The 56,676-nt window shown below is 63.1% G+C and carries 55 protein-coding genes and 2 tRNA genes (2 of these 57 only partly in view); 32 read left to right on the top strand and 25 right to left on the bottom strand.

All coding sequences use genetic code 11. From position 1 onward, the window contains the following. The 3 genes from IPM20_08280 to IPM20_08270 all read left to right on the top strand — a co-directional run. Positions 1–48 carry the end of a hypothetical protein gene (locus IPM20_08280; protein MBK9131610.1) on the top strand. The gene continues 1,560 nt to the left of window position 1, outside the view, so the window shows 48 of its 1,608 coding nt (coding positions 1,561–1,608); its start codon lies off the left edge, out of view; the stop codon is at positions 46–48. Positions 49–89: 41 nt separating this feature from the next. Beyond that, positions 90–1,028 (top strand): hypothetical protein, encoded by a 939-nt coding sequence (locus IPM20_08275; protein MBK9131609.1) that lies wholly within the window; start codon positions 90–92, stop codon positions 1,026–1,028. Positions 1,029–1,264: 236 nt separating this feature from the next. Next, on the top strand, positions 1,265–3,823 hold the full coding sequence (locus IPM20_08270) for a tetratricopeptide repeat protein (protein ID MBK9131608.1): 2,559 nt from the start codon (positions 1,265–1,267) through the stop codon (positions 3,821–3,823). A 19-nt stretch (positions 3,824–3,842) separates the two neighbouring features. Here the strand turns inward: IPM20_08270 and IPM20_08265 are convergent, their stop codons facing one another. Together IPM20_08265 and IPM20_08260 are read right to left on the bottom strand one after the other, a co-directional pair. Next, a complete protein-coding gene (locus tag IPM20_08265) occupies positions 3,843–4,589 on the bottom strand; it encodes an ABC transporter permease (protein ID MBK9131607.1) in 747 nt (248 codons plus the stop codon). A 56-nt stretch (positions 4,590–4,645) separates the two neighbouring features. Further along, positions 4,646–6,184 (bottom strand): ATP-binding cassette domain-containing protein, encoded by a 1,539-nt coding sequence (locus tag IPM20_08260; GenBank protein MBK9131606.1) that lies wholly within the window; start codon positions 6,182–6,184, stop codon positions 4,646–4,648. Positions 6,185–6,470: 286 nt separating this feature from the next. Here IPM20_08260 and tsaD point away from each other — a divergent pair, with 286 nt between their 5' ends. After that, positions 6,471–7,502, top strand: a complete 1,032-nt coding sequence (tsaD, locus tag IPM20_08255) for a tRNA (adenosine(37)-N6)-threonylcarbamoyltransferase complex transferase subunit TsaD (protein MBK9131605.1) — start codon at positions 6,471–6,473, stop codon at positions 7,500–7,502. A gap of 41 nt (positions 7,503–7,543) precedes the next feature. On the opposite strand, the gene plsY is transcribed toward tsaD, so the two are convergent. Beyond that, positions 7,544–8,128, bottom strand: coding sequence for a glycerol-3-phosphate 1-O-acyltransferase PlsY (plsY, locus tag IPM20_08250; GenBank protein MBK9131604.1), 585 nt, complete (start codon positions 8,126–8,128; stop codon positions 7,544–7,546). Positions 8,129–8,247: 119 nt separating this feature from the next. Between plsY and folB the strand changes: the two genes are divergently transcribed. Together folB and folK are read left to right on the top strand one after the other, a co-directional pair. Next, complete coding sequence (gene folB, locus IPM20_08245) at positions 8,248–8,604, top strand: dihydroneopterin aldolase (protein ID MBK9131603.1); 357 nt, start codon at positions 8,248–8,250, stop codon at positions 8,602–8,604. A gap of 3 nt (positions 8,605–8,607) precedes the next feature. Then, positions 8,608–9,096 carry a 2-amino-4-hydroxy-6-hydroxymethyldihydropteridine diphosphokinase gene (gene folK, locus IPM20_08240; protein MBK9131602.1) on the top strand — a complete coding sequence of 163 codons (489 nt, stop codon included), beginning with the start codon at positions 8,608–8,610 and terminating at the stop codon, positions 9,094–9,096. A gap of 25 nt (positions 9,097–9,121) precedes the next feature. On the opposite strand, the gene IPM20_08235 is transcribed toward folK, so the two are convergent. After that, the gene (locus IPM20_08235) at positions 9,122–9,877 is read right to left on the bottom strand and encodes a pteridine reductase (GenBank protein MBK9131601.1); all 756 of its coding nucleotides are present in this window, start codon (positions 9,875–9,877) and stop codon (positions 9,122–9,124) included. Positions 9,878–9,943: 66 nt separating this feature from the next. On the opposite strand from IPM20_08235, the gene IPM20_08230 reads away from it, so the two are divergent. Continuing rightward, on the top strand, positions 9,944–11,134 hold the full coding sequence (locus IPM20_08230) for an SAM-dependent methyltransferase (GenBank protein ID MBK9131600.1): 1,191 nt from the start codon (positions 9,944–9,946) through the stop codon (positions 11,132–11,134). A 32-nt stretch (positions 11,135–11,166) separates the two neighbouring features. Here IPM20_08230 and lipA read toward each other — a convergent pair whose 3' ends face one another. The 12 genes from lipA to IPM20_08170 form a co-directional block, all read right to left on the bottom strand. After that, complete coding sequence (gene lipA / locus IPM20_08225) at positions 11,167–12,117, bottom strand: lipoyl synthase (protein ID MBK9131599.1); 951 nt, start codon at positions 12,115–12,117, stop codon at positions 11,167–11,169. Between the two features lie 34 nt (positions 12,118–12,151). Then, entirely contained in the window at positions 12,152–12,823 is a 672-nt protein-coding gene (gene lipB / locus IPM20_08220) for a lipoyl(octanoyl) transferase LipB (protein ID MBK9131598.1), read from the bottom strand. After that, positions 12,820–13,089 (bottom strand): DUF493 domain-containing protein, encoded by a 270-nt coding sequence (locus tag IPM20_08215; protein MBK9131597.1) that lies wholly within the window; start codon positions 13,087–13,089, stop codon positions 12,820–12,822. Before IPM20_08215 ends, lipB begins: the two co-directional genes overlap by 4 nt. After that, positions 13,073–13,951 (bottom strand): D-amino acid aminotransferase, encoded by an 879-nt coding sequence (locus tag IPM20_08210; GenBank protein ID MBK9131596.1) that lies wholly within the window; start codon positions 13,949–13,951, stop codon positions 13,073–13,075. Before IPM20_08210 ends, IPM20_08215 begins: the two co-directional genes overlap by 17 nt. Positions 13,952–13,962: 11 nt before the next feature. After that, positions 13,963–15,096, bottom strand: a complete 1,134-nt coding sequence (locus tag IPM20_08205; GenBank protein MBK9131595.1) for a D-alanyl-D-alanine carboxypeptidase — start codon at positions 15,094–15,096, stop codon at positions 13,963–13,965. A gap of 214 nt (positions 15,097–15,310) precedes the next feature. After that, positions 15,311–16,057 (bottom strand): septal ring lytic transglycosylase RlpA family protein, encoded by a 747-nt coding sequence (locus tag IPM20_08200; protein ID MBK9131594.1) that lies wholly within the window; start codon positions 16,055–16,057, stop codon positions 15,311–15,313. Positions 16,058–16,163: 106 nt separating this feature from the next. After that, positions 16,164–17,192 (bottom strand): lytic murein transglycosylase B, encoded by a 1,029-nt coding sequence (gene mltB, locus IPM20_08195; protein MBK9131593.1) that lies wholly within the window; start codon positions 17,190–17,192, stop codon positions 16,164–16,166. A 2-nt stretch (positions 17,193–17,194) separates the two neighbouring features. Beyond that, entirely contained in the window at positions 17,195–18,331 is a 1,137-nt protein-coding gene (gene rodA, locus IPM20_08190; GenBank protein ID MBK9131592.1) for a rod shape-determining protein RodA, read from the bottom strand. Further along, positions 18,328–20,166: a penicillin-binding protein 2 gene (gene mrdA / locus IPM20_08185; GenBank protein MBK9131591.1), complete on the bottom strand. Its 1,839-nt coding sequence runs from the start codon at positions 20,164–20,166 to the stop codon at positions 18,328–18,330. The genes rodA and mrdA overlap by 4 nt, the downstream gene beginning before the upstream one ends. Positions 20,167–20,188: 22 nt before the next feature. Then, positions 20,189–20,674: a rod shape-determining protein MreD gene (mreD, locus tag IPM20_08180; protein MBK9131590.1), complete on the bottom strand. Its 486-nt coding sequence runs from the start codon at positions 20,672–20,674 to the stop codon at positions 20,189–20,191. Further along, on the bottom strand, positions 20,674–21,570 hold the full coding sequence (mreC, locus tag IPM20_08175) for a rod shape-determining protein MreC (GenBank protein MBK9131589.1): 897 nt from the start codon (positions 21,568–21,570) through the stop codon (positions 20,674–20,676). Before mreC ends, mreD begins: the two co-directional genes overlap by 1 nt. 75 nt (positions 21,571–21,645) lie before the next feature. Then, positions 21,646–22,692, bottom strand: a complete 1,047-nt coding sequence (locus IPM20_08170) for a rod shape-determining protein (protein ID MBK9131588.1) — start codon at positions 22,690–22,692, stop codon at positions 21,646–21,648. A gap of 136 nt (positions 22,693–22,828) precedes the next feature. Between IPM20_08170 and gatC the strand changes: the two genes are divergently transcribed. From gatC to gatB, 3 genes are all read left to right on the top strand, one after another. Further along, the gene (gene gatC, locus IPM20_08165; protein ID MBK9131587.1) at positions 22,829–23,116 is read left to right on the top strand and encodes an Asp-tRNA(Asn)/Glu-tRNA(Gln) amidotransferase subunit GatC; all 288 of its coding nucleotides are present in this window, start codon (positions 22,829–22,831) and stop codon (positions 23,114–23,116) included. 46 nt (positions 23,117–23,162) lie between these two features. After that, entirely contained in the window at positions 23,163–24,620 is a 1,458-nt protein-coding gene (gene gatA, locus IPM20_08160) for an Asp-tRNA(Asn)/Glu-tRNA(Gln) amidotransferase subunit GatA (protein MBK9131586.1), read from the top strand. Positions 24,621–24,754: 134 nt separating this feature from the next. Further along, on the top strand, positions 24,755–26,191 hold the full coding sequence (gene gatB / locus IPM20_08155) for an Asp-tRNA(Asn)/Glu-tRNA(Gln) amidotransferase subunit GatB (GenBank protein ID MBK9131585.1): 1,437 nt from the start codon (positions 24,755–24,757) through the stop codon (positions 26,189–26,191). 24 nt (positions 26,192–26,215) lie between these two features. Here gatB and IPM20_08150 read toward each other — a convergent pair whose 3' ends face one another. The 4 genes from IPM20_08150 to IPM20_08135 are packed head-to-tail and all read right to left on the bottom strand — an operon-like array spanning position 26,216 to position 29,897. Further along, complete coding sequence (locus tag IPM20_08150) at positions 26,216–26,668, bottom strand: M67 family metallopeptidase (protein ID MBK9131584.1); 453 nt, start codon at positions 26,666–26,668, stop codon at positions 26,216–26,218. Next, positions 26,665–27,501, bottom strand: a complete 837-nt coding sequence (gene prmC / locus IPM20_08145) for a peptide chain release factor N(5)-glutamine methyltransferase (protein MBK9131583.1) — start codon at positions 27,499–27,501, stop codon at positions 26,665–26,667. The genes IPM20_08150 and prmC overlap by 4 nt, the downstream gene beginning before the upstream one ends. Before the next feature lie 44 nt (positions 27,502–27,545). Next, positions 27,546–28,628 carry a peptide chain release factor 1 gene (gene prfA, locus IPM20_08140; GenBank protein ID MBK9131582.1) on the bottom strand — a complete coding sequence of 361 codons (1,083 nt, stop codon included), beginning with the start codon at positions 28,626–28,628 and terminating at the stop codon, positions 27,546–27,548. Positions 28,629–28,634: 6 nt separating this feature from the next. Beyond that, on the bottom strand, positions 28,635–29,897 hold the full coding sequence (locus tag IPM20_08135) for a glutamyl-tRNA reductase (protein ID MBK9131581.1): 1,263 nt from the start codon (positions 29,895–29,897) through the stop codon (positions 28,635–28,637). A 172-nt stretch (positions 29,898–30,069) separates the two neighbouring features. Between IPM20_08135 and IPM20_08130 the strand changes: the two genes are divergently transcribed. From IPM20_08130 to IPM20_08040, 19 genes are all read left to right on the top strand, one after another. Then, on the top strand, positions 30,070–31,800 hold the full coding sequence (locus IPM20_08130; GenBank protein MBK9131580.1) for a tetratricopeptide repeat protein: 1,731 nt from the start codon (positions 30,070–30,072) through the stop codon (positions 31,798–31,800). Positions 31,801–31,843: 43 nt separating this feature from the next. After that, positions 31,844–32,488, top strand: coding sequence for an outer membrane lipoprotein LolB (gene lolB / locus IPM20_08125; GenBank protein ID MBK9131579.1), 645 nt, complete (start codon positions 31,844–31,846; stop codon positions 32,486–32,488). Between the two features lie 50 nt (positions 32,489–32,538). Beyond that, complete coding sequence (gene ispE / locus IPM20_08120) at positions 32,539–33,441, top strand: 4-(cytidine 5'-diphospho)-2-C-methyl-D-erythritol kinase (protein MBK9131578.1); 903 nt, start codon at positions 32,539–32,541, stop codon at positions 33,439–33,441. Positions 33,442–33,466: 25 nt separating this feature from the next. Continuing rightward, positions 33,467–33,541: transfer RNA gene (locus IPM20_08115), tRNA-Gln, on the top strand. A 116-nt stretch (positions 33,542–33,657) separates the two neighbouring features. Then, positions 33,658–34,596 (top strand): ribose-phosphate pyrophosphokinase, encoded by a 939-nt coding sequence (locus IPM20_08110; protein ID MBK9131577.1) that lies wholly within the window; start codon positions 33,658–33,660, stop codon positions 34,594–34,596. A gap of 110 nt (positions 34,597–34,706) precedes the next feature. After that, positions 34,707–35,369, top strand: coding sequence for a 50S ribosomal protein L25/general stress protein Ctc (locus tag IPM20_08105; GenBank protein ID MBK9131576.1), 663 nt, complete (start codon positions 34,707–34,709; stop codon positions 35,367–35,369). Positions 35,370–35,408: 39 nt separating this feature from the next. After that, positions 35,409–36,005, top strand: coding sequence for an aminoacyl-tRNA hydrolase (pth, locus tag IPM20_08100; GenBank protein ID MBK9131575.1), 597 nt, complete (start codon positions 35,409–35,411; stop codon positions 36,003–36,005). Between the two features lie 30 nt (positions 36,006–36,035). Next, positions 36,036–37,124, top strand: coding sequence for a redox-regulated ATPase YchF (gene ychF / locus IPM20_08095; GenBank protein MBK9131574.1), 1,089 nt, complete (start codon positions 36,036–36,038; stop codon positions 37,122–37,124). A 127-nt stretch (positions 37,125–37,251) separates the two neighbouring features. Next, a tRNA-Met gene (locus IPM20_08090) sits at positions 37,252–37,328 on the top strand. Between the two features lie 163 nt (positions 37,329–37,491). Further along, positions 37,492–37,983: a DUF3015 domain-containing protein gene (locus IPM20_08085; GenBank protein MBK9131573.1), complete on the top strand. Its 492-nt coding sequence runs from the start codon at positions 37,492–37,494 to the stop codon at positions 37,981–37,983. Positions 37,984–38,174: 191 nt separating this feature from the next. Next, on the top strand, positions 38,175–40,034 hold the full coding sequence (locus tag IPM20_08080; protein MBK9131572.1) for a DUF4105 domain-containing protein: 1,860 nt from the start codon (positions 38,175–38,177) through the stop codon (positions 40,032–40,034). Then, a complete protein-coding gene (locus IPM20_08075; GenBank protein MBK9131571.1) occupies positions 40,034–40,876 on the top strand; it encodes an alpha/beta hydrolase in 843 nt (280 codons plus the stop codon). The genes IPM20_08080 and IPM20_08075 overlap by 1 nt, the downstream gene beginning before the upstream one ends. A 585-nt stretch (positions 40,877–41,461) precedes the next feature. Then, complete coding sequence (locus IPM20_08070; protein MBK9131570.1) at positions 41,462–42,484, top strand: hypothetical protein; 1,023 nt, start codon at positions 41,462–41,464, stop codon at positions 42,482–42,484. Between the two features lie 24 nt (positions 42,485–42,508). Next, positions 42,509–43,441 carry a hypothetical protein gene (locus IPM20_08065; GenBank protein MBK9131569.1) on the top strand — a complete coding sequence of 311 codons (933 nt, stop codon included), beginning with the start codon at positions 42,509–42,511 and terminating at the stop codon, positions 43,439–43,441. A 1,057-nt stretch (positions 43,442–44,498) separates the two neighbouring features. Then, positions 44,499–45,521 carry a hypothetical protein gene (locus tag IPM20_08060; GenBank protein ID MBK9131568.1) on the top strand — a complete coding sequence of 341 codons (1,023 nt, stop codon included), beginning with the start codon at positions 44,499–44,501 and terminating at the stop codon, positions 45,519–45,521. A 27-nt stretch (positions 45,522–45,548) separates the two neighbouring features. After that, positions 45,549–46,481, top strand: a complete 933-nt coding sequence (locus tag IPM20_08055; protein ID MBK9131567.1) for a hypothetical protein — start codon at positions 45,549–45,551, stop codon at positions 46,479–46,481. A gap of 441 nt (positions 46,482–46,922) precedes the next feature. Then, complete coding sequence (locus tag IPM20_08050) at positions 46,923–48,365, top strand: HAMP domain-containing protein (GenBank protein ID MBK9131566.1); 1,443 nt, start codon at positions 46,923–46,925, stop codon at positions 48,363–48,365. 13 nt (positions 48,366–48,378) lie between these two features. After that, positions 48,379–49,122, top strand: coding sequence for a response regulator (locus IPM20_08045; GenBank protein ID MBK9131565.1), 744 nt, complete (start codon positions 48,379–48,381; stop codon positions 49,120–49,122). A 179-nt stretch (positions 49,123–49,301) separates the two neighbouring features. Further along, positions 49,302–49,943, top strand: a complete 642-nt coding sequence (locus tag IPM20_08040) for a sulfotransferase family 2 domain-containing protein (protein ID MBK9131564.1) — start codon at positions 49,302–49,304, stop codon at positions 49,941–49,943. Positions 49,944–49,971: 28 nt separating this feature from the next. On the opposite strand, the gene wrbA is transcribed toward IPM20_08040, so the two are convergent. Together wrbA and arsC are read right to left on the bottom strand one after the other, a co-directional pair. Beyond that, positions 49,972–50,571: an NAD(P)H:quinone oxidoreductase gene (gene wrbA, locus IPM20_08035; protein MBK9131563.1), complete on the bottom strand. Its 600-nt coding sequence runs from the start codon at positions 50,569–50,571 to the stop codon at positions 49,972–49,974. Between the two features lie 2 nt (positions 50,572–50,573). Beyond that, positions 50,574–50,921, bottom strand: a complete 348-nt coding sequence (gene arsC / locus IPM20_08030; protein MBK9131562.1) for an arsenate reductase (glutaredoxin) — start codon at positions 50,919–50,921, stop codon at positions 50,574–50,576. A gap of 193 nt (positions 50,922–51,114) precedes the next feature. Here arsC and IPM20_08025 point away from each other — a divergent pair, with 193 nt between their 5' ends. Together IPM20_08025 and IPM20_08020 are read left to right on the top strand one after the other, a co-directional pair. After that, positions 51,115–51,531, top strand: a complete 417-nt coding sequence (locus tag IPM20_08025; protein ID MBK9131561.1) for a DUF4398 domain-containing protein — start codon at positions 51,115–51,117, stop codon at positions 51,529–51,531. 10 nt (positions 51,532–51,541) lie between these two features. Next, the gene (locus IPM20_08020; protein MBK9131560.1) at positions 51,542–52,105 is read left to right on the top strand and encodes a YqhA family protein; all 564 of its coding nucleotides are present in this window, start codon (positions 51,542–51,544) and stop codon (positions 52,103–52,105) included. A 9-nt stretch (positions 52,106–52,114) separates the two neighbouring features. Here IPM20_08020 and IPM20_08015 read toward each other — a convergent pair whose 3' ends face one another. Beyond that, entirely contained in the window at positions 52,115–53,512 is a 1,398-nt protein-coding gene (locus tag IPM20_08015) for an aspartate ammonia-lyase (protein MBK9131559.1), read from the bottom strand. Positions 53,513–53,663: 151 nt separating this feature from the next. Here IPM20_08015 and IPM20_08010 point away from each other — a divergent pair, with 151 nt between their 5' ends. Then, positions 53,664–53,948: an acylphosphatase gene (locus IPM20_08010; protein ID MBK9131558.1), complete on the top strand. Its 285-nt coding sequence runs from the start codon at positions 53,664–53,666 to the stop codon at positions 53,946–53,948. Positions 53,949–54,081: 133 nt separating this feature from the next. On the opposite strand, the gene tadA is transcribed toward IPM20_08010, so the two are convergent. Next, a complete protein-coding gene (tadA, locus tag IPM20_08005; protein MBK9131557.1) occupies positions 54,082–55,956 on the bottom strand; it encodes a Flp pilus assembly complex ATPase component TadA in 1,875 nt (624 codons plus the stop codon). A gap of 664 nt (positions 55,957–56,620) precedes the next feature. Next, a protein-coding gene (gene nadC / locus IPM20_08000) for a carboxylating nicotinate-nucleotide diphosphorylase (GenBank protein MBK9131556.1) crosses the window boundary here: on the bottom strand, positions 56,621–56,676 show its final stretch. The gene runs 808 nt beyond the window's last position; the window shows 56 of its 864 coding nt (coding positions 809–864); its start codon lies beyond the right edge, outside the window — the gene reads right to left on this strand; the stop codon is at positions 56,621–56,623.

Genomic DNA, 56,676 nt, shown 5'->3' with positions numbered 1-56,676 from the left:
TTCAATAATAACGACCGTGTGTTCGCCGAGTTTAAATATACGTTCTGACATCGGGGCGGAAAGTAATGACACAGGATTGGGCATAATCGATGATGAACTTTCCGGCTGGTTCTGTGCTGCGTTCGCTCTGTGGATTTCTGGTGTTCGCGCTTGTCGTCGTAATGGTATGCCAGTCCCGGGCCGCGTACGCGGATTCTGACCAGAAAAATTGGAGCGTGTCTCCGATTCTGGGCGTGCACAGCCCAACCATGACGCTGCTCAACGAGGGCGAATTTCGTTCTCCCCTGCCAGGCCGAGGGCGCATTATCTTTCAGGACAGCGGTGAGAACACCGACTATGATTTTTTGATTGACAACCGTCTCCCATCCATAGAATACGGCACCGAGGCGGGCATCGAGATCAGAATGCTGCTCGACCCGAAGTATTCCCTGATCCTGGGAGCCAGTGGTTGGGAAGGCGTTTCCACATCAGCGGTTCAGACGGAAATTCCTTTCCAGGGCTCACTGACCTCCGCGGGTTACGAACGGTCCGCGAGTATATCCTATTTTCAGTACTACCTTGGCGTACAGCGCATTCTCGCGCAGAAGCCCAGGAAGTACGATATCTATGGCAGGGTCACCCTCAACGAGGTCCTCGATATTGATTACAAGGAGAACATGGTATTCGCCTTCCAGGGAAGCGGTGGAGACACGTTCAAGAGGATCATCGAGATGGAATCTCAGGCTACGGGGCTTCTTATGTTGAATTTCGGAGTCGGTGGAGAATATTTCCTGAGAAGCTGGATATCCCTGGGAGTTGATCTGGGGTATACGCTAAGCGCCGATGAGGTCAGTCTGGGTAACGCCACGCTTAAAACCGATATACAGGAAGAAGACAATCTCAATTTCAGGACGCCGGTACAGCTCGATGCAGAGAACGAGGTGACCTATCTGGTGGACGCGACATCCTTCGATGACGCGAGCTACCGGAAACTGAAGCTCGGCTTTGACGGTTGGCGGGCATTGTTCAAAGTCAATTTCTACTTTTAGCATCTCCCCATGTGGCGCGACTCCGCTCATAAACGGATATCCGTCCTGTACCTTCAGGTAAGGGACGCGGCATCTTGATAATCGACAAACAGATAATGGTTTCCCTCCGGTTTCCATCGATATCCGTGATCTTGGCGTCACTCTCTCTGTGCTTGCTTACTCCCGGTATGGTGGCGGCACAGGCTGATTCCCCGGTTTTATCGGGGACCGGGCGGTTGCTCGATGCGGGGAAGTCCATGCTGGACGCTGGAAGGGCCGACCTGGCGGTAGAGAAGTTCCAGCAGGCCATAAGGCAAGATGAGGGCAGTTCCGAAGCGCACTATTACCTTGGCCTGGCCTATGCCAGCGCCGGGGACGAGGCTCATGCGGTTGAAGCCCTGGAGCACGCCGTGGTGCTCGACCCGGCCAATGTCGCAGCACGCTATCGGCTTGCCAGCTTCTACGAAGCGCATGACCAACTGGATAAGGCGATCGAGGCATACTCGGGTGTGATTCAGTGGGCTGCCCCGAGCGGTGATGTTTTCAAATCGAGTGTGAGAAACCTGCGCTACCTCGTAGCGACTCAGCATGCCAAGCGAAACGAGCTGGATCAGGCAGTGCTTCTGTTCCAGGAACTTGCCGACGACAGTCCCGGTGACGCGCTGTTGGCGTACAGCACCGGGGTGGCATACATGCTCAAAGGGCGAATGAAAGAAGCGCGTGACATGTACGAGCGGGCCATTCGGATCGATCCCGGGTACCTCAATGCATACCTGAATCTTGCCACGGTAAATGAGGCGCAAGGAGATCTGGATGCCGCGGTCCTCAATCTGAGGCATATCGTGGAGGTGGGGGTCGGCAGCCCGGCGGCGGTGAAAGCTGGAGTCAGGCTCGATATCCTGGAAGCCAGAATGTTGACTCGGAACGGAAACCTCCAGGATGCCGTGCTGGCCTATGAGCGAGCACTCGAGGGCGAGCCTTCGAACAATGTCGCATTGAAAGCGCTCCCCGAGCTTTATCGTCGTTTGGGCGACAGCAGAGGCGAGCGCACGGCCTATGAAGCGCTCGTCGCGCAATATCCCGATGACCTGCCAGCCCGTAACAGCCTGGCAGCATTGTATCTTGCCGATGATCGCTATTCGGAAGCATATGATCAGGTCTATGCCGTGACCGAGAAGCAAGAAGAAGGCGAGCAGCGAGAGATCGCCAGGCGCCTGCTGGCAAGGATTCTCTCATCGGAGGAAGGGAAAATCACTGTCCGGGAAAAGACGACGGAGAAGTTGGCTGAGCTTGACGCGAGGCTCAAGGCGAATCCCGGAGATGCGGCAACCGTGAAAGAGCTGGCTATACTGTACGTCCGGATGGAGAAACATCAGGATGCGGCCTCGCTCCTCGAGCAGTTCCTGAATATGAGCCCGGACGATGAGTTTGCGCACTCGGCGCTCGCCGGCCTCTATGACAAGCTGGGACGGTTCTCGGATTCCGTACGTGAATATCTGTGGCTGATTTCCAGGACAAGAGATGAAGCCCTGGCGTCACGTTATGCATCGGCGATGAAGCTGGTTAACGCAAAGCGCCTCTTCATAGAAGGCGATCTGCGGGCGTCCGGGCGGGAGTTTTCCGATATCCTGGCCCAGGATCCGGCCAATTCCGTGGCCTATTTCTATCTCGGTTTGATCTATTCGCGCGAGGACGATATCACGAGCGCCGTCGATGCCTACAAAGAGGTTGTGCGGCAGATTCCAACCCATGTCAGTGCCAGACTCAATCTGGCTTACAGCTACGAGAGGCTTAACCGTGAGGAGGATGCGATAGAGGAGTACCGCAAAATCCTGCAGGCGAATCCCCCGCCGGAAGTGGAGCAGACCGTCAGGCGCAGGCTGAGGAATCTGCAACAGCGCATCAATGGCGTCACGGTCGGTGTCGGATATGCCTTCGCTTATGACAGCAACAGCAATTTGAGCGATACCGACCCGGCGGAAGAGTTGAGATCCGATCTGTCACTGAATCTTTCCTATCAGTACAAGACGGAGCGGGGATATCGCTGGCGTTTGTCGGCACAGCCATCCTATTCCAATTATCACGAAGGCCAGTACGATTACCTGAATACGAGCACGACGCTTGCCGCCAGTACGATCCGGGACGCATTGACGTTGGTGGGGGGGTATACCTATCGAACCACTGACGGGATACTGGTCGAAACCCGTCTCAGCCGGATGCATACGGTCTTTGGCGAAGTGCTGTCGCGCCTGAGGTTGCCTAACCTTCTCAGGCGGGGTGAGGCGGTATCCAGCGGACTTTCGTTTAACCTGTCATACAGCGACTTCGACTCCTCCAGCAGCCCGTTTTTCAGTTCATATACCACGGCGGGCGGAGTCTCCATCAGCCAGCCGGCAGCGAGCACCAACACTCTCAGGTTGGGTTACACCTATGTCATCAATGAAAACAAGGAACTTGTCGGCAGCGATTATGCCTATACAAGTCACGGCCTGTCCGGTGGGCTGGAGCATTTCATGCCGTGGGGGAGCATAAACCTGACGCTGGGATATTCCGTCTTCAATTACACCAATCTGGACTCATTTTCCCAGTTCACGAGCCGGCGCAGGAACGTCAGAAACAATCTTGCCCTGGGGCTGACCTACCGGTACAAGCCGGACATCAGCCTGTTCGCCTCGTTTGCCTGGACGGATAACCGCTCGAATCTTCCGGTGGGATTTATTCTGAACAGCGAGGACATTATCGAGGGTCAGCAGAGCTCCTCCTTGAGCGACTATCGCCGGTCGCTGCTGACGACGGGAATCAATCTCAGGTTTTGAGGATGGAGTGCGGACGGCTCTAGTCGCGCAAGGCATTGAAAGCGGTTACCGCCCAGGCAAGAGTGGCGCCCGCGAAGACCAGCATGACGACGAATCCCTTGATGAACAGGCCTAGATCGGGCGCGCTGGAGATCACGGCCCGGACCGCCTCGACGGCGTAGGTGATCGGATTGAGGACCGAGACGTATTGTATCCAGTCCGGCATGAACTGTTCCGGCACCAGGGCCGAGGAGAAGAACATCAGCGGCAATGTCATCATGTTGCCGATCATGACGAGAGGCTCCTCGCGCTGCAGTGTGATGGCGAAACCGTTCGAAAGCGCGGCGAAGCCCACCCCGAGCAGGAACACTACGAGCATGCCGAGCACGAGGTAGATGGGGTTGAAATTGATCGATGAACCCATTGCCCATGCCACGACCAGGATGACGATGGCCTGGGCGATCACCTGCACCGCGGAATGCAGCACCCGGCTCAACACGATGGCGACGCGCGAAACGGGAGAGACCAGCATCTTGTCTACCGTACCCGCGGAGATTTCTCTCAGCAGACTCACCCCTGACCAGGAGGATCCGAACAGCACCGTCATGATCAGGATGCCAGGCACCATGAAGTCCATGTAGTGCTCTGACTGGACGAAGCGACCGAACAGCTGTCCGAAGATGATGAGCCAGATCATCGGCTGGATCAGCGTGAACAAGGACCACATGGGCATCCGCAGGGTGATGATCATGTACTTGTTAAACAGATGCCAAGTGTCCGCCATCATGAATTGATGCTCCGGTTCAAAGTTAGAAAAACAGGATGCCCGCGTTGCGGTTGCGGTCAGCCGCGCTCTTTCTTGGCGGGGTCTTGCGACCAGTCGCCCTTGGGCTTGCCTTGTTCATCGACCCAGTCATTGCCCTTCCAGTCGGAGGCATGGCCCCAGTCGCCGACCTGTTTCCCGCTCTTGTCGACCCACTCGTTACCCTGCCATTGGCCGGTGGGTTTTCCGTCGGCCGCTGCAGGCGAGGATGCCGCGGGCTTGGCCGGGGTGGGCTGCTCCGGCGGTGCTTCCCAACCGCCCTTGGGCTTGCCGTCCTTGTCGACCCAGGCATTGCCCTGCCAGTCGGGGGAATTTCCCCAGTCGCCTTTCTGCTTTCCCGCCGGGTCTACCCATTCGTTGCCCTGCCAGGAATCCGCGGTATTCGTATCCGCGGGGGCTTCGTCGGTGGCCGCCGTAGTTTGCTCGGCCGCGTTCCAATCCCCCTTGGGCTTGCCATCCTTGTCGACCCAGTCATTACCCTGCCAGTCGGGGTTTTCGGCATCGGGGTCGTAGCCCCACTTCTTGGCCATCTTCTTCCAGTTGCCGCCGCCGCCGCCCTTGCCGGCCCATTGAGTCCACCATTGTTCGGGCTCTTCCTCGCCCGTTTCCACCATGCTGGTGCCGGTGTATTTCAGGAAGACGTCGTCCAGCGTGGGGCGCGCGAGCGAGAGGGTCTTCACGTGCAGGCCGTGGCTGGCCGCCTGCTCCATGATCTGGGGTACGGAACCCGCCCCATCCTCGACATAGAGATGCAGGTTGTTGCCGTCCCACACCGCATCACGCGCCAGGCGCGCCTCTTTCAGGCTCGCGGCATAGCCACGCTCCGCCGCGCCGACGGTATCGAACGACACCACGACGGAATCCCCATGAATGCCCGTCTTCAATTCGTCCGGCGTGCCGACGATGCGGATCTTTCCCGCGTTGATGATCGAGACCCGATGCGAGAGCTTGTCGGCCTCTTCCAGATAATGGGTCGTGAGCAGGATGGTCAGGCCGAAATTCTTGTTGAGTTCCTCGATGTGTTTCCAGAGGATCTTGCGGCTCCTGATATCGAGTCCCAGTGTGGGTTCGTCGAGATACAGGATCCTGGGACGGTGAATCAGCGCGGTCGCGATGTCGAGCTTTCGCGTCATGCCGCCCGAATAGGCGGTCACCGGCTTGTCAATGCTGTCCTTGAGCTCGAAATATTCCGCGAGTTCGTCGATGCGCGACCTGATGTCCGCCTTCTTCATACGGTAGAGCTGGCCCTGCAGGGTCATGTTCTCCCGTCCGGTCAGGAAGTAATCGACACCTGTTTTCTGCGCCACTACCCCGATGGTCTGGCGGACCTTCCCCGGGTCTATGTCCACGTCGATGCCGCCGACCAAGGCCTGACCGGAATCGAAACCGCTCAGCGTCGACAGCACGCGTATCGTGGTGGATTTGCCCGCCCCGTTAGGTCCGAGCAGGGCCATGATCTCACCCTCCTTGACGCTGAGGTCGAGCCCGTCCACGGCGCGCAGGTTGGGCGGATAGATCTTGGTGAGTTGTTTGACGAAGATCGCGTATTTATCGGACATGGGAATTGTCGTCGTCTGTCCTCGGAAGGAAGGCGCGGATCATTGCCGGCCGCGGGATGCGGTCAGTGGCGGTGGGATCCTCGGCGCCGGGTCTGCCCCGTGATGCGGGGTCTCAAGGTCATAATATTTGCCGTTTTATTCATCCGGCCGGGCGTTCCGGTTTGCTACAATCCGGACAGCTGGCCGGGAGCGGCCATTGTAACGTATTTGCGGGTTTTTTGCCCGTAAAATTTACCGTCCGGCCATCGCTTCCCGGCGCAGGACGGGCAATCAGGGGGCGCGGGGAATGCGGGTCATCGGCATAGAAACTTCCTGCGATGAGAGCGGCGTCGCTATCTACGACGCGCGCGAGGGTCTGCTCGCGCAGCGAATCTACAGCCAATGCAGCATGCACGCGGAATATGCCGGCGTGGTGCCCGAACTCGCCTCCCGGGACCACGTGCGCCGGCTCCTGCCCCTGATCACTGAAGTGATGCGGGATGCCGGGACGGGATGGGGGCAGGTCAATGGCATCGCCTATACCGCGGGCCCCGGGCTGGTCGGCGCGCTGCTGGTCGGGGCCTCGCTCGGGCGCAGTCTGGCCTGGTCCAGGGGGCTGCCCGCGATACCCGTGCATCATCTTGAAGGGCATCTGCTGGCGCCCTTGCTGGAACGACCTGCGCCCGCCTGTCCGTTCGTCGCTCTGCTGGTTTCGGGCGGGCACACCCTGCTGGTCAGGGTGGAGCAGACCGGGTGCTACGAAATCATAGGGGAGACCCTGGATGACGCCGTCGGAGAGGCCTTCGACAAGACGGCGACCTTGCTGGGCCTGCCATACCCCGGAGGGCCGGCGCTTGAGCAGCTGGCGCGGGCCGGAGACCCGTCGCGCTTCAGCTTTCCCCGCCCGATGGTGGATCGGCCCGGTCTGGCATTCAGCTTCAGCGGTCTGAAGACCTTCGCCGCCAACACGCTCGTGGAACATCGGCATGATGTTGACCAGGGCCGCCTGCGCGCGGATGTGGCGCGCGCGTTTCAGGATGCGGTGGTCGATACGCTCGCGATCAAATGCCGGCGCGCCCTGCGCGACACCGGTCTGGGCAGCCTGGTCGTCGCCGGTGGCGTGGGCGCCAACCGGGCGCTTCGGCTGAGGTTGACCGAGCTGGCGCGCGGTGAGGGTGGCGAGGCGTTCTTCCCGCGCGCGGAATTCTGTACCGACAACGGCGCCATGATCGCTTTCGTCGGATGCCTGCGTCTGCAGGCCGGGGAATGGACGCGGGGCGGATTCGACGTGAGGGCGCGCTGGCCGCTCGATACGCTGCCCGCCATCGTCCCTCGATAAAGCGCCTGCGGTGCGTGTACCCGCCGAGCGATCGCGGCGGTTTATCTTTTTCCGACCTTCGGCTCGACGCCGCCCATCAGATTGCGGATGTTGCTGCGGTGACGCCACAACAGTGCCAGGCTCATGACCAGCACGACCGCGGCATATTCGGGTGCGGTCAGCCAGACGACTACCGGCGCGGCGAGCGCGGCGCATATCGCCGCGAGTGACGAGTATTTGAATATCAGCGCGACCAGAATCCATATGCCCAGGATGGCGAGCCCGGAGATCCAGGACAGACCAAGGATGACGCCGAGCGCGGTCGCCACCCCCTTGCCGCCGCGGAAACCGAAGAAGACCGGAAAGATATGGCCGATGAAGGCGAGAAGTCCGACGACACCCACGGTCACTGGCGGCAATGACAACAGGAGGGCGACCAGCACCGGGATCAGGCCCTTGACCAGATCGCCGATCAGCACTACCACAGCCAGACCCTTGCCGCCGAAGCGCAGCACGTTCGTTGCGCCCGGATTTCCCGAGCCCTGCGTACGCGGGTCAGGCAGGCCGCTGAGCTTGCAGGCGATCACCGCCGTCGACAGGGATCCCAGCAGATAGGCGAACAGGGCGGCGCAGATATCGATGATCATGAACGTGTGTTAGCATCCTTCAGTCGTGGCGCTTACTATAATCGAGAATACCTCCGGCAAGATACCGGCCTGCAGATGCGTGGCGCCGGGCTGTTGATTCACCGCGCGGACGAATGGCAATGGATACCATCTATCTGACTGATCTCAAGATCGACACCGTGATCGGCATCTTCGAATGGGAGCGGCGCGTCAAGCAGACCGTCAGCCTGGATCTCGAGATGTCCACCGATGTGGCCAAGGCGGCCAGGACGGACTCGATCGCCGATGCGCTGGATTACAAGGCGGTCGCCAAGGCCGTGATCGAATTCGTGGAGAACAGCAGCTTCCAGCTCGTCGAGACACTCGCCGAACATGTGGCGGACCTGATCATCCGGCAGTTCGGCGTGGCGCACGTGCGACTCAGGGTGAACAAGCGCGGTGCGATCCGCGATGCGCGTGACGTCGGCGTGCTGATCGAGCGGGGCAGTAACGCCTGATCGATGAGCCGGATCTATGTCAGCATCGGCAGCAATATTGACCGGGACGCCCATATCCGCGCCGGGGTCGCCGCCTTGCGCGAACGTTTTCGTGATCTCCGCCTGTCGAGGGTTTATGAAACCAAGGCGGTGGGGTTTGACGGGGACGATTTCTACAATCTCGTAGTCAGCTTCGACAGCGAGCGTGACGTACGGCAGGTCGCATCCGCTTTGCGCGAGATAGAGCTTGCGGCGGGGCGCGATCGCCGCGCGGAGCGATTTGCCGCCCGTACCCTCGATCTCGACCTGCTGCTCTATGATGATCTTGTGATCGACGAGGACGGGATCCGGCTGCCGCGCGAGGAGATCCTCGAATACGCCTTCGTACTCGGGCCTCTGGCCGAGATCGCTCCGGATGTTCGCCATCCGGTACTCGGAACGACCTTCGGCGCCTTATGGAAGGAGTTTCACCGAGCCGAAGGAGCGCTCGTCCCGGTATCGTTTCGGTGGTAACCGGACGCCTCCGGGATCGGCTCTCTCAGGTATGGAGCAGGCGTCCGCCGTCGACGGCGATGGTCTGCCCCGTGATGTAGGTACCGTCGCGCACCAGAAACAGCACCGCGCGGGCGATGTCCTCCGGGGTTCCCTGGCGCTTGAGCGCGGTGCGCGCGACGATCTCCCGTCGGCCGTCCTCATCGAGTTCGCGCTCCGGCCACAGGATGGCGCCGGGGGCGACGGCGTTCACGCGTACCCGCGGGCCGAGTTCGCGCGCGAGTGACCGGGTCAGCATGGCCAGCCCCGCCTTGGCGATGCTGTAGACGCAATGCCCCTTCAGAGGACGTTCAGCGTGGATGTCGGTGATGTTGACGATGCAGCCGTCGGTCTCGGCGAGCGCCGGGGCGGCCGCCTGGGACAGGAACAGGGGGCCCTTGAGATTACTGTCGAGCAGCGCGTCCCATTGCGCCGTCGTGATCGAACCCACCGGCGTGGGGAAGAAATCCGAGGCGTTGTTCACCAGGGCATCGAGCCGGCCCCAGGCGGAGACGGTCTGATCGATCATGGCGGGAAGCTCCTCCACCCGCTGCAGATCGCCCTGGATCAGCACGGCGGAGTGCGGGCGGACATGATTGAGCTCGCGCGCGAGCGCATCCGCTTCCGCTCCGGATGAGCGGTAATGCAGGACCACGCGCATCCCCTGCTCGTGCAGCGCGCGCGCAATGACGGCGCCGATGCGGCGGGCCGCGCCGGTGATGAGCACGACCTTCCCTTCGCTGTCCGACGTCTGGCGGATCATAATGACCTTATACTAGCACGGCAGTTATACTGGCACGACGATCCCGAGCGCCGTTCCCGCGAAGCAATGCCGGATATCCCGAACGAACTTCCCGTGCCTGATGCCGTTTCCCGCGCCCATGGTGAACGCGTCGCCGCGCTGATACGCCGCGAGATCGACGCGGCCGGCGGCCGCATCCCGTTCGCGCGCTACATGGATCTCGCCCTCTATGCCCCGGGCCTGGGTTATTACAGCGCCGGCAGCGTCAAGCTGGGCGAAGGAGGGGATTTCGTGACCGCGCCGGAGATCTCGCCGCTGTTCGCCTACTGTCTCGCGCGCCAATGTCGTCCGGTGCTGGCGGATATGCCTGATGGCGAAATCCTCGAATTCGGCGCGGGTTCCGGCGCGCTTGCCGGCGATCTTCTGTGCGAACTCGAGAGACTCGACGCGCTGCCGGTCCGCTACGCCATCGTCGAGCTCAGCGCGGATCTGCGCGCGCGCCAGAGGGAACGGCTGCGGGAGCGTGTCCCGCACTTGCTGGATCGCATCGTCTGGCTGGAAAACCTGCCGGAAACGCCGATTCGCGGGGTGGTGATCGCGAACGAAGTGCTCGATGCGATGCCGCTGCACCGCCTGGTGAAGCAGGGCGGGTGGCGCGAGCTGTATGTGCGGTCGACGCAGGACGGCCGCTTCGCGTACGAGCCCGGGCCGCTGAGCGAGCCGCGCCTGGAGGAGCGGCTCGTGGCGATACTCGCCGAACTGGGCGAAGAGAACTTTCCGGACGGCCATGTACTGGAGATCAGTCTGGCCGCGGAGCGTTGGACCGCCGCCGTAGGCGCGGCGCTGGCGCGCGGCGTGATCCTGCTCGCGGACTACGGCAGCCCGCGTCGCGAGTACTATCACCCGGAGCGGCGCGCGGGCACGCTGCGCTGCTTTTACCGGCATCGCGCGCACGCCGACGCGCTCATCCTTCCCGGCCTGCAGGACATTACCGCGGACGTGGAATTCACCGCCCTGGCCGAGGCGGCCTCGGGGGCCGGCCTAGAGGTCGCCGGGTTCACCACCCAGGCCTATTTCCTGCTCGGCGGCGGACTCATGGAATGGGAGCAGCGGCTCGCACAGGCTCCGGTGCTGGAACGCGCGAAGCTGGCGCAGCAGATACGGCGTCTGACCCTGCCCGGAGAGATGGGCGAACGATTCAAGATCCTTGCCCTGTCGCGCGGGTTCGAGGCCGCGTTGCCTGGCCTGGCCTTCAGGGACGAACGCGGAAGACTGTAGGCGCGCCGATGAAGCGTGGGGCGGCGCGAGGCTCAGGTGATCGTTTCGCCGGCGGCCTGGCGGTCGGCGTGATAGGACGAGCGCACCATCGGTCCGCTTGCCACGCTGGTGAAACCGAGCGCGCGCGCACGTTCCGCCAGGTGGTCGAATTCCTCGGGCGGGACGAAGCGCGCCACGGGCAGATGGAACTTGCTCGGCTGCAGATACTGGCCCAGCGTGAGCATGTCGCAGTCGTGCGCGCGCAGGTCGCGCATCACGGCCTCGATCTCCTCAAGGGTCTCGCCCAGCCCCAGCATCAGGCCCGACTTGGTCGGGATGCCGGGATGAAGCTGCTTGAAACGCCGCAGCAGCTGCAGCGACCACACGTAATCCGCTCCCGGACGCGCCTGCAGATACAGCCGCGGGACGGTCTCCAGATTGTGGTTGAACACGTCGGGCGGTGACGGTACGAGTCGTGCAAGGGCAGGCTCCATTCGTCCGCGGAAATCCGGCACCAGGATCTCGATACGGGTGGCCGGGCTGTACCGCCGCACCGCGTCGATGCAGGCGGCGAAGTGGGTCGCGCCGCCGTCGCGCAGGTCGTCGCGGTCGACCGAGGTGATCACGACGTACTTCAGCCCCATGGCGCGGATGGTCACGGCCAGGTTTTCCGGTTCGGCCGGATCAAGCGGGTCGGGTTTGCCGTGGGCCACGTCGCAGAAGGGGCAGCGGCGCGTGCAGATCGCGCCCATGATCATGAAGGTCGCGGTGCCGTGGCTGAAGCATTCCCCCAGGTTGGGACAGGAGGCTTCCTCGCACACGGTATGCAGATGGTGGTCGCGCAGGATCGCCTTGAGCTCCGTCACGCGGCTGCCGGACGGGGCCTGTGCCCGGATCCATTTCGGCTTGCGCGGGGGGGTGACCGTGGGTTCGATCTTGACGGGGATGCGCGCTACCTTGGAGGCGCCGCGCAGCTTCTTGCGTTCGTGGGCGAAATCGGTCATGACAGGAACCCGTTCGTCGGTGCCGGGTGGCGGTTCAACCCGCCTCGGCGACGGGATCGGATGCCGGAATTTTATCGTAATTCAGTTGCCGTGTCAGAACGGCCAGGAAGTCCGCGCCGATCGCAGGGATGTCCGCCGCCTTGCGGTCGCCGAACGCGGCCAGTTGTGTGATCCGGAGTCCGGGGTAGCCGCAGGGATTGATGCGGGTGAAGGGCGCCAGATCCATGTCCACGTTCAGGCTCACGCCGTGGTAACTGCAGCCGCGCCGCACACGCAGACCGAGCGCCGCGATCTTCGCGTCGGCGACGTAGACCCCCGGGGCGCCCGCCCGGCGGCCGGCGGGAATGCCGTAAGCGGCCAGCAATTCGATGAGGCACCCCTCGAGCAGATGAACGAAATCCTTGACCCCGAGGCCGAGGCGGCGCAGATCGATCAGTGTATAGACGACCAACTGGCCGGGGCCATGGTAGGTGACCTGTCCACCCCGATCGGTGCGTACGACCGGGATCGATCCGGGGGAAAGGACATGCTCGGGCAGCGCCGCGCGACCGAGGGTATACACGGGGGGGTGCTCCAGCAGCCAGATCTCATCCCCGGTGGCGGCGGTGCGGGATTCGGTAAATGCCTGCATGGCCGCCATGACGGGCGCGTAGTCCCGCAACCCCAGGTGCCTGACCGTCAGGCGCTGCGCCGGTCGCGTGTTCACAGCACCATGACGATGTCATCGTGCGCGCTCAGGGCGCGGTAGATGTCGTCGATCTGGGCGCGGCTGGTCGCGCGGATCGTGACGGTGACCGACTGGTAGCTGCCGTTCCGGCTGGTCCGGCTGCGGATGGCGCCCTCGCCGAGGTCCGGCGCGTGGGCGCGTACCAGGGTGAAGACGATGGCGTCGATGTCGCGCCCCGCCTTTCCGATCGCCTTGATGGGAAAGTCGCAGGGAAATTCCAGCAGGCTGTCAGCGGGTTGATCCATGCAGGGTGTCGCCATGCTGTTGATAGGCGCGCTTGTAGTCCTGGTACCAGTCGATCATGCGTCGCCACAACGGTCCCGGTGTCCCGCCGCCGACCGCCTTGCCGTCGAGGCGGGTCACCGGAAGGATCTCCTTGGTCGAGCTCGACAACCAGATCTCGTCCGCTACTGTCAGGTCATCCTGGGTGATCACCGCCTCGCGCTGTGTGATCCCGTGATGTGCCGCGAGTTCCAGGATCAGATCGCGGGTGATGCCGGGGAGCAGCCGGGGACCCTTGGGCGGAGTGAGCAGGGTATCGTCGCGGACGATGAACAGATTGCTGGCGGCGCCCTCGGTCGCCTCGCCGTCGCGGATCAGGATGGCCTCCGCGGCGCCATTGTCCAGCGCCTGCTGCCGGAGCAGGATGTTCGGCAGCAGGGCGATGGTCTTGAGATGGCAATACTGCCAGCGGATGTCGGGCAGCGTGATGGCGGCGATTCCCGTTTGCCGGATCTCGGCCGGAACGGGCGCGAGCGGGGAACTCATGGCGAAGACGGTGGGCACGCAGTCGCGCGGAAAGGCGTGGTCGCGCTTCGCGACCCCGCGTGTGATCTGCAGATAGACGGACTGGTCCCCGCCGTGATTATGCTCCACCAGCTCACGCAGGATGCGCGTCCATTCCGCGTGCGTGTGCGGTGAGGCCAGGCGGATCCCCGCCAGGCTGCCATCGAGCCGGATCAGATGCTCCTCCAGACGGAACAGGCGTCCGCCGTAGACCGGGATTACCTCGTAGACGCCGTCGCCGAAGACGAAACCGCGGTCCAGCGGGGAGATCGTCGCCTGCTCGAGCGGGAGAAACTTGCCGTTCAGAAAGACCGTGCCCATGCGCCCGCCCGCTATTCGAAGAACAGACGGATCTCGTCGGTGATGCGCTGGGCGAAACTCCCCTCGGGGATTTCGCTCAGCGCGACCAGCGGCCGTTCCGCGATATTTTTACCGTCCAGGGTCACCTGGACGGTGCCGAGCTGCTGTCCCTTGTGCACCGGCGCGGTGATGGTGGGCGTGATGTTCATGGCCGCATTCAGCTTCTGGTATTGATTGCGCGGGATGGTGACGTACAGGTCCTGGTTCAGGCCGAGCGGCAGTTCCTCCGTCACGCCTTTCCACACCCGGGTCGTGGTCAGCGCGGACGCGGCGCCGTACAGGCGGTGGGTTTCGAAGAAACGGAAACCGTAATTGAGCAGCTTCTGCGTCTCCTCGACCCGGGCATCGTCGCTCTTGGTGCGCAGGACCACGGAAATCAGTCGCATGTCGTCGCGCAGCGCCGAAGTGACCAGGCAGTAGCCGGCGGAGTCAGTGTGTCCCGTCTTGACCCCGTCCACCGAGGCATCGCGCCACAGCATCCGGTTGCGGTTGTGCTGGGTGATGTTGTTATAGGTGAATTCCCGCATTGAATACAGCTTGTAGTCCTCAGGGAACGAGGCGATCAGCGCGCGGGTGAGCAGCGCGAGGTCGTAGGCGGTGGTGTAATGCTCGGGATCCGGCATGCCGGAGCTGTTTACGAAGTGACTGTCCTTCATCTGCAGCGAACCGGCGACATCGTTCATCAGACCGGCGAAGGCGTCCTCGCTTCCCGCCACCTGCTCCGCAAGGGCCACGGTGGCGTCATTACCCGACTGCACGATCATTCCCTTGAGCAGCTCTTCGACCGTCACCTGCGAATTGACATCGACGAACATGCGCGAACCCTGGGTGCGCCAGGCATTTTCACTGATGGTGACCGGCTGGTCGCGCCGGAGGGTTCCGTTGTGCATCTCGTTGAATACGATATATGCGGTCATCAGCTTGGTCAGGCTCGCCGGCTCCATCCGCGTGCGGGCGTTGCTTTCGGCGAGGATGTCACCGCTGTTGAAGTCGATCAGCACGTAGCTGCCGGCGTTGATCGTCGGGGGCGCCGGAATCGATGGGGCCGGAATCGCGGGCGCAGCCGCGTGGCTCCCGGCGGAGCACAGCAGGAGAAGCGTGGCCAGCGTCGCGCCGAGGCGACCTGATGACTTTCCGTGTGGATGCGCACGGGCGATGAGGCGGGGCGGGGTCAGATCATGTGTCGTCACTCGAGGATTCTCCCTGTTCGGTTGTGGCGGCGCCTGAGCGGGGCGCGCCGCGGGTCAGAATATGTGGCTTGCGCCGTCGGCCGAGCGTGTCTCGGCAATTGTCGCGGATTGGGCGGTCATATAGCCGATCTCAGTCGATCACGATGCGTGAATCCTCGAGACCGAGCAGGGCCAGCTCCCGGCTCATGCGATCGGCCTCGTCGACCCCCGCCATCGGGCCGATGCGAACACGGTACACGGTGCGGCGGTCGATTTCGGCGCGTACGACCCGCACGTTCCCGCGCGTCACGCTTCCCAGGCGCGTGCGCAGACGCTCGGCGTTCTCGGCGCTGCTGAAGGCGCCGATCTGCAGATAGAGATTGGGGTTGCCCGCGGGGGGCGTAGCGGTGACCGGTCCGGGTGTCCGGTACGCCTCCGGGTTTCTCGGGTCCAGCGCGCGCACTTCCACCAGGCCGGTGCCCTCGGCGGTGATCCCGAGTTTGACCGCGGCCGCGTAGGAAAGGTCGATCAGCCGATTGTCCTTGAAAGGTCCGCGATCATTGATCTTCACCACCACGGTTCGTCCGTTCCTGAGGTTGGTGACCCGCGCGTAAGTGGGCAGCGGCAGGGTTTTATGCGCCGCCGTCATGGCGTACATATCGTACGGTTCGCCGCTCGAGGTGCGTTTGCCGTGGAATTTGGTGCCATACCATGACGCCACCCCGCGCTCGACGTAGCCGGCGTTATTGCTCAGCACATAATAGCGCTGGTAGCCGATCAGATAGGAATCGGGATTGCCGTACTTGCTGAACGGCTCGACCCTGGGTACGGCGTCCGGGATGCTGGAGAGGTCCACCACGTGGCGCGGAGGACCGTCGGACGGCTCGATCCGTGTCATCTCCGGCAGCGTGCCGCAGGCGGACAGGGCGGCCGCGAGTATCAGGGCGAATATGGCGCGGAAACGGACCCGCGCAAGGCTGGGTGGAAACTCTGACATCTGCGTCTTAGTTGGGAGTCACGTTGTCACGTGGCTGGTTCCGTATCTCCTCGCTGAGCTGGTAGACCGCCATGGCGTAGAGCGGACTGCGATTATAACGCGTGATCACGTAGAAATTCTTGAAACCCAGCCAGTATTCCGGGGCATGCTCGCCCTCGAGCTGGATCAGCGCGGCCGGCAGATCTTCCGCCCGGGGTTCCGTCGGATCCACGCCGGACTTGTGCAGCTCGGTGAGCGGCGTCTTCGGCAGCAGACCCTGATCCAGATAGGCCTGGTAACCCTCGCCCGTCACTCTGGCCGGGTCCGCCACGGGCTGGTGCGGCTGCCAGCCGTGCTCGCTCAGGTAGCGCGCGACACTGCCGATGGCATCATCGGTATTGTTCCACAAGTCCCGTTTGCGATCACCATCGAAATCGACCGCGTAGTTCCGATAGCTGCTCGGCATGAACTGCGGTTTTCCCATGGCGCCCGCGTAGGAGCCCTTGATCGTGAGCGGGTCGATGTCCTCTTCGCGGGTCAGCAGCAAATACTGTTCCAGTTCGCCGAGGAAATAGGCGCTGCGGGGCGGATAGTCGAAGGCCAGCGTGGCAAGGGCGTCGATAACGCGGTAACCGCCCGCCTGTCGCCCATAAAAGGTCTCCACGCCGATGATCGCGGCGACGACCTCGGGCGGTATCCCGTAGTCCGCCTCGGCGCGCGCCAGGGTCTCGGCGTTCGCGGCCACGAACGCCGCGCCCTGGCGGATCCGCTCGGGTGTCAGGAAGATCGGTCGGTATTTGTACCAGGGTTTGCTTTCCGCGGGGCGCGAAATCGCGGCGATGATGTCCTCGCGCGGCGTGACTTGGTCGAGCAGGCTGGCCAGTCCGTCGCGATCGAATGCGTGATCCATCACCATGCGATCAATAAAGCCGCTGACGTCCGGGCGGGCGGAAAATGCGGGTTCCTCGGCCAGCGCGAGACAGGTGTGCGAGCACAGCAGGGCACTGGCGAAGGAGAGGGACAGGATGAGGCGGAACATCTGGCTGGGTGGATGCATGATTACGTGGACAGCAGCTTCCTGTGAGTGTGAATCGACATTATGATGCCGAACGATGCCATCAATGTCACCATCGAGGTTCCGCCGAAGCTGATTAGCGGCAGCGGTACGCCGACGACCGGGAGCAGCCCCATCACCATGCCGGTATTCACGAAGGTGTAGACGAAGAACGTCAGGATGAGGCTGCCGGAGAGCAGTCGCGTGAAGGTATCCTGCGCCTGGGTCGCGATGTACAGTCCGCGGACCACGATGAAGGTGTAGATCGCGAGCAGGAAGAGGATGCCGATGAAACCGAATTCCTCGCCGAATACGGCGAAGATGAAATCGGTGGAACGTTCGGGGAGGAATTCCAGGTGGGATTGCGTCCCGTTGAGCCAGCCCTTGCCATAGACGCCGCCCGAGCCGATGGCGATCTTGGACTGAATGATGTGGTAACCGCTGCCGAGCGGATCCCGCTCCGGATCAAGGAAGGTCAGCACCCGCATCTGCTGGTAGTCGTGCAGCATGTACCACAGCAATGGGGCGCAGGCGGATACCGCCAGGACCAGCAGCGCGACGTATTTCCAGCGTACCCCGGCCAGCAGCAGCACGAAGGTGCCGGACGCCGCGATCAGAAGCGCCGTGCCGAGGTCGGGTTGTTTGGCGATCAGCAGGACGGGGACGACGACGATCAGCGCCGCGATGCCCAGATGGCGCGCGCTGGGGGGCAGCGGCCGGTCGGCGAGATACCAGGAAACCATCATCGGAACGGCCAGTTTCATCATCTCCGAGGGCTGAAAGCGGAACAGGCCGACGTCGAGCCAGCGTTGCGCCCCCTTGCCGATCTCGCCGACCAGCAGCACGGCAAAGAGCAGCGCCAGCACGATCCCGAACAGCCAGGGCACCCAGCGTTCGATATGATGCATGGGGATCTGCGCCAGCACGAACATGACGGTAAAGGCCACGCCGAGCCGCATCGCCTGTCCGGCCACCATGTCCATATTGCGGCCGCTCGAGCTGTACAGGATGGCCAGCCCGGCGAGTGAGAGCAGTACCAGCGCGGCCAGCAGCGGGAAGTCCAGATGCAGTCCTCGTACCAGCAGCCGCGGCCCGCGGCGGTCGCCCCAGCGAGGAGGGGCGCGACGGGGTGACGTCGTCATGGCGGCAGGTTCCCGAGGTACTGGTCGATCATCTTGCGTGCGATGGGCGCGGCGGCGGTCGAGCCGTGGCCGGCGTTTTCGGCCATCACGGCGAGCGCGATGCGGGGGTTCTCCGGCGGTGAGAAGGCGATGAAGAGGGAATGGTCGCGCAACCGCTCGGCCACCTCCTTTTCGACGTATTTCTCGTCCTGCTTGATGCTGAAGACCTGGGCCGTGCCGGTCTTGCCGGCGATCGGGAACGGGGCCTTGCGGCCGATGGCCTGCGCCGTGCCGCGTTCGCTGCTCACCACGCGCTTCATCGCCGTGATGATAGCATCCCAGTTGCCCCGGTTTCTGATCGGGACGTTCGTTATCGGGGCCGGCAGCAGTTCCGTCCCCTGGGCGGCGCTGCCGACGGCGCGCAGCAGGTGGGGCGGCGTGTGCGCGCCGTGCATGGACAGCACGGCGGTGGCGTAGGCGAGCTGCAGCGGGGTGGCCAGGGTGTAGCCCTGGCCGATGCCGGTGATGAGGGTTTCCCCGGGGTACCAGGGCTGGCCGCGGCGGGCGCGTTTCCAGTCGCGTGACGGGAGCAGACCGGAGGATTCATCCTTGAGGTCGATCCCGGTCGGCGCGCCGAAGCCGAACTGGGCAAGATAGTCGTGCATCAGGTCGATGCCCAGGTTCAGCGCCAGATCGTAGAAATAGACGTCACAGGACTCGACGATGGCCTTGTCCATCGTGGTGAAACCGTGACCCTGCTCCTTCCAGTCGCGATATTTGTGGGAATCGCCCGGCAGGCGGTACCAGCCCGGGCAGAAGATGGAGGTGTCCAGGGCAATCTTGTTGCTTTCGAGACCCGTCAGGCCGACAAAGGGTTTCAGGGTCGAGCCGGGAGGGTACTGGCCGCGGAGGGCGCGATTGAACAGCGGGCGGTCGAGCGAGTTCTGCAGTTCGTTGTAGGTCTCCACGTCGATGCCGGTGACGAACAGATTGGGATCGAAGCCGGGCATGCTAACGAAGGCGATCACCTCGCCGTTCCGCGGGTCGATCGCCACCGCCGCGCCGCGGCGGCCCGCAAACTCCATTTCCGCGACGCGCTGGACGCCGATGTCCAGGCTCAAGTAGAGGTTCTTTCCCGGGGTCGGCGCCGTCTGCTGCAGCTCACGCAGCGTGCGGCCGTAGGCATTCGTCTCGATCTGTTTGTAGCCGACCTGCCCGTGCAGCAGGTTCTCATAAAACCGTTCGACTCCGGTCTTGCCGATGAAATCGGTACCGCTGTAGTTGGAGGTGTCGATGTCGCGCAGCTCCTCCTCGTTGATCCGGCCGACGTAGCCGATCGCATGGGAGGCGAGCGTGCCGAGAGGATAATTGCGAATGGCGCGCGCCTCGATCTCGACGCCCGGAAACAGGTGGCGGTTGACCGCGAAGCGCGCGATCTCCTCGTCGCTCAGGTTGAAGCGCAGCGCGATGCTGTTGAAGGAGCGCTTCTGTTTCACCTGTCGCTCGAAACGCCTGACGTCTTCGTCGCTGATGGCGACCAGCTTCCTCAGCTCGCTTACCGTGGCGTCCATATCGGCGATCTGTTCCGGGATGAGCACCAGGCTGAAGGCCGGGAGGTTCTGCGCCAGCGCGACGCCATTGCGGTCGTAGATCAGCCCGCGCGTCGGTGGGACCGGGATCAGACTGATGCGGTTCTCGTCGGACAGGGTGGAGAAATGCTCGTGACTGAGGATTTGCAGATAGACGAGACGCGCGATACTGACGCTGAGCAAAATGGCCACGATGAAGAGCGCAATCGCCGCGCGTTCATTGAACAGCCGGGACTCGCGGATATGATCTTTGATCGTCAGCCGCATCGGGACGTGGCGCCGGGGCGGGCTAGGAGACCCGGTAGCGACGCCGCAGCCGGCGCAGCCCCAGGAACATGAGCGGCCACAGCAGCATGCTGCTCAGGGCGGGCAGCAGGAAGACCAGCGCCGGGGGCGGGTTACCCGAGATCCCCTTGATCCACAATTGCAGCAGCAGGTGCAGCAGGACGAGGATGAACACGCTGACGGCCTGTTGCCAGAGGGGAAACACGCGGATCCGCTGGTAGAGCTGGAGGGTGATATAGGCGACCAGCGCAAGCGACAGGGCATGCTGGCCCAGCAGGCCGCCACGCAGCACGTCGAGCAGCAGCCCGACGATCCAGGCCACCCCGACTCCGACCCGGCCGGGCAGCGCCATGCACCAATAAATAAGGACCAGGGCTACCCACTCCGGGCGGACCAGGGCGATCCAGTCGGGCAGCGGCAGAACGGTCAGCGCGAGCGCCGCGAGAAAACTCGTGACGATGATCCATCCCCCGCCTCCTTCCTGGCGGATCACCGCACGGCTTCCTTTGCCCCGGACGCGCCCGCATCGGGCGCGTCCGTTTCGGCGGCGGGGGCGTCCACTGGCGACGGATCGGACATCACCAGCAGCACGACACGGCTGTTTTCCAGGTGGGCGGTGGGTTCGGCGCTGACCACCATGAAGGGGTTGTCGGCCTGCTTTTCGATACGCGTGACATGGGCGACGGGATAGCCCGGGGGGAAGCGGCCGTCCAGTCCCGAGGTGACCAGGAGATCTCCGCGCTCGATATCCGCGTTTCCGGGCAGGTGAAAGAGTTCGAGCCGGCTGGGATCGCTGGTGCCGCGCGCCACGGAGCGCAGCCCGTTGCGATTGACCTCGACCGGCAGGGCGTGATTGGGGTCGGTGATGAGCATGGCGGTGCTGCTGAGCGGCGTGGTGCGTACGACCTGTCCCATCACGCCGTAGGCATCGAGGATCGGCTGGCCGTCATGCACCCCCTGCATACTGCCCTTGTTCAGCACGATCTGGCGCGAGAACGGGGCCATGTCGACCGAGATCAGTTCGCTGATGAGCAGGCGCTGGTCGATCCGGGCGGAAGAGTCGAACAGCGCGCGCAGGCGGCTGTTCTCGGCCTCCAGCGCTTCGAGCTTGAGCAGCTTGGAGTCCAGCAGCAGCTGCTGTGTCTGCAGGGCGGCGTTCTCGCGCTCGAGCGCGCGCCGGGTGGAGAGCGCCTCCGACAGCCAGTCCCCGGCCTGACCGGGCAGGCCGACCAGGTACAGGATCGGATAGGTCACATAAGAGAGCGCGTCGCGCACGTCGTCCATGTGGTGCTGACGGTGGTCGACGGTCATCATCGTGATCGAGGCGAGCGACAGTACCACCACGCGCAGCGTGAGGGAGGGGCCTCGAAGAAAGAGCGGTTTTATTGGCCACCCCGCGCGGCCGGACCGCCGGTTGCCGCCTTCATCGCGGTGGGGTTGTAGGCCGGGGCGCCGTGGGCGTCATTCAACGGCGAAGATCTCTCCGTTGTGCTCATCGAACATCTCCAGTGCCCGGCCGCCGCCGCGCGCCACGCAGGTCAGCGGATCCTCGGCGATGATGACGGGCAGACCGGTCTCTTCCGACAGCAGGCGGTCGAGGTCGCGCAGCAGGGCGCCGCCCCCGGTCAGCACCATGCCGCGCTCGGCGATGTCGGCGCCGAGTTCGGGCGGCGTCTGCTCAAGCGCCGTCTTGACCGCGCCGACGATGCCGGAGAGCGGTTCCTGCAGCGCCTCGAGGATCTCGTTGCTGTTGAGGGTGAAGGTGCGCGGGATGCCTTCCGCCAGGTTGCGGCCGCGCACCTCGATCTCGCGGATCTCGTTGCCGGGGTACGCGGAGCCGATCTTGTGCTTGATCATCTCGGCGGTGGATTCGCCGATCAGGCTGCCGTAATTGCGCCGCACGTAGTTGATGATGGATTCGTCGAAGCGGTCGCCGCCGATGCGGACCGAGGCGGCGTAGACGATGCCGTTCAGCGAGATGACCGCCACCTCGGTGGTGCCGCCGCCGATGTCGAGCACCATCGACCCGCTCGCTTCGCCGACCGGCATGCCGGCGCCGATGGCGGCCGCCATCGGTTCCTCGATCAGATACACCTCGCGCGCGCCGGCGCCGGCGGCCGATTCCTTGATCGCGCGGCGTTCGACCTGGGTCGAGCCGCAGGGCACGCACACCAGCACGCGCGGGCTGGGGCGGAAGAAGCGGTTCTCGTGCACTTTGCGGATGAAATGCTGTAACATCTTCTCCGTCACCGTAAAGTCGGCGATGACACCGTCCTTGAGCGGACGGATGGCGGTGATGTTGCCCGGCGTGCGGCCGATCATCGCCTTGGCCTCGGCCCCTACCGCGGCCACCGTGCGTTGCCCGCCCGTTCCCGGTTCCTGGCGAATCGCGACCACGGACGGCTCATTCAGCACGATACCCTGTCCGCGGACGTAGATCAGCGTATTGGCGGTGCCGAGATCGATGGACAGGTCGTTGGAGAAGATGCCGCGCAGGCGTTTGAACATGGGGGGCGTCGTCCTTGTTATGGGGAAAATAAGCCGGGAATACTCTAACAGTGGGTCGGGTTTTCGGCAAGCCGATGAAATGTTTCGCTCCGGCACCGGCATGGGATGTCGGATACTGTAAAAACAGGGGTGAGAGATGTCCTTGAGTGAAGGCGATGTGAAGCGGATCGCGCGCCTCGCGCGACTGGAGATCGGCGCCGGCGACGCGCCGCGCTACGCGCATGACCTGTCCGCCATCCTCGCGTTCGTCGAACAGATGGGTTCGGTCGACACCGCGGCGGTCGCGCCCATGGCGCATCCGCTCGATGCCGTGCAGCGCCTGCGCGAGGACGCGGTGACCGAGGAGAACGGGCGCGAGGCCTTTCAGGCGATCGCGCCGCGGGTGGAACAGGGGCTGTACCTGGTCCCCCGGGTGATCGAGTGACCCCGTGCCACGCTTCCGAACGCCCTGACGCCTAGCCGATCCGACCATGCACACCAAGACGATCGCCGAATTGTCCGCCGACCTGCGCGCGCGCCGGGTTTCGAGCGTGGAGCTGGCGCGCCATTTCCTCGCCCGCATAGCCCGGCTCGATCCCGGGTTGAATTCCTTCATCAGCGTGACGGAGGAGCAGGCCATCGCCGCCGCCGCCGCTGCTGACCGGCGCCTGGCCGCCGGCGACGCCGGTCCGCTGACCGGCATCCCGCTCGCACACAAGGACATCTTCTGCACGCGCGGGGTGAAGACCAGCTGCGGCTCGCGCATGCTGGATACTTTCATTTCCCCCTATGACGCCACCGTGGTCGAACGCCTGACGCGGGCGGGCGTCGTGATGCTCGGCAAGACCAATATGGACGAATTCGCCATGGGGTCGTCCAACGAAACCAGCTGGTACGGCCCGGTGCGGAACCCATGGGATGTCGCGCGCGTCCCCGGCGGCTCCTCCGGCGGCTCGGCGGCGGCCGTGGCCGCGCGCCTGGCGCCGGCGGCCACCGGCACCGATACCGGCGGTTCGATCCGGCAACCGGCGGCCCTGTGCGGCCTGACCGGACTCAAGCCGACCTACGGCCGCGTGTCGCGCTACGGCATGATCGCCTTCGCCTCCAGTCTCGACCAGGCCGGCCCGATCGCGACCAGCGCCGAGGACGCCGCGCTGTTGCTGACCGCCATGGCGGGCTTCGACCCGCGCGACTCCACCAGCCTGGAGCACCCGGTGCCCGATTACCACGCCCAGCTGGAAGACACGTCCGTCGCGGGACTGAACATCGGCCTGCCGCGCGAATACTTCGGGGACGGGCTGGATCCCGCCGTAGCGCGTGCGGTCGAGGAAGCGGTCGAGGTCTACCGGCGGCTCGGCGCGAACGTGGTCGAGATCAGCCTGCCCAACAGCGCGCTGGCGGTGCCCACCTATTATGTCGTCGCGCCGGCCGAGTGTTCCTCGAACCTGTCGCGTTTCGACGGCGTGCGCTTCGGCTACCGCTGTGAGGAGCCGCGCAATCTGATCGATCTCTACGAGCGCAGCCGCGGCGAAGGTTTCGGCGCCGAGGTTAAGCGCCGCATCATGATCGGAACCTATGTGCTGTCGGCCGGCTATTATGACGCCTATTACCTCAAGGCGCAGAAGCTGCGCCGGCTGATCAGCGAGGACTTCCGGCGCGCCTTTGCCGAGGTGGACGTGATCATGGGGCCGACTGCCCCGACGCCGGCCTTCGGTCTTGGCGCCAAACAGGATGATCCGCTGACCATGTACCTGTGCGACATCTACACCATCGCGGTCAACCTCGCCGGTCTGCCAGCGCTGTCGCTGCCCTGCGGTTTCGCCGGCGCGCTGCCGGTGGGCCTGCAATTGATCGGCGACTATTTCGCCGACGGCCGTCTGCTGGGGCTGGCTCACGCCTATCAGCGCGAGACCGACTGGCACCGGCGCGTCCCGCCGGGATACGAATGACATGAGGTGTGAGGCGTGAGGAGCATGACAAAAGGGTCATTGATTGTTTTCGCTGCTCTCCCCGCCCTTACGCCTCACCTGGCTAAATAGCGCACATTCGGAATGAATATCATGAATACGGCGGGTGGCTGCTGATGGAATGGGAAGCCGTCATTGGGCTGGAGACGCATGTCCAGCTGCTGACGAAGAGCAAGATCTTCTCGGGCGCGTCCACCGCCTACGGGGCCGAGCCCAACACCCAGGCCTGCGCCGTCGACCTCGGCCTGCCCGGCGTGCTGCCGGTTTTGAACCGCGAGGCGGTGCGGCTGGCGGTCAAGTTCGGTCTGGCCATCGGCGCGGCCGTCCAGGCGCGTTCGGTGTTCGCCCGCAAGAACTACTTCTATCCGGATCTGCCCAAGGGTTACCAGATCAGCCAGTACGAGCTGCCGATCGTGGCAGAAGGTCATCTGGACATCCTGTCCGGGGACAGTGGGACCAAGTCCGTCACCATCGTGCGCGCCCATCTGGAGGAGGACGCCGGAAAGTCGCTGCACGAGGATTTCCACGGCATGAGCGGGATCGATCTCAATCGTGCCGGCACCCCGCTGCTGGAGATCGTTACCGCGCCCGATCTGCGCTCCGCCGCCGAGGCGGTGGCCTACCTGAAGAAGCTGCACACCCTGGTGCGCTATCTCGAGGTCAGCGACGGCAATATGCAGGAGGGTTCCTTCCGCTGCGACGCCAACGTCTCCGTGAGACCGCGCGGCAGCGACAAGCTGGGCACGCGCACCGAGATCAAGAACCTCAACTCCTTCCGTTTCGTCGAACGCGCCATCGAATTCGAGATCGAGCGCCAGATCGAGGTTCTCGCGGGCGGCGGCACGATCACGCAGGAAACCCGCCTGTACGACCCCGACCGCCACGAGACCCGACCCATGCGCAGCAAGGAAGAGGCCTACGATTACCGCTACTTCCCGGACCCGGACCTGTTGCCGGTCGTGATCGAGGAGGCGTTCATCGCGGCCGTGCGCGAAACATTGCCCGAACTGCCCGACGCTAGGCGTGAACGCTTCGCGCGTGACTACGGGCTCAGCGCCTACGAGGCCGAAGTGCTGACCGCGAGCCGCGAGCTGGCCGGTTACTATGAGGAGACCGCGCGGACATCGGGGAACGCCAAGCAGTCGGCCAACTTCGTGATGGGCGAGGTGCTCGGCGCATTGAACAAGGAAGGCCGCGAGATCGGCGCCGCGCCGGTCGGCCCCGCGCTGCTCGGCGGCCTGATCCGTCGCATCGACGACAACACCATCTCCGGCAAGCTCGCCAAGCAGGTCTTCGAGGCGATGTGGGCCGGCGAGGGCGATGCGGATACGGTGATCGCCAGGAAGGGCCTGCGCCAGATCACCGATACAGGCGCGATCGAGCAGGCCGTGGACAAGGTGCTGGCGGACAACCCGCAGCAGGTCGAACAGTTCCGTGCCGGCAAGGACAAGGTGCTCGGCTTCCTCGTCGGCCAGATCATGAAGGCCACCCAGGGCAAGGCCAATCCGGCGCAGGTGAATGAGCTGCTACAGAAGAAATTAAGACAACAGTAGGGGGTGGATTTCAAATCCGTCCCCTTATCGGCTTTCCTGTATCTCCAGCACCACTTCCCTTACTCCGCCAGCCCGGATCCGGAATCCCCGCATCTCCAGCACGCCCTTCGTGTTGAGCGAGATGATCAGATAGGTCGTGTCGGGATAGCCGGCTTCGGCGATGTCGATGCTGGAGGGCGCGGCGGGACTGACGGGATGGGAGTGATAGATGGCGAGCAGATCCTCGCCGGATTCGCGCATCGCGCGCAGCGCGGCGATCTGGCCGGCGGGGTCCATCGCATAACGGTGTTCCGGGCGCGGCGAGATATTCGCGACGGGGATGGCGCGCAGGGCGGCGCCGTCGCGCGCGCTGATCAGGCCGCAGACCTCCTGTCCCGGAAACGCGCGGGCATGATCCAGCAACTGATTGATGATCCTGCGCGGCAGCCGCAGGGCGTGACCGCCTTTTTCTTCAGTAGCGTACTTGCCCGTCGTCATCGTCCCGCGCCTCCGTCATAGCGGGCGGCCACCGCCCGGATATGTCCGCCGATGTCGCGGCGTTGTTCGATCCCCGTATAGCCATGACGCTCGAGCAGGGCGGCGACCGCGGCCGCCTGTTCGTAGCCATGTTCGAGCAACAGCCAGCCGCCGCGGACGAGATGCGCCGGTGCCGTGGATATGATCCGCTCGATGGCCACCATCCCGTCGTCGCCCGGGGTCAACGCCGTCAGAGGCTCGTGGGGCAGATCGCCCTGAAGCAGGTGCGGGTCTTTGGCGTCGATGTAGGGCGGATTGGAGGCGATCATCTCGTAGCACTCCCCGTCGAGCGGAGCGCACCAGTCTCCCGACCGGAATTCGATGTTTCCCGCGCCCAGGCGCTGCGCATTTTCACCGGCGATGTCCAGCGCGTCCAGGCTGCTGTCAGTGGCTGTCACCCGGCAGCCCGGGCGCTCGAGCGCGAGGGTCAGCGCGATTGCGCCCGAACCGGTGCCGAGATCGGCGATGCGCAGGGGCATCCCGGCCGGAAGCCGCTCCAGCGCCAGTTCGACCAGCAGTTCGGTTTCGGGGCGCGGGATCAGGGTGGCGGATGTGACGCGGAAGCGGCGTGACCAGAATTCGCGCCACCCGGTCAGATAGGCGACGGGTTCACCCTGCGCACGGCGCGCGACGAGCGCGCGAAAGTGCCGGGCCGATGCCGGGGCGAGCGCCAGTTCCGGTCGCGCCAGCAACTGGGCGCGCGAGCGGTCGATGGCGTGGCCGAGCAACACCTCGGCATCGAGACGCGGGCTGTCGCTGCACGCCATGAGCTGCCCCGTTGCCCACGCCAGCATCTCCCGGAGGGTGGGGTCGGACGGTGCCGGCCCGGCGGACGGGGTCATGGCGCGAGGGCCGCGAGTTCTTCGGCCTGGTGCTCGCTGATGAGCGGATCGATGACCGGGTCCAGATCGCCCTCCATGATCTCATCCAGCTTGTAGAGCGTAAGATTGATCCGGTGATCGGTGAGCCGGCCCTGGGGGAAATTATAGGTGCGGATGCGTTCCGAGCGGTCGCCGCTGCCGACCTGCAGCCGGCGCGTCTGCGCCTGCTCGGCCGTCTGCTTCTCGCGCGCCTGCGCGGTCAGGCGGGCACCCAGCAGCGAGAGGGCGCGCGCGCGATTCTTGTGCTGCGAGCGCTCGTCCTGGCACTCGACCACGATGCCGCTTGGCAGGTGGGTGATGCGGATCGCCGAATCGGTCTTGTTGACGTGCTGGCCGCCGGCGCCGGAGGCGCGGTAGGTATCGATCTTGAGGTCGGCGGGGTTGATGTCGACCTCGCCGACCTCCTCCGCTTCCGGCAGGATCGCCACCGTGCAGGCCGAGGTGTGGATGCGTCCCTGCGCCTCGGTGGCCGGGACACGCTGCACGCGGTGGGCGCCGGATTCGAATTTCAGCCGTGAATAGGCGCCACGGCCGATCACGCGGCTGATGATCTCCTTGTAGCCGCCGTGTTCGCCGTGGCTGGTGCTCAGTACCTCGATCTGCCACCCCCGGCGTTCGGCGTACATCGAATACATGCGAAATAGGTCGCCGGCGAACAGCGCGGCCTCGTCGCCGCCGGTGCCGGCGCGGATCTCGAGGAAGATATTCGCGTTGTCGAGCGGATCGGAGGGAAGCAGCAGGCGCTTGACCTCGGTTTCGAGCTGTTCGCCGGCCTGCCGTACCCGTTTCAGCTCTTCCTGCGCCAGCGCGCGCACCTCCGGATCCTTGTCCTCGAGCATTCCCTCCGTCGCGGCGATCTCCGCCAGATTGTCGCGATAGGCGCCGAAGGCGGCAGTAAGCGGATTGAGCTGGGAATATTCCCGCGACAGCTCGCGGAAACGCTGGGGCTGGGCGATGGTTTCGGCGTCGGACAGCAGCGCCTGCAGCTCCTGCAGGCGCTCGACCAGGGAATCCAGTTTGCGCTCGATGGAGGGAGACAGCACGGATTACTCGTCCGGGTCCTTCAGGTCGAGCAGTTCGCGCGCGGCGCGCAGCAGGTCGTTGCGTCCCTCGAAGCCGGCGCGGCGCATCTGCGCCGTCAGGTCGTGGGCCAGCTTGTTGGTGAGCGTATAGGCGAGATGCGCGAGCACCCGGTCCGGATCGGCGCCGCTGCGCAGCAGGCGGCGCGCCTTTTCCAGTTCACCCTCGCGCAGGGCCTCGGCGTGATCGCGGTACGCACGGATGGCGGACACAGCGTCGAGCGAGCGCAGCCAGCCCATGAAGCGGAGGGTTTGCGCGTCGATGATATCCTCCGCCTGCAGGGCGGCCTGCTGACGCGAACGCAGGCCTTCGTCGATGATTTCCTTGAGGTCGTCCACCGTGTACAGGTAGACGTCACTGAGGGCGCCCACCTCGGGTTCGATGTCGCGCGGCACCGCGATGTCGACCATCAGCATGGGGCGGTGCCGGCGCGCCTTGATCGTGCGTTCCACGGCGCCCTTGCCCAGGATGGGGAGCTGGCTCGCGGTGGAGGAGATCACGATGTCCGCCTCGGCCAGGTAGGTCGGGATCTCGGCCAGCGTGATGGCCAGGCCGTTGACCGCCTTGACGAGATTCTCGGCGCGCGCGAGCGTGCGGTTGGCGATGATCAGGCGCGAGATGCCGTTTTCGCGCAGGTGGCGCGCGGCCAGCTCGATGGTATCCCCAGCGCCGATCAGCAGGGCGGTGTGCCCCTCGAGGGAACTGAAGATCTGCTTGGCCAGGCTGACGGCCGCGAACGCGACGGACACCGGGCTTGCCCCGATGGCGGTGTCGGTGCGGATCTGCTTGGCCACCGAGAAGGTATGCTCGAACAGCTTGTTGAGCAGCTTGCCTACGGTTCCGGCCTCCCTGGCCGCTAAATAGGCATCCTTGATCTGTCCGAGGATCTGCGGCTCACCGAGGATCATGGAGTCGAGCCCGCTCGCCACCCGCAACAGGTGTTTCACCGCGCCCTGGTCGGGATGGGTGTAGAGATAAGGTTCGATCTCCCCGGGCAGCAGCTTGTGGTACTCGCGGAACCAGTCGATGACGACGCGCCCGTCCGGCTGATCCACGCAGCACACCACCTCGGTGCGGTTACAGGTGGAGAGGATGGCCGCCTCGCTGACATGGGCGTGCGAGGCGAGGTCGCGCAGGATGCTCGGCAGGCGATCGGGCGGAAACGCCACGCGTTCGCGCACCGGCAGGGGCGCCGTCCTATGATTGAGACCGATAGCGACCAACGGCATGGGTATCCGCCCGGCGTATCCGCGCACGCCAGTGATGTCTCGGTTCGGGTTCGATGAGCAAGGACAATTTTAACTGATTTTCTTGTAAAAAAAGGCTATTATTTCACTGTTGTCCCGTATCCGAAGGCATGGAATTCAGGCCTTCCCGCGTTTGTCCACGAAGGACCGGCATATGCGAAATGCAACATTATCTGTTCTGGCGGGCATCCTCTGCCTCGGCATCTCCGCCTGTTCGACCGTCGGGATGCGTGCGCCAGGCGCTGCCTCCGAGACGGGATCCGCCGCCATATCGTCCGCATCCACTCCCGACTTCCCCCCGGTCGAACTCAGCGGCGAGCTATTGTATCAGATCCTCGAGGCCGAGATCGCCCTGCAGCGCCGCCATTACGACGTCGCGGGGGAACGTTATCTCGAGTTGACGGAGGAAACGCGCGATCCGCGATTCGCCGAGATGGCGACCAAGGTCGCCATCTTCTCCCGCGACGACGTCCATGCCCTGCAGGCCGCCCGCCTGTGGGTGGAACTCGATCCCTCTCATATCGAGGCGCGCCAGATGATGGTGGTCGCCTCCATCCGGGCCGGCGATCCGGACGCCGCCCTGCCGCACCTGGAGGCGTTGCTGGCGCCGCGGAATGATGGCGATGACGCATTCAAGCTCGTCGCCAGCCTGTTGAACCGCGACGGAGACGTCGTTGCCGCGATGGGCCTGCTGGAGCGTTACATCGCCGGGCATGGCGACAACCGGATGGCGTATTTCAACTATGCGCAGTTTGCCATCCGCGCCGGGCAACTGGACAAGGCGGAAGAGGCGATTGATCGCTGCCTGGCCCTCGACCCGGGCGCAATCGACGCCATCGGCCTGCGTGTGCAGGTGCTGCAGCAACAGAAGCGCGAGGAGGAAGCCCTCGACTTCATGGCCGAATCGACGCGCCGGTTCCCCGGGGATGCGCGGCTGGGTCTGATGTATGCCCGTATGCTGGTCGATGCCAAGCGCCTCGAGGATGCGATCACGCAGTACGAGCGGGTGCTCGGCCTGGTCGACCCCAATACGGACATCCTGCTGACACTCGGCATGATCAACCTGCAGCTCAACCATCTGGGCGAAGCGGAGAAATACCTGCTGCAGGCGGCGCAGGACGAGAGCGCCGGAAACGACGCGCAGTTCTACCTGGGGCTGATCGAGGAAGGCCGCAACGATCCCGAGGCCGCCATGACGCATTATTCCGCGGTCAGGGGTGGCAATCTCTACCCCGAGGCGCGCATCCGCATCGTGGTCCTGCTTGCGGGCGAGGGCCGCGTGGATGAGGCGCGCGATCAGCTGCGTGTCCTGCACGCGCAGATCCCCGACCAGCAGAAACGCCTGTATCAGGTCGAGGGCGAGATACTGCGCGGCGCCGGACGGAGCGAGGAATCGATGCAGGTGCTGGGCGCCGCGCTGGAAGCCTTCCCGGGCGATATCGACCTGCTGTACCAGCGTGCCATCACGGCCGACGCGCTGGGACGGATGGATGTCTTCGAAGACGATCTGCGCGCCATTCTCGCGCGCGATCCCGATAACGTCGATGCCCTCAACACGCTGGGCTACACCCTGGCCGACCGCACCGATCGCTTCGAGGAGGCCTACGTCTACATACAGCGTGCACTGGCCCAGAGCCCGCAGAGCAATGCGATCCTGGACAGCATGGGCTGGGTGCTCTATCGCCTCGGTAATCACAAGGAGGCCCTCAAGTACCTGCGCCGATCCCTGGAGATCAAACAGGACCATGAGGTTGCCGCCCATCTGGGCGAAGTGCTGTGGGTTTCCGGCGAGCGTCAGGAGGCGATCAACGTATGGGAGCAGGCGCTGGAGCTGTTTCCGGACGACAAGCTGCTGCTGGACGTGATGAAGCGCTTCGGCCAGTGATGGCACGGACGATTTCGGGGGCCCTGGTCTGATTTGCCCCGGCATGCCGCGCGGGAGCATCCGTCGTGCCGCCGTCTTCCAGATCGTGGCGGCGGTGTTGCTTTCCCTTCTGGCTGTTTCCTGCGCCTCCATTCCCGGCGGCGGCCCCTCGCTGTCACCCGCGGACGCCGAAGCCGCATGGTCCGCGCGCCAGGCGATGCTGCGGGAGGTGCGCGCGTGGGATCTCAGTGGCCGTATCTCGGTGAGTGGTCCGGACGGTTCCTGGAATGCGCGCATCCGCTGGTCTCAGCGGGGCGATGCCTATGATATCGATTTTCTGTCCCTGTTCGGACAGCAGGTGGCCCGCCTGGAAGGCAGTGGCGAGGACGTGGTGCTGCGGTTGCCGGACCAGGAGCCGCAACGGGCCGCGACCGCCGGTGAATTGCTGGCGGCGAGCTTTGGGTGGTCCGCGCCGGTAGATGCCTTGCGTTACTGGATCCTCGGTCTGCCGCGGCCGCACACCCCGGCCTCAACCCGTCTCGATGAGCGTGGCCGCCTGTCCCGGCTGGAACAGGACGGCTGGAGTGTCGACTACCCGCAGTACACCGCCGTCGGCGCCGATCCCGGCGACCTGCCCAGAAGGCTGATGCTGGAAGGGATGCCCGCGCGCATCCGCCTGGTGGTCGATAGCTGGGATCTCGGGGGGTGAGTCAGCGGCCGCCGTGACGTATACTGTCGCGGTTGCCGCAGGCCCCGCTGATGAGTTCGACTGACAATTCCTCCGATTCGCCGCCGTCCGGTCCCGGGCGTGGATGGCCGGCCCCGGCCAAGATAAACCGGTTTCTGCACATTACCGGCCGCCGCGCGGACGGTTATCACCAATTGCAGACCGTGTTCCAGTTCCTGGACTATGGTGACACCCTGGACTTCGTTCTGCGCGACGACGGTGTCGTCCACCGTTCCACCCGCCTGCCGGGGATCGATCCCGAGACCGATCTGACGGTCCGCGCGGCGCGCCTGCTGCAGCGCCATGCCGGGGAGATCCGCGGGGTCGAGATCGAAATCGATAAGCGGATCCCGTCCGGCGGCGGGCTGGGCGGAGGGAGTTCGGACGCCGCCACGGCCTTGTGGGCGCTTAACTGTCTGTGGGAGCTCGGATTATCCGCTGACGATCTGGCCGCGCTCGGCCTGGGCCTGGGAGCGGATGTGCCCGTTTTCGTGCGCGGACAGGCGGCATGGGCGGAGGGGGTGGGTGAAATCCTCACCCCGCTGACACTGGACGAGCCCTGGTATCTGGTGTTGATCCCGGATGACCAGGTTTCCACCGCCGAGATCTTCGCCGCGCCGGAATTGACACGCGACTGCGATGCCCTCACAATAGGCGGCTTTCTTTCGGGCGATCATGGGGTTAATGTCTGCGAGCCGGTGGTTCGGGCGCGCCACCCCCGGGTGGCCGAGGCGCTGGACTGGCTGAGCCGCTACGCACCGGCTCGCATGAGCGGAACCGGAGCCTGCGTATTCGCGAGTTTCCCGGCGCGAGAAGCCGCCGAGGAGACACGGCGACTTCTGCCGGAGGGCTGGCGCGCCTTCGTGGCCAGGGGATGCAATCGCTCACCCTTGCTGGCCAGGGTCGAGTTACACTGTGCGCAACGTGCGCGGTGATCCGGTCCGGGCGAAACGGAATGCATGGGGTGTCGCCAAGCGGTAAGGCACGGGATTTTGATTCCCGCATACCCAGGTTCGAATCCTGGCACCCCAGCCAAATACGCCGGAGCTCGGCTCCGGGTCGGGGTCGATGCAGATGGGCAGTGTAATTCCTGAGGATACGCAGGCGTGAATTTTTCCACCGAGAGCGGGGCCGGCGCCATCTACCGACAGATGGTGGTGTTCAGCGGAACGGCGCATCCGCAGCTCGCGCAGAGCGTCGTCTCGCGCCTGAATCTGCCGCTGGGCCGGGCCAACCTCGACCGCTTCAGCGACGGCGAGGCGCACATCGAGATCACCGAGAACGTGCGCGGCAAGGATGTGTTCATCATTCAGCCGACCTGCGCGCCGACGGACACCCACCTGATGGAACTGCTGTTGATGGTGGACGCGATCCGGCGCTCCTCGGCCTACCGCATCACGGCGGTGATCCCGTATTTCGGGTATTCGCGCCAGGATCGGCGCCCACGTTCGGCGCGCGTGCCGATCAGCGCCCGCGTGGTGGCGGACATGGTCACCAATGTGGGGACCGACCGCGTGCTGACCGTGGACCTGCACGCCGACCAGATCCAGGGGTTTTTCGACATCCCGGTGGACAACGTGTACGCATCACCGGTGCTGCTCACCGACATCTGGCGCAGCAAGTATCCGCGCGTGATCGTCGTGTCGCCTGACGTCGGCGGCGTGGTACGCGCGCGCGCGATGGCGAAACAACTCGGCGGCGCCGACCTGGCGATCGTCGACAAGCGCCGGCCCGGGCCCAACATCGCCAAGGTCATGAACATCATCGGCGACGTGCGCGACCGCACCTGCGTCATGCTGGACGACATGGTGGACACGGCGGGCACCCTGTGCGAGGCATCGCGCGTGCTGAAGGAAGAGGGCGCCGCGAAGGTGGTCGCCTACTGTACTCACCCGGTGCTGTCGGGGGAGGCGGCACGGCGCGTCAACGAGTCCGTGCTCGATGAACTGGTGGTGACCGACACCATTCCGCTGGCACCGGATGCGGTGCAGTCGCCCAAGATCCGCCAGCTCTCGGTGGCGGACATGCTGGCCGAGACCATGCGCCGCATCAACGCGGAGGAATCGGTCAGTTCGATCTACATGGATTAAGCGGCGCGCCGCGGCCGCGGCGCGCGCGTTTGCGGGGAATACGGGTTTTATTGGTCGGTTCCGGCTGGTCGCGGTCGGAACCGGTATTGTGCAACTGAGGAGAAGACGACATGAACGTGAGTTTTGAACTGAACGCGCAAGTCCGTCATGACAGCGGGAGGGGAGCGAGCCGCCGCCTGCGTCGTGACGGCAAGGTCCCGGCCATCATGTACGGTGGCGGGCAACAGCCCATGAGCCTGGCGCTGGACCAGGATGCGGTGCGCCACAGCCTGGAGAACGAGGCCTTTTATTCGCACATCCTGACCGTCAATGTCGACGGACAGCCGGTGCAGGCCGTGCTCAAGGATCTGCAGCGCCACAGCTATCGGCCGATCATCCTCCACATGGACCTGCAGCGCATCAGCGAGACCGAAGAGCTGCGCATGCATGTGCCGCTGCACTTCATCGGCGAGACCGTCGCACCCGGGGTCAAGCTCGGCGGCGGCATCATTTCGCACCTGGTGACGGATGTCGAGGTGATCTGTCTGCCGAAGCATCTGCCGGAGTTCCTGGAGGTGGATGTCAGCAACCTGCAGCTGAATGAGACCCTGCATCTCTCCGATATCAAGCTGCCCGAGGGCGTGAAGATCATCGCGTTGACGCACGGTCCCGAACATGATCTGCCGGTGGTGTCGGTACATGTCCCGCGTGCGGCCGTCGAGGCGGAAGCCGCGCCTGCCGCGGAGGCTGCGGCCGCGCCCGCCGCACCGGCTGCCGGCGAGGCCAAGCAGTAAGGCGGCACGGGCGGGTCTGCGAGCGGCGGGGCAGCCTTCTTGTCGGCGCCGATCGAAGTCATCGCGGGCCTTGGGAATCCGGGCGCCGAGTATCGGGACACGCGCCACAACGCAGGCTTCTGGCTGCTGGACGAGCTCGCGCGCCGGGCCGGCGCCGAGTTCAGATCGGAGCGCCGTTTCCAGTCGGAGACGGCGCGCGCCGAACTGGATGGTCGTCCCTGCCACTTGCTCAAGCCCTTGACCTTCATGAACCGTAGCGGGCAGGCGGTCGCCGCGCTCGTGCGCTATTACCGCATCCCCGTCGAACGCATCCTGGTGGTTCATGATGAAATCGACCTGCCGGCCGGGACCGCGCGTTTCAAGCGTGGCGGTGGCCATGGGGGACACAACGGCCTGCGCGATATCATCGAGGTTTTTGGCGGAGCGACGGATTTTCTGCGCCTGCGCCTGGGGGTCGGCCGCCCCGGCAGCGCAGACGAGGTGGTGAGCTATGTGCTGCATCCGCCTTCGGCCGCCGACCGGACGTTGATCGACACGGCGATCGGGGAGGCCATCGGGGTGCTTCCGCTCGCTCTTGACGGCCAGTCCGAGCGCGCCATGAATCATCTGCACCGTCGGCGGGATGAGACCCCCTAGCCGCAATAGCCGCAACAGGAGTATTCAGATATGGGATTCAAATGCGGCATCGTCGGCCTGCCCAACGTGGGCAAGTCGACGCTGTTCAACGCCCTGACCAAGGCGGGCATTGAGGCGAGCAACTATCCGTTCTGCACCATCGAGCCGAATGTCGGCGTGGTGCCGATGCCGGATCCGCGCCTGGCCGCGCTCGCCGCTATCGTCATGCCGCAGCGTGTGTTGCCGACGACGATGGAATTCGTCGATATCGCCGGTCTGGTGGCCGGCGCATCGAAGGGGGAGGGCCTCGGCAACAAGTTTCTGGCGCATATCCGCGAGACCCAGGCCATTGCCCATGTGGTGCGCTGCTTCGAACACGACGACATCGTGCACGTCGCCGGCCGGATCGATCCGCTCGCGGACGTCGAGACCATCAACACGGAACTGGCCCTGGCCGATCTCGAGTCCGTCGAGCGCGCCCTGGACCGGGTGGCGCGCCAGACGCGCAGCGGTGACAAGGAGGCCATCGCGCGCCAGGCCCTGCTGGAAAAGGTGCGCGCCCATCTCGACGGCGCGATGCCGATACGCACGCTGGGTCTGGGTGAGCAGATCGACAAGCTGCAGGATCTTCACCTGCTGACCGCCAAGCCCACCATGTACATCGCCAACGTGGCGGAAGACGGATTCGAGAACAACCCGTTGCTGGACCGCGTGCGCGATCTGGCGGCGAAGGAAGGGGCCGAGATGGTGCCGGTGTGCGCGGCCATCGAATCCGAGATCGCCGAGCTGCCGGACGAGGAGAAGACCGAGTTCCTCGCCGACCTGGGCCTCGAGGAACCCGGCCTCAACCGGGTGATTCGTGCCGGTTACCGCCTGCTCAAGCTGCAGACCTATTTCACGGCCGGGGAGAAGGAGGTGCGCGCCTGGACCATCCCGGTCGGCGCCACCGCCCCGGAGGCGGCCGGAGTGATCCATACCGATTTCCAGAAGGGGTTCATTCGCGCCGAGGTCATCGCGTACGCCGATTACATTGCCTGCGGCGGCGAGCCGGGGGCCAAGGAGGCCGGAAAATGGCGTCTGGAAGGGAAAGATTATATCGTGCAGGATGGTGACGTTATCCACTTCCGGTTCAACGTCTAGCCATCGGCGGCGGCGTGACGGTCGCCCGGAAGAAAAATGCCAGGAACCCGGCTCCCTCCACTTGTCGCGCTCGGAGGGAATTCGGTATCATGGCCATCCGCCTTTCTCTGTGATCTTTATCCCGTTCGGCTATGTAGCTCAGTCGGTTAGAGCACAGCATTCATAATGCTGGTGTCCCTGGTTCGAGTCCAGGCATAGCCACCATCTCTTGATTCTCAGGATAGTCCGAGGATGACCACTAAGCCCGCGTAATAGCGGGTATTTTATTTGCTTATTCGTCCCGGGGCGAGGATATAGAATTATGTCCAAATGTCTGTAAACTGTAATTTCGCCAAGGTACCAACTCAATCCAGAGGAGAATTATAAAATGACAAACAAAAGGTTCTTACTCGTTGCGGGTCTCTTTACCATTGCGTCTTCCAGTGCCCTTGCGGACAACGTCGGTTCTTGTGGCTGGGGGTCGAAACTGTTCGACGGGCAGTCTGGCCTTGCGCCCCAAGTGCTGGCGGTAACCACCAACGGGACGTTAGGCAATCAGACATTCGGCATTACGTCCGGAACTTCGGGTTGTACCCAGGACGGCACCGTTACATCCACATGGAAAACGGCAATGTTCATCGATGGTAACAAGCAGGCACTGGCCCGGGACACCGCCGCAGGCCGGGGCGAGACGCTGGACGCGCTGGCGTTGCTGATCGGTATTGACGACACAGATACACAGGCCTTTAACCGGCTAATGCAGGAGAATTTCGCCAGCATTTTCCCCAGCAGTGACGTTTCAGCCGGGGAGATTCAGACTGCATTACGCGCCGTAGTCGCGACCGATGCTTCGCTTGGCAAGTACTCAGCGGCCATATAACAACACGAACGTCGTATCATGGAAACATGCCCGGTGGGACACCACCGGGCATGTTTTTTCAGTCAAGTAGTCAACAATTAGCACAGGGCGTAAGAACGCGTCCTGCGATCTCATTTCGTCACGTCGGGCAGGCAACGTTCCCGGACAGATGGGCCTTCGTGTTTCGATTATCTTGCATCGTTCCACTTATCGTGATGGCGCTATTGTCTCCCGCGACAACTCGCGCCACTGAAGGGGATTACCGCGACCAGCTCATCGCGACGGCTCACGAGCAACGACTGCAGCAACGGCCCGAGTGGATCAAGCTGTTGCACTATAAGGCCGGCATGGTCCCCGGTAGTTACAAGAGCGAGGTGGATGCGACCCGATTCTTTTTCGCCCCCGACGGCAAGACCGATCCCGACGCCGAGTTGGTTGCCACGCTCACTGCGTTCTTCGGCCCGTTCCCGGACGCGGTTGATCAGCGGCAATTTCATCCGCAATGCCTGTTCCCGGCTCGTTATCAGTGGTTAAAACAGGAACTGAATTTCGACCTGGCCCGACTGCCGGAGCTGCATTGCCGCGAACTGGAGCAATGGATGACTGCACTCGATCCCGAAGGCGTCACGGTGATATTCCCGGCGGCGTACCTCAACAGTCCTGCCTCCATGTTTGGCCACACATTGCTCCGGATCGACGGTAAGGGGCAAAACGAGCATACCCGGTTGCTGGCCTATTCGGTTAACTTCGGTGCGGATACCGGAAATGACGGTGGTCTGGCCTTTGCATTCAGGGGTCTGTTTGGAGGCTACCACGGCACCTATTCGGTAGCTCCGTACTACCTTAAGGTGCGTGAATACAGTGACATGGAAAACCGTGATATCTGGGAATATCAGCTCGATTTAACCGAGGCCCAGACTCGTACCTTGCTGCTGCATGTGTGGGAAATGCGTGGAATTTGGTTTGACTATTTTTTCTTCGATGAGAACTGCTCCTACCACCTGTTGTCGATAATCGAGACTGCGCGTCCCGATCTCGAGCTGACTAACCGCTTTGGCTACTGGGCCATTCCCTCGGACACGATCCGGGAACTGAATGATGCCGGACTGGTCAGGGATATTGTCTACCGCCCGTCGCGTCGCACCGTGCTCGGTAACCGCATGGCGCAACTCAACCTTGAACAGATCGCTGATGTAAAAAAGCTTGTCCATGGACAGCTCACGCCGCAGGACTCTGTTGTTACCGGCCTGCCTCTGGAGTTACAGGTCGAGGTTCTGGAGCTGGCCCATGAATATGCCGACTATCGTGGAGATGAGGATGCGGCGCTATTGCACACGCTGCTGGAAGCGCGCAGCACCCTTCCGGTTGCCAGCCCGAGAATCAGTGTGCAGAGCGGTACCCGTCCCGACCAGGGTCATGATACTGGACGTGGCGCGCTGACCGCGGGTCGCGAAGCAGGCCACAACTATCAGGAGTTGCAACTGCGCCCGGCCTATCACGATCTGCTCGACCCGATCCCGGGCTACACCCGGGGTGCTCAGATCGTCTTTTTCGATCTGACGGCCAGACACGACAGCAGTTCTGGTACCGCTCGATTGCAATCATTCATGCCAGTGAACATCATATCGCTCACGCCGGTATCTGAGATCGTTACCCCTATGTCCTGGCAGTTTGCCTTCGGCCTGACGCGTAAGCAGGGACAGCAGAGTAACCGCATGATCGCCGCCATTAACGGCGGAATCGGCTTAAGCGCGTCGTTGTTGAGGCATGGTATCGCCTATGCGCTGCTCACCCTCAGTCTGGACGCCGGGCGGGAATTGCGTAATGGCTATGCCGCCGGCGCGGGCGGGGCTACCGGCCTTCTGATGGAGATCACGCCGCGCTGGTCGCTGCACCTCTTTGCCCACGGTACCGGCTACACGGCTGGAGAGGCACACGGCGAAAAAGAGCTCGGGCTGGAACAGCGCTATACAGTGGGCAAGTCCGACACCGTACGTATGGCATGGAGCCGGGAGCGGCAACTGGACGGTGAGTTCACCGATTTCCATATTGGTTGGCAGCGCTTCTTCTAATGACCCGCCTCAGCCTTCTGTTTGTCGTATTGCTTTGTCTGGCGCAGTACGGCTGTACTGGCGTGTTCTTCATTCCAAAGGAGCGACTGGTCCGCACGCCGACCGATATCGGACTCGAATATCGCGAAGTCAAGTTCGACTCGAATGACGGCATACCGCTCTACGGCTGGTTTCTGCCCGCCCGGGGCAAGGCACTGGGCTCCATCCTGTTTCTCCATGGAAACGCAGAAAATATCAGCACCCACATCGGCAGTGTCTATTGGTTGCCCGCCAAGGGTTACAATGTCTTCCTGTTCGACTATCGTGGGTATGGAAGCTCCGGTGGTTCGCCCGATGTGGATGGCGTGATCCTGGACGCGGAAGCGGCCATTAGCCGATTGGTCGCCATGCCTGAATCCGATACGGGTCCGGTCATCGTCTATGGACAGAGCATCGGCGCGGCAATCGCCGTCTATGCCGTTGCCCACAGTACGCATCGTGATCGAATTGACGCCTTGATCGCTGAGAGTGCGTTCACGGGTTACCGGGATATCGCGCGTGAAAAGCTGGCATCCTTTTGGCTCACCTGGCTCTTTCAGTATCCTCTGTCCTGGACAGTCACAGACCATTATGCTCCGATCGATGCCGTGGCGAAGGTTGCGCCGATCCCTCTTCTGCTGGTTTACAGCGAAGAGGACACCGTCGTGTCTATACGTAATGGCGATCAGCTATACAGCGCTGCGAGGGAACCAAAGCAGTTCTGGAGAATGCCTCAGGGTTCTCATATCGGGATCTTCACCCAGCCTGACAACGCGCAGCGTCTGCTGGAATATCTGATGTCCATCAGACGGAGAAAAGACTGATTATCCATGGGCATTCAGGGGTTGGTCATCTGATTCGATGATACTTGCATTCATGCACCCCAGGAGCGCCATCTGCTGAAATTCCGCCTCGAGACTGTATGTCTCGGACTGCACTGCACATCCTCCCTTGAGACGTTAATCCCTGCATTCCTTGCTCTTCGCCGTGAGTAGTTGTACGCGGCGAGCAGTCTGGCTGCGCATGTCATCCGTGGTTAGTCAGAGAATTTCGAGTTCGCTTCCCACGTGACCGCCTGCCGTTTCGCGGTGAAACCATGTTGGAAGGATACGTAGTAGTCCTGTAAGCCAATAGAGTTATGAGTAATTTTAAATAAATAACATTGTGCAATAAAGATGATTGAATTGTGCAAAAACTTTGACTCCCCTACGAGATCGTGGTTAAATTTTCCCCGAGCGTTTGGTCAGAAGGTGGATCGGGAATGATCCTCAAGTGGAAATCTATCCTCTGCTTGTGCCCCGCATACGCTCGGTTCTCAGGGAGGTTTCTCATTAAGGACAATATAAGAGACTGTTATATATATGATTTATAACAGTATCTGCTCATAATATATTTCATGGGAGAGACAAATGAAGAAACTAACTTCTCTGTCCTTGGCGCCGGCCGCGCTTTTCATAGGCGGCGCTGCCATGGCGGCGCCGATCGGCGGTTACGACGCGTGGACGGTTAACGCGGGCGTAATCACGGCGACCTGCCCGGCAGGCCATACCTGTACCAACCTGGACGCCACCGGCAACGGCATCCTGCAGCAAAAGATGGTGGACAACGCGGATACCACCGTCTCCTACTTCCGCACCATCGTCTCCGAAGAAGGCGCCACGGCGACGGACCTGGCCTCGGTTCAGGCCCTGGGCTTCCGCATTGAAGGCCAGATCGGCATCGACGGCGGCGGCGGCAACAACTACACCAACCGCAGCGTGATCAAGGCGGGTGCGCAGCTGGGCAACGACGCGATGGCGACCATGGCCGAGATCAACAGCGGCGCCCTGCAGTCGGGTAGCCTGGCGCCGGTCGTCCTGGATCAGCAGCAGGGTCTGGGTGCGACCACGCGCAGCATGGACTGGCATTTCCATGAGAACGGCGTGGGCTACCTCGAGTTGAACGCCTACTCCACCGGCGGTGTCGCCGGCGGCGGTACCGGCAACGAGGGCGCCATCACGGTGCGTCGTTCGAACAACGTCTCGCTGGGCGGCACCCTGACGCTGGATCCGGGCGGTTCGCAGGAACAAACCCTGGCCTATGCGGCCGGCAACTCCGTCACGGCGGTGTGGCTGACGCAGGCGGCCTCGGGCATCGGTTCCTTCACCAACCGGACCCTCGGTCTGCAGCGCTACACGGTGGTTACGGCCGCGGGTCAGGCGGGCAAGACCAACGCGGGCGGTACCTCGGTCTCGGCGAGCAATGCGGACGGAAATGGCAATTTCGTGATCTCGCTCAACGGTCCGGGCACCGAGATCAGTGGTACGCAGTTCGGCTGGAACAACGCGCTGTTTGGCAACACGCCGCAGGAGTACTTTGAGAACTCCATCTCAAGTGGTCTGGTGGCGCCGCCGGCTCCGGGTACCTTCGCCGATGACTTCGTCATTCCCTAACGACGCGTAGATAGGAGAGTAATCATGAATCGCAAATATATAGCTTTAGCGATGGCGTCCGCGGGAGGGTTGTTGGTTTCGGGTGCAGCCCTGGCGGGTTCCGCCGCATCACACAATGCGCCGTTGAGCTTCGATCAGTATTCGGTCACCAACGGCACCATCACGGACACCTCGGTCGAGTGTTCGGTCGGCGGCTGGACCTGCGTCTCCCTGGATGCGACCAGCAACGGCCTGCTGATGCAGCAGGTGACCGATCCGGGTACCGGCGTCGCCTTCATCCGTACCATCGTGACGGAAGAGAACGCCAACGGTACGACGGCTGCGGGCCTGGAGTTCTGGCAGGAGGCGCAGACCTTCGCCAGTGGTGTCACCACCAACAACATTGCCCTGGCACAGGGCGTGAACTCCGGGGGCATGGACTTCCGCATCAAGCTGTTCGAAGCCTCCTTCCGTTCGGACGGGGATATCACGATCCCGACCAGTGGCGGTGGCGGTGCGGAAATGTACATGAACCAGACCATCGCCACGGCGGGTCAGACCTTCCAGCAGGACGGCGTGAACGGCAATGCGCGTCAGCGCATCGACCAGGTCCAGGGTACCAACCCGGGCAAGTTCACCTACGCCTCCATCGACGGCGCGGCGTTCATGCCGACCGTGGGCGGCACGCTGGGTGGTACGGTCATGCCGGCACTGGCCTATGCCTCGACGGATGGTATCAGCGCGGTCTGGATCGGCGCGGATCAGCCGGGTAACTACGCGGCCTCGCTGCGTCAGTTCGGTTACCAGCAGTTCCGCAACTGGGGTTCGATCGCGGTCACCAATCCGGGCACGAACGTGGCCGGTGGCACCTCGACCTACTCCTCGGTCGGTCCGCTGGGCACCTTCTCGGCCAACGGCTCGTGGGACTGGGATGCGGCCCTGTGGGATCTGGGTGCCGCGCCATCCGGCCCGCCCTGATCGTGCCGGTCTAGACACAATACTTACATAGCAGTGCTTATTTCGGAGGGGGCGCAATGCCCCCTCACTTTCCCGGCCAGATTTGAGACTTTTGTAGTAGCAATGGCAGTAGCAGTACGGGCTGAACTCTGGCCCAGGATATACCACTCCCAAGGTGTATCCGCGTTAGTGGTAACAACGTCAGCTTGGGGGAGGCATTGCCTCCCCCTCTTTTTTGTGCTCTCCGAGCAGGCAGAATCGGTCGTATCCCTCAGTCAATTACGAGCAGAATCCAGTAGCATCAGAAGCCGGCCGTACACCTACCATATCGAGCGCAATTCCGGTAAATACAGCGGAAATTCGCGCGGATCCCGTGAATAATTACGTCTGCGCGTCAAATCACGAACTCGATTCTTTGATCGCAATCAAGCTGCGCCATGGCGGGCTAAATTATTTACGCCCCCTTTGCGACGATAATATTCGACGGTGATTGTTTACCAGTCCGCGATGACTTGCATGAAAATTATCGGAAAAAACAGTGGTTCCGTATCACCGTCCGGGTCTGCCCGTAACGCCGGGGTGATGCAGATGTGGCGCTCATCTCGCGTCACGCAGCCATTATGGTCTTGTGAGTATTTATCCGCGTCCACAAATAAACGGTACAAAATGTGCCGAAATACGCTGGAATTTCTACAAATCTTGCGCGCAAAAAATCAAAGTGAGTTCTCATTGATCAGGAACACTGCATATCAATGTGCACCTAATGAGGAAATTCCGCAGAAATCCGCCCAGATTTTGAATTATGGGTTGCCATACGATCTCATGGCGGTATAACTGAACTCGAGGTTCAGAAGGGTTCCGCTGCAAGCCTGAAGTCCTCGGCAATGGCCGTCAGAACAGACCTGCTTTATAACACGAGCGATTCTGTTTGCTTTATTCGCTACGGTTCGCCTAATAAATCGATACACATTGATGTGTACGAAAAAGGGATTGATCCACTTTATGGATGATCAAAAGGCACTGTTATTCGAGCCATAACAGTTCTTGCTGATTTGAAATATTACAGTGGAGACAAAACATGAGAAAACTGAGCGTACTGACACTGGCGCCTGCTGCTCTGTTCGTCAGCGGTGCCGCCATGGCAGCGCCGATCGGTGGCTACGACGCGTGGACGGTTAACGCGGGTACCATCACGGCGACCTGCCCGGCGGGCCATACCTGCACCAACCTGGATGCCACCGGCAACGGCATCCTGCAGCAAAAGATGGTGGATAACGCGGACACCACCGTCTCCTACTTCCGCACCATCGTTACCGAAGAAGGCGCCACTGCGTCGGACCTGGCCTCGGTTCAGGCCCTGGGCTTCCGCATTGAAGGCCAGATCGGCATCGACGGCGGCGGCGGCAACAACTACACCAACCGCAGCGTGATCAAGTCCGGCACTCAGTTGGGCAACGATCAGATGTCGACCATGGCGGAGATCTCGCTGGGTGCCCTGCTGTCGGGCAGCCTGTCGCACTTCGTCGCAGACCAGGAGCAAGGCCTGGGCGCGACCACGCGGGGCATGGACTGGCATTTCCATGAGAACGGCGTGGGTTACCTCGAGTTGAACGCCTACTCCACCGGCGGTGTGGCCGGCGGCGGTACCGGTAACGAAGGCACCATCACAGTGCGTCGCAGCACCAACGTCTCTCTCGGAGGTACGCTGACGCTGGGCGCGAGCCCGACGGAAGGTGTGCAGACCCTGGCCTACGCGACCGGCAACGCCGTCACGGCGGTGTGGCTGACACAGGCGGCCTCGGGCATCGGTTCCTTCACGAACCGGACCCTCGGTCTGCAGCGCTACTCCGTGGTCACCACCACGGGCCAGGCGCAGAAGACCAACGCGGGTGGCACGTCAATCGACGCATCCAACGCCGATGGCGCGGGTAACTTCACGGTCAGCCTCAACGGTCCTGGCACCGAGATCAGTGGTACGCAGTTCGGCTGGAACGCGGCGCTGTTCGGCACGCAGCCTCAGCAGTACTTCGAGAACTCGATCTCGAGCGGTCTGATTGCGCCGCCGACGGGTACCTACGCCAATGACTTTGTCATTCCCTGATGACGCTTGAGATATAGGAGAGTAATCATGAATCGCAAATATATAGCTTTAGCGATGGCGTCCGCGGGGGGCTTGCTGGTTTCGGGTGCTGCCCTGGCGGGTTCCGCCGCAGGTTGGAACGGTCCGCTGAGCTTCGACCAGTTCTCGGCCACCAACGGCACCATCACGGACACCTCGGTCGAGTGTTCGGTCGGTGGCTGGACCTGCGTCTCCCTGGACGCGACCAGCAACGGCCTGCTGATGCAGCAGGTGACCGATCCGGGTACCGGCGTCGCCTTCATCCGTACCATCGTGACGGAGGAGAACGCCAACGGCACGACGGCTGCGGGCCTGGCCTTCTGGCAGGAAGCTGAAACGCTTGCCAGCGGCGTCAACACCAATAACGTCGCGGTCTCGCAGGGCATTGTCGATGGCGGCATGGATTTCCGCGTAAAGCTGTTCGAGGCCTCCTTCCGTTCGGACGGGGATATCACGATCCCGACCAGTGGCGGTGGCGGTGCGGAAATGTACATGAACCAGACCATCGCCACGGCGGGTCAGACCTTCCAGCAGGACGGCGTGAACGGCAATGCGCGTCAGCGCATCGACCAGGTCCAGGGTACCAACCCGGGCAAGTTCACCTACGCCTCCATCGACGGCGCGGCGTTCATGCCGACCGTGGGCGGCACGCTGGGTGGTACGGTCATGCCGGCACTGGCCTATGCCTCGACGGATGGTATCAGCGCGGTCTGGATCGGCGCCGATATGCCGGGTAACTACGCGGCCTCGCTGCGTCAGTTCGGTTACCAGCAGTTCCGCAACTGGGGAACGATCGGGGTCACCGCTCCGGGCACGAATCTCCCGGCCGGTACCTCGACCTACTCCTCGGTCGGTCCGCTGGGCACCTTCTCGGCCAACGGCTCGTGGGACTGGGATGCGGCCCTGTGGGATCTGGGTGCTGCGCCATCCGGCCCGCCCTGATCACGTAATCGCAAGTTTGTAGTAGTAGCCGTATGGGTCGAACTCTGGCCCAGGATATACCCACTCCCAAGGTATATCCGCGTTAGTGGTAACGTTTCGGCTCGGGGGGGGCTTGTGCCCCCCCTTTTTTTCTCGTTTTTATTCATTTACGCCAAATTGGCGAGTCCTCACGCAATCACAGCCCCATGGGCGGTTTTCGTTTTCATCTGTCTGACCAGGTGGGCGCCGCGCAGGAAATTCCATTCTAAAGTTATCCTGCCCGGCGCGAATAGTACCCGCTGACGGACCTGCCATCCCGAAGGAATCACCCATACCCGAGTCCCGTGGCTGCTGTGAGTTCAGCGCTGGGCGATGACGCCATAGGAGTTCAATTTTTGAATTGCCTGGCTTTAGGTATAAGCTTTGCACGCGGTCATGGTTTCCCGAGCCGCGTGAAGGTCCATGAATCTTTCGATCAGACATAAGCTTTTTCTGGTGCTGTTCCTCACCATCGGACTGGTAGCGGGGAGCATGGTCATCTTTATCGAGTTTTCCCTCGAAGGCCTGTTCGTGCGGTACCTGGACGATCGCCAGCAGGCGCGGTTCAGTGGCATTGCAGAGCATTTGAAGAATGAGTACATCGAGAGCGGCGGATGGCAGCGACTCGATGAGGATCAGCTGGTCTGGGCCAAAATGCTGCTCGGCGATAGCGAGCACATTATGATCCACCGCCCTCCCCGGGATGACGCGGAAGACGAGCGGACGGAACGCGAACTGGAGGAGGCGCTGCTGGCCAAGGTCAAGATGGTCGAGGGCGGGTTCCTGCGAGCCGATCGTCGCGTCATGCTGCTCGATGCGGATCGTTCCATCATTTACGGAGACCCCGAACTGGCGGATCTGCTGACACTGCGACCGATCATCGTCAACAGGCGTACCGTCGGATATCTGGGGATCCTGCCCGGACCCTCGATCTCGGATCTGCGCGCAGGGCATTTCCTCGATCAGCAGACCGACGCCTTCGCGCTGATGGTGTTGACGGTGATGCTGGTGTCGGCGGCACTGGCCTATGCTTTTGCAAACCGGGTACTGGAACCCCTGGGCGCAATCACCAGTGGTTCGCGTGATCTTGCCGACGGGGATTATGAGGTGCGCGTGCCGGTGACAGCCAGGGATGAGCTGGGGCAGCTCGCGCGGGATTTCAACAGCCTGGCCGAGGCATTGCAGCAGAACGAACGAATACGCCGACAGTGGGTGGCGGACATCTCGCATGAATTACGCACGCCGCTTTCGGTGCTCCGCGGTGAGATCGAGGCGATGCAGGATGGCGTGCGTCAGATGGATATCGACGCGATCAATTCACTGCACGGTGAAATCCTGCGCCTCGGCCGGCTGGTGGATGATCTCTACGAGCTGTCGATGACAGACCTGGGTGGCTTGCAATACCGCAAGACCCGGGTCGATCCCGTCGCCATCCTGGAGGATGACCTCAGGGCGCATGCCGAGGAGTTTCGTGCCCGGAACCTGGAGGCCACACTGGAAAATCGACTCACGGAACCGCTGTCGATCAACGCGGATCCGGACAGGTTGGAGCAGCTGTTTTATAACCTGCTGAGCAATACACTTCGCTACACCGATGCAGGCGGACGCCTGATCATCCGTGTGGGCAAGGACAGCAGGCAGCTGATTGTGGATTTCATGGATTCCGCCCCCGGCGTACCGGAAGAAGACCTGCCCCGTCTGTTCGACCGGCTCTATCGTGTCGAGACATCCCGTAGCCTGGTCTACGGCGGCGCGGGACTTGGTCTGGCGATTTGTCGTAATATCGTGCATGCCCATGGCGGAAGCATCACCGCGCAACACTCCACCCTGGGCGGTTTGTGGGTACGGATAACCTTGCCTTTATAGGACCGGTATCGATATGAATGACATAGATTCGCAGCGAATTCTGGTGGTGGAGGATGAAGCCAAGCTGGTGCAGGTGCTGCAGGATTACCTGGCCGACGCGGGATACACGACGTTCGCGCTCCGTGATGGGAAGAAGGTGATACCGTGGGTGCGCGAGAACCAGCCGGACCTGATCCTGCTGGACATCATGCTGCCGGGAATGGATGGGCTGGAGATCTGCCGGGGAATACGTTCCTTCAGTCAGGTGCCGATCATCTTCATCACGGCGCGCGTCGAGGAGATAGACCGTCTGCTTGGCCTCGAGCTCGGCGGCGACGACTACATCTGCAAGCCATTCAGTCCGCGGGAGGCCATTGCGCGCATCAAGGCGGTCATGCGGCGGCTGGCCACTCCGGGGCATGCCACTCCGGGCGGAGGCGTGGTAACGCTCGACGAGAACAGTCATCGGGTGTGGGCGGGTGATCGCAGCGTGGTTTTGACCACGGTCGAGTTCAAGCTGCTGGAAACGCTTTACCGTGAGCCGGGTCGGATCTATTCGCGTGGCTATCTGATGGATCGCATCTACAAGGACAGCCGGGTCGTTTCCGATCGCACCATCGACAGCCATATCAAGAAGCTGCGCAAAAAACTGGCCGGTCTGCTGCCGGATATGGAGATCATCCAGTCGGTCTACGGCGCCGGCTATCGCTACGAACCCGCCCCCGCCGCCGGCAATTCCCCCGGCGCGGAAGAGGACCGGACGGCGGTTCCTCGATAATTGCCAACTTTCTTCCGAATAATTGCTCAATCCGACCTTAGCCTTTCTCGGGTACGGTAGCGGCGGGTCGCCGATGTTCGGCGGTCTTGGAATGTGGCGTCGTCGTTACCGTGCGATGGATGGTCTATCACGTTCGCGCGCGAATCGCCGCAACGGCAGCCATGGGGCGGTATTCGGGCATGATCGATTTCAATCGGCGTTTGCTGTTCATTCACATCGCCCGCACGGGAGGCACCAGCATCGAGACCGCGTGTGCGGGCATCGACTGGTGCTGCATAGATCTGCCCAGCAAGCATCTGTCCGCTTCACAGACACGCGCCCGATACGGCGAGGAGATCTGGAACAGTTTCATCAAGTTCACCATCGTTAGAAACCCCTGGGACAGGCTGGTCTCCATGTGGTCGACGGGCTCGTGGCACTCCGAACAGGATGGCGAATCCTGCCGGGACATGAAGGCGTTTCTCGCGCAGTTGAAGCCGCACCCGGTCGAGAAATATCAATCCCTGTTTTATCACGAGATTCTCGACGAGCCGCTTGATTACGTGCTCCGCTATGAGAACCTGCACGACGATCTCCTGCGCATGCTGAAGGAGCGTAGTCTCCCGCCCGTCGTGCTTCCGCATGTGGAGGCGACGCGCAGAAATCATTACTCCAGCTATTACACCCCCGAGACGGCGGAAATCGCCGGCGCGATGTTCAGGCGGGACATCGAGGATTACGGGTACCGCTTCGAGTCATGGCCTGGCGGCGGGCAGTATGCCGCGTATGGAGCCCCGGTGCCGGATGTCGGCAGGCTGTCTGGCGGCAGCCGACCGGCCTGACCCGGCAGGCATCCACTCAGGATTTCTGTCAGGCGTTCTCCGTGAGCCGTGCCGCGGTCTCGGCGATGCGCCGACCCAGCGCGCGGCACAGACGTTTCTCCTCCTCGGTCAGCGGACGGCTTTCATTGAGCCCGGCGGTATGGCTGGCGCCGTAGGGCGTGCCGCCGCTGGCGGTGTTCATCAGATCGGCTTCGCTGTATGGCAGGCCGAGCAGGAGCATGCCATGGTGGAGCAGGGGAAGCATCATCGACAGCAGGGTGCTTTCCTGCCCGCCGTGCAGCGTCCCCGTCGAGGTGAAGACGGCGGCCGGTTTGCCGATGAGCGCGCCCGACAGCCAGAGACTGCTGGTCCCGTCGAGGAAATACTTGAGCGCCGCCGCCATATTGCCGAAGCGCGTCGGGCTGCCCAGCACCAGGCCGGCGCATTCCACCAGATCGTCGTGGCTCGCGTAGGGTGGACCGGCAGCGGGGATGCTGTCCTCGGTCGCCTCGCAGACCGTCGAAACGGCAGGCACCGTGCGCAGGCGCGCGCGAAATCCGGGCACTTCCTCCACCCCGTGCGCGATCTTGTGTGCCATGGCGGCTACGTTGCCATGACGGCTGTAATACAGGACGAGGATGTCGGGCATGGCTACAGGAGGTCCAGGAGCTTCTCGGGCGGGCGCGCGACGACGGCGGCTGCGTCCGTCACCACGATCGGGCGCTCGATCAGGATAGGGTATTCCGCCAGGGCGGCGATCAGCTGTTCACGGCCGAGTTTGGGGTCGTCCAGCCCGTTTTCGCGATAGGGCGCCTCCTGCCTGCGCATGAGATCGCGCGGGCTCATGCCCAGGCGCTCGAGCAGCGACTTCAGTTCCTTCTTCCCCGGCGGGTTTTTCAGATACTCCACAATCGTGGGCTCGATGCCATGTTTGCGTAGCAGCTCGAGCGCCTGGCGCGATTTCGAGCAGCGCGGATTGTGGTAGATGGTCACGTTCATGAGGTCACTCCACCGGTCTGTCGGGGGTCACGGTATTCTACCCCGCTGTTTCTTGACAGCCTATAGGGCCGGTGATAGTTTGCCAATAAAAACGAGACCTTGGCGATGTTCGTCGGGTGTTTTTCGAGATTATCCGATATGTACGCAAGCCATGTTCGCAACGATGGTTAGGCGCGGCGGGGCGGCGGTCCTCGTGATGACCGCGCTGGCCGGCTGCGCCATCGCCCCGACGCAGGAGATGAGCGACGCCCGCCAGTCGGTGCAGGCGGCGCATGAGGCCGGTGCGCGTGATTACGCCTCGCGCAATCTCCGTATCGCCGTCGACTACCTGGAAGAGGCCGAGCGCGAACTCGAGCTGCGCTACTTCAGCCGTGCGCGGCATGATGCGGTGGTGGCCAGGAGCGAGGCGCTGAAGGCGCGCAACGTCACCCTCGCCATCCGGGAGGCCGAGGGCGAGATCGCGCGCACGAGTGCCGCCGAAGACGCGGTGCAGCAGGCCACCGAGCTGTTGCTGGGCGCCATGCAGGCGGCCACCGAGGGCAAGGACAAGAAAGCCATCCGCCTCGCCGATGAGGCCAGGAAACTGTTGCAACAGCCCGCCGCACCCTGAACCCACAGTGATGAAGCGCATCGAACGGGCATTTGAGGGCGCGCTCTGGAACAGCCGCTATATCGTGCTCCTGGCGGTGATCTCCAGCCTGCTGGCCGGCATGGCGATGTTCTACATGGCCACCGTCGATGCCGTCTACATGCTGGCGCATCTGGCCGAATACGCCTCGCCCGCGCTCGAGGGTCACGCGCGCGGCGAGCTGCGCGGCACCACCATCACTCACGTGGTCGAGATCGTGGACGGTTATCTGCTGGCGACGGTGATGCTGATCTTCGCGCTCGGCCTGTATGAGCTCTTCATCAGCAAGATCGACCAGGCGGCGCACGCGGAGAATTCCTCCAACGTGCTGCTGATCGACAATCTGGACGATCTCAAGTCGCGCCTCGCCAAGGTGATCCTGATGATCCTGATCGTGAAGTATTTCGAGCACGCCATCGCGATGGAATTTGCGAACCCGCTCGACCTGCTCTACCTGGCGGGCGGCATCACACTGATCGGCCTCGCCATCTACCTGTCCCACGCCGCCGAGCACGGGGGCGGTCCGGGCCCGGAAAAGTCCGGCGCCGCGCACTAGCGCCGCGATCTAGTCCAGACGCCCGTCGCGCGCCGCCTTCAGCACCAGGGCGTCGAACTCCTCCGCCGACAGCAGGCCGCGCTCCGCCACCACTTCGCGCACCGGACGTCCGCTACGCTCGGAGGCCTTGGCCACCTCGGCCGCCGCCGCGTAACCGATGCGGGTGTTGAGCAGCGTGGCGAGTCCGACGCTGGCATGCAGGAATTCCCGGCAGCGCTCGCGGTCCACGCGCAGTCCCTTCAGATTGCGCTCGGTCGCCGCATCGATCGCGTTCGTCAGCCAGTCCATGGCGTCGAACAGCGCCGAGCCCAGCGCCGGCATCATCACATTGAGTTCGAGCTGGCCGGCCTGCGTCATCGCCGCCACCGCCGCGTCCTGGCCCAGCACCTGGTAGCACACCTGGTTCAGCATCTCGAACATCACCGGATTGACCTTGCCGGGCATGATGCTGGAACCGGGCTGCACCGCCGGCAGCACGATCTCGCCCAGGCCGGTGCGCGGGCCGGAGGCGAGCAGGCGCATGTCGTTGGCGATGCGCGTGAGCTCGAGCGCGAGGTCGCGCAGCGCGGAGGACAGCCGCTGCATGTCGTGCAGCGACTGCATCTGGGCGGCGAGGTCGGTCGCGGGGCGGATCGCCTCGCCGGTCAGCCGGGCCAGCTCGGCCGCGGCATTGGCCGCGTAGCCGGGCGCGGTGTTCAGGCCGGTCCCGGCGGCGCTGCCGCCGAGCCCGATCTCGCACAGCGAGGCGCGCGCGCCCTCGATCCGGTCGGCGCAGCGGCGCAGGGTCCAGGCATAGGCGGCGAATTCGCGCCCGAGCGTGGTCGGCACCGCGTCCTGCAGGTGCGTGCGGCCGCTCTTGACCGTGTCCATCTCGCGCGCCGCGATCGCCGCGTACTCATCCGCCATCGCGCGCACCGCCGTGCACAGGCGCGGCAGCTTGGCGAGCGCGGCTAGCCGGATGGCGGTCGGGATGGTGTCGTTGGTGCTCTGCCCCATGTTGACGTGATCGTTGGGGTGCACCGGCGTGTATTCGCCCCGTTTGCCGCCGAGCGCGACATTCGCGATATTCGCGATCACCTCGTTGCTGTTCATGTTGTGGCTGGTGCCGGCGCCGGCCTGGAAACGGTCGACCACGAACTGGTCGAGGTGATCGCCGGCGAGGATGCGGTCCGCGGCGTCGATGATCGCCACGGCGATGTTGCCCTCCAGCCAGCCGGACTGCCGGTTGGCGACCGCGGCGGCGCGCTTGATGCGCACATGGGCGAGCACGAAGTCGCGATCGGGCCGCCGGCCGCTGATGGGGAAATTGTCCACCGCGCGCTGGGTCTGGATGCCGTACCAGGCCTGGTCGGGAACCCGGATTTCGCCCAGGCTGTCTTTCTCGATGCGATGCGTGCCGCTGCTCATGGTGTCGCCTTCCGTTCGGGTGCAATGGGAATGACGCGACGGACCCGGATCGCGCCGCCGCGTATATAATGGCCGTTCAACGGGGCAGATATTACGTGACGGCCGCGGGCATGAAAAGCCGTTTCCCGTGAGCCACGTGCAGGTTTTCGGTATGACGCAGACGATTCGGGTCCCCTGTATCCGTTGCCTGGTGTCCGGCCGCGTACAGGGCGTGTATTACCGCGCCTCCACCCGGCGCGAGGCCGAGCTGCTGGGACTGACCGGCTGGGTGCGCAACCTGCCCGACGGCCGGGTCGAACTGGTGGCGATGGGCGAGGAACGCGCCCTGCGTCGATTGCAGGACTGGCTGTGGCAGGGCCCGCCGAACGCGCAGGTCACCGAGGTGCGCTGCGAGCGCGCGGAACACACGCCGCTGCCGCGCTTCGAGGTGCGTTAACAAACAAAATGAACAAAAATGCAAAAATGGGGACAGATTTATTTAATCTGTCCCCATCGCCTGGCGGGATCTGCGTCGGGGGTTACTTGATCCGGTACTGGGGACAGATTAATAAATCTGTCCCCGTTATTCCCTATTTGATGCAGACGGTGCGGACGGTATGCAGGTCGGTCAGTCCCTGCAGCACCTTCTCGATGCCGTCCTGCTTCAGCGTGCGCAGGCCTTCATTCAGCGCCGTGCCCAGCATTTCGGACACCTGCGCGTGTTCGAGGATCTGCTTCTTGATCGCGCTGGTCGCGTACAGCAGTTCGTGGATACCCAGACGGCCCTTGTAGCCGGTATCGTCGCAGGTCTTGCAGCCCTTGGGACGGTAGAGCGTGAATTTCCCGTCCTGGGTGTATTTTTCCCGCCATTCCTTCAGCACGCCGTCATGAAAGGCCCGCCGTTCGTCCTCGGGGGCTGACGGCGAGACCAGCTCATAGCAGTACTCGGCGACCATCTCCCTGATTTCCTCGTTCGTGGGCTCGTAGGCCTCCTTGCACTTGACGCACAGCCGCTTGGCCAGGCGCTGGGCCAGGATGCCGATCAGGGCGTCGGCGAAGTTGAAGGGATCCATGCCCATGTCGAGCAGGCGCGTGACGGTCTCGGGCGCCGTGTTGGTATGCAGGGTGGACAGCACGAGGTGGCCGGTGAGCGAGGCCTCGATGCCCATGCTGGTGGTCTCCTTGTCGCGCATTTCACCGACCATAATGATGTCCGGGTCGGCGCGCAGGAAGGAGCGCATGGCGGCGGCGAAGTTGAAGCCGATCTTCGGTTTCACCTCCACCTGGCGCAGGCCGCGCTGGGTGATTTCGACCGGATCCTCCGCGGTCCAGATCTTCACGTCCGGCGTGTTCAGGTAGCCGAGCACGGAGTGCAGCGTGGTCGTCTTACCCGATCCCGTCGGACCGCACACGAAGATCAGGCCGTAGGGCTTGGAGATCATGCGCTTCAGCGTGGCCTCGTTGCGCTCGGACAGCCCGATCTTGTCGAGCGGCACCGGCTCGCCGCTTGCCAGGATGCGCATGACCACGTCTTCCAGGTCGGCCGCCGTCGGGATGGTGGCGACGCGCAGCTCGATCTTCAGCGAACTGAATTTCTTGAAGTCGATCTTGCCGTCCTGGGGCTTGCGCTTCTCCGAAATGTCGAGATCGGCCATGATCTTGATGCGCGCCACCACCGCGCTGCGCATCTTGGCCGGGATCTCGTAGTAGTTCTTCAGGTCGCCGTCCTTGCGGATGCGCACGATGGTCTTCTTCTTGCCCGGATAGGGTTCGATATGGATGTCGGACGCGCCCTGCTGGTAGGCATCGATGACGATCTTGTTGACCAGCTTGACGATGACGTTGTCCTGCACCGAGGTCTCGCCGTACTCCTCGTCGTTGTCCTTCTCCGTGTCGTCATAGCCGACTGTGTAATCGTCCAGCGACTCGCTGTCGATGCTCGACATGGTATACAGCGTGGTGATCGTGTTCTCGACCGCGGACTTCGAGGCCATCACCGGTTCGATGAAGAGATTCGAGTGGAAGCGGGCGGCGTCGAGCGCCTCGCGGTCCATCGGATTTTCCAGCGCGACCACCAGCTTGTTGTTGAAGCTGTGGATGGGCACCATGCCGTACTGGCGCACCATTTCCTCCGGGATGTACTTGATCGCCTCCGGGTTGATCTTGAAATTGACGAGGTCGATGAACGGGATGCCGAGTTTCTCGGACAGGGCCTGCATGATCTCGCTCATGTTGATGATGCCGAGATCCATCAGCACCTGGCCGAGCTGCACGTTCTTGCCCTGCGCGCGATAGTTCTTCTGCGCCGCCAGCGCCTCGTCCAGATTGTGCTGGGTGATCAGCTTCTCCTTCACCAGGATTTCGCCCAGGCGCAGCTTCGGGGCTTCCTTGTGGTTGCGCAGCACCTCCTCCAGCATCTCGGTGGTCTCGATCTTCTTCAGATCGACGCCGGGCTCTGCGTCCATCTCGGCGCCGGCCGCGGCCTCCTGCGCCGAATCCGCCGGTGCTTCCCCGGGCGTCAGGCGGTACTGTTCCGTCGAGCTGTGCGGCACGAAGGTGTGGTAATAGCGCTGGTTCTCCAACAGGGGATACAGGTACAGCCCGCCGGCATCGCTGCGGTATCCCAGGGTGACGTCCGACAGGGTGCTGCCGTCCTTCAGCTCGATCCGGTACTGGAGGATGCGCGAACCCTGGTTGGCCGGTTGGGCGGACTGTTCCGGCGCAAGCTGCTCCGGGGCCCAGGCGCGCGGCTGCGGGAGCTGGAAATAGCGGAACTTGGCGAAGGGGATGTCCTGGGGAGCGCCACCGTCCACCGTGACGGTAATGGACTTCTCGTCGCGCAGGAACTTCTGCAGCGTCCCGGACAGGGTGGCGCCGTCATGCAGCACCAGCTCGATCCGCTCCCCGGCCTTGAGGGCGTTCTTGATGTCGATCTCCGCCAGCGGCGGCGGCAGAATCGGGAGGATGTGGCTGGGCTTGAGCTTCTGTGCCGGTGACGATGACATGGTCGATTTCCGATTTTATATAACAAAAACAAAAAGATAATATGGGATTGGCCGCAGACCATGTCCCCCGGGTACCCCGTCGATCCCCGGCGTCTATGCCCGGATTTTCAGAGTCTTAGGCTTTTTATCGGACAAAGTGCAAACGCATTGAGAGGTCGGTCGCAAAAACATCCTTCGTCA

The organism is Gammaproteobacteria bacterium (genome assembly GCA_016716465.1).
Lineage (GTDB): Bacteria > Pseudomonadota > Gammaproteobacteria > SZUA-140 > SZUA-140 > JADJWH01.
The sequence above is the reverse complement of the archived record's forward strand: the minus strand, read 5'-3'. Positions and strand labels throughout refer to the sequence as shown.

Bases quoted from the DNA above. Each gene is read 5' to 3' on its own strand.
- IPM20_08275 (MBK9131609.1), top strand. From the start codon at position 90: ATGATGAACTTTCCGGCTGGTTCTGTGCTGCGTTCGCTCTGTGGATTT.
- IPM20_08270 (MBK9131608.1), top strand. From the start codon at position 1,265: ATGCTGGACGCTGGAAGGGCCGACCTGGCGGTAGAGAAGTTCCAGCAG.
- IPM20_08265 (MBK9131607.1), bottom strand. From the start codon at position 4,589: ATGATGGCGGACACTTGGCATCTGTTTAACAAGTACATGATCATCACC.
- IPM20_08260 (MBK9131606.1), bottom strand. From the start codon at position 6,184: ATGTCCGATAAATACGCGATCTTCGTCAAACAACTCACCAAGATCTAT.
- tsaD (MBK9131605.1), top strand. From the start codon at position 6,471: ATGCGGGTCATCGGCATAGAAACTTCCTGCGATGAGAGCGGCGTCGCT.
- plsY (MBK9131604.1), bottom strand. From the start codon at position 8,128: ATGATCATCGATATCTGCGCCGCCCTGTTCGCCTATCTGCTGGGATCC.
- folB (MBK9131603.1), top strand. From the start codon at position 8,248: ATGGATACCATCTATCTGACTGATCTCAAGATCGACACCGTGATCGGC.
- folK (MBK9131602.1), top strand. From the start codon at position 8,608: ATGAGCCGGATCTATGTCAGCATCGGCAGCAATATTGACCGGGACGCC.
- IPM20_08235 (MBK9131601.1), bottom strand. From the start codon at position 9,877: ATGATCCGCCAGACGTCGGACAGCGAAGGGAAGGTCGTGCTCATCACC.
- IPM20_08230 (MBK9131600.1), top strand. From the start codon at position 9,944: ATGCCGGATATCCCGAACGAACTTCCCGTGCCTGATGCCGTTTCCCGC.
- lipA (MBK9131599.1), bottom strand. From the start codon at position 12,117: ATGACCGATTTCGCCCACGAACGCAAGAAGCTGCGCGGCGCCTCCAAG.
- IPM20_08215 (MBK9131597.1), bottom strand. From the start codon at position 13,089: ATGGATCAACCCGCTGACAGCCTGCTGGAATTTCCCTGCGACTTTCCC.
- IPM20_08210 (MBK9131596.1), bottom strand. From the start codon at position 13,951: ATGGGCACGGTCTTTCTGAACGGCAAGTTTCTCCCGCTCGAGCAGGCG.
- IPM20_08200 (MBK9131594.1), bottom strand. From the start codon at position 16,057: ATGACACGGATCGAGCCGTCCGACGGTCCTCCGCGCCACGTGGTGGAC.
- mltB (MBK9131593.1), bottom strand. From the start codon at position 17,192: ATGCATCCACCCAGCCAGATGTTCCGCCTCATCCTGTCCCTCTCCTTC.
- rodA (MBK9131592.1), bottom strand. From the start codon at position 18,331: ATGACGACGTCACCCCGTCGCGCCCCTCCTCGCTGGGGCGACCGCCGC.
- mrdA (MBK9131591.1), bottom strand. From the start codon at position 20,166: ATGCGGCTGACGATCAAAGATCATATCCGCGAGTCCCGGCTGTTCAAT.
- IPM20_08170 (MBK9131588.1), bottom strand. From the start codon at position 22,692: ATGTTCAAACGCCTGCGCGGCATCTTCTCCAACGACCTGTCCATCGAT.
- gatC (MBK9131587.1), top strand. From the start codon at position 22,829: ATGTCCTTGAGTGAAGGCGATGTGAAGCGGATCGCGCGCCTCGCGCGA.
- gatA (MBK9131586.1), top strand. From the start codon at position 23,163: ATGCACACCAAGACGATCGCCGAATTGTCCGCCGACCTGCGCGCGCGC.
- gatB (MBK9131585.1), top strand. From the start codon at position 24,755: ATGGAATGGGAAGCCGTCATTGGGCTGGAGACGCATGTCCAGCTGCTG.
- IPM20_08150 (MBK9131584.1), bottom strand. From the start codon at position 26,668: ATGACGACGGGCAAGTACGCTACTGAAGAAAAAGGCGGTCACGCCCTG.
- prmC (MBK9131583.1), bottom strand. From the start codon at position 27,501: ATGCTGGCGTGGGCAACGGGGCAGCTCATGGCGTGCAGCGACAGCCCG.
- IPM20_08135 (MBK9131581.1), bottom strand. From the start codon at position 29,897: ATGCCGTTGGTCGCTATCGGTCTCAATCATAGGACGGCGCCCCTGCCG.
- IPM20_08130 (MBK9131580.1), top strand. From the start codon at position 30,070: ATGCGAAATGCAACATTATCTGTTCTGGCGGGCATCCTCTGCCTCGGC.
- lolB (MBK9131579.1), top strand. From the start codon at position 31,844: ATGCCGCGCGGGAGCATCCGTCGTGCCGCCGTCTTCCAGATCGTGGCG.
- ispE (MBK9131578.1), top strand. From the start codon at position 32,539: ATGAGTTCGACTGACAATTCCTCCGATTCGCCGCCGTCCGGTCCCGGG.
- IPM20_08110 (MBK9131577.1), top strand. From the start codon at position 33,658: ATGGTGGTGTTCAGCGGAACGGCGCATCCGCAGCTCGCGCAGAGCGTC.
- IPM20_08105 (MBK9131576.1), top strand. From the start codon at position 34,707: ATGAACGTGAGTTTTGAACTGAACGCGCAAGTCCGTCATGACAGCGGG.
- ychF (MBK9131574.1), top strand. From the start codon at position 36,036: ATGGGATTCAAATGCGGCATCGTCGGCCTGCCCAACGTGGGCAAGTCG.
- IPM20_08085 (MBK9131573.1), top strand. From the start codon at position 37,492: ATGACAAACAAAAGGTTCTTACTCGTTGCGGGTCTCTTTACCATTGCG.
- IPM20_08075 (MBK9131571.1), top strand. From the start codon at position 40,034: ATGACCCGCCTCAGCCTTCTGTTTGTCGTATTGCTTTGTCTGGCGCAG.
- IPM20_08070 (MBK9131570.1), top strand. From the start codon at position 41,462: ATGAAGAAACTAACTTCTCTGTCCTTGGCGCCGGCCGCGCTTTTCATA.
- IPM20_08065 (MBK9131569.1), top strand. From the start codon at position 42,509: ATGAATCGCAAATATATAGCTTTAGCGATGGCGTCCGCGGGAGGGTTG.
- IPM20_08060 (MBK9131568.1), top strand. From the start codon at position 44,499: ATGAGAAAACTGAGCGTACTGACACTGGCGCCTGCTGCTCTGTTCGTC.
- IPM20_08055 (MBK9131567.1), top strand. From the start codon at position 45,549: ATGAATCGCAAATATATAGCTTTAGCGATGGCGTCCGCGGGGGGCTTG.
- IPM20_08050 (MBK9131566.1), top strand. From the start codon at position 46,923: ATGAATCTTTCGATCAGACATAAGCTTTTTCTGGTGCTGTTCCTCACC.
- IPM20_08045 (MBK9131565.1), top strand. From the start codon at position 48,379: ATGAATGACATAGATTCGCAGCGAATTCTGGTGGTGGAGGATGAAGCC.
- IPM20_08040 (MBK9131564.1), top strand. From the start codon at position 49,302: ATGATCGATTTCAATCGGCGTTTGCTGTTCATTCACATCGCCCGCACG.
- wrbA (MBK9131563.1), bottom strand. From the start codon at position 50,571: ATGCCCGACATCCTCGTCCTGTATTACAGCCGTCATGGCAACGTAGCC.
- arsC (MBK9131562.1), bottom strand. From the start codon at position 50,921: ATGAACGTGACCATCTACCACAATCCGCGCTGCTCGAAATCGCGCCAG.
- IPM20_08020 (MBK9131560.1), top strand. From the start codon at position 51,542: ATGAAGCGCATCGAACGGGCATTTGAGGGCGCGCTCTGGAACAGCCGC.
- IPM20_08015 (MBK9131559.1), bottom strand. From the start codon at position 53,512: ATGAGCAGCGGCACGCATCGCATCGAGAAAGACAGCCTGGGCGAAATC.
- IPM20_08010 (MBK9131558.1), top strand. From the start codon at position 53,664: ATGACGCAGACGATTCGGGTCCCCTGTATCCGTTGCCTGGTGTCCGGC.
- tadA (MBK9131557.1), bottom strand. From the start codon at position 55,956: ATGGACGCAGAGCCCGGCGTCGATCTGAAGAAGATCGAGACCACCGAG.